The following is a 57,671-nucleotide window of genomic DNA, read 5'->3' as shown; positions in this document are numbered from 1 at the left end:
GCGCCGCAACGCGCTGCTTGCCTTCCTGGTGATGCACGTCATCGGCGCCCTCACCGACAGCTTCGGAATCCTTTTGATCACCCGCGTGGTGGCAGCGCTGGCCAATGCGGGCTTCCTGGCCGTCGGCCTGGTCTCCGCTGCGGCCATGGCGGCCCCAACCACAAGGGCAAGGCGACGTCGATCCTGCTCAGCGGTGTCACCCTGGCCTGCATCGCGGGTGTGCCCGCAGGTGCCTTCACCAGTGAGCTGTGGGGCTGGCGCTCGGCGTTCTGGGCCGTGGCCATCCTGTCCGTGCCACCGGTGTTCGCCATCCTGCGCGCGGTCCCGTCGACCGCTCCGGACCCGGGGGCCCCGAGCGCGCTGAGCGAGCTGCGAGCGCTGCGCACTCCGCGGTTGCTCGTCGTGCTGGTGTTGGGTGCCCTCGTCAACGGCGCCACCTTCTGCTCGTTCACCTACCTCGCCCTTGTGGTCACCGACGTGGCGCACCTGTCGTCGAGCTGGGTGCCGCCGGCGCTGCTGCTGTTCGGCCTCGGCTCGTTCGCGGGCGTGAACATCGGTGGTCGGTTCGGTGACAGCAAACCCCTCCAGCTGTTGGGGTTCGGCTCGGTAGCGTTGCTCGCGGGCTGGTTGCTGTTCGCCTTGACCTCGGGCAATGCGGTCGTGGGCTTCGTGTTCATGTTCATCCAGGGCACGCTCTCGTTCGCGGTCGGTTCGACGCTCATCGGCCTGTGGGGTGCCAGAAGTCGGCCATATGGTCTGATCTGCGGTTGGGCGGCGGTGGGTTCGTACTCGTTGATCAGGCCACCGAGGATTGGTCGGCGGCGTATCGAGGTACAGGCCGACTCTGCGATCGGCCGGTCTGGTCGTGGTGGCGCGAGTTGCAGTGCTTGGTGGGGTCGGCGGTGGTTGTAGTGGGATACGTAGCGGTCGAGTACCGCTCGCAGGTGGTGTCCGTTGATGATGAGCAGTTGATCGGTGGCTTCGTGTCGGACGGTGCCGACGAATCGTTCGGCGTGGGCGTTGGCTCGTGGACACCGTGGTGGGATCTTGACGACCTGGATGCCCCCATCGGAGAAGACCGCGTCGAACGAGACGGTGAACTGGCCGGCCCGGTCGCGGCTCAGGAACCGGGAGTCGTCGGCCCGGTCGCCGAGGTCCATGAGCAGGTTGCGGGCTTGTTGCGTGGTCCAAGGGCTGTCCGGATTCGTGGTGGTGCCGAGGATGTGCACGTAGCGCGTGGCGACCTCCATCACGAAGAACACGTAGACCCGCTTGAGGGTGAGTGCGCAGTCGACGTGGAAGAAGTCGCAGGCCAACGTGCTTGCGACCTGGGTACGGAGGAACCGCCGCCAGGAGGTATCGGTGTCACGTCCGGGTGCGGGCGGTATCCGCAGACGTTTGAGCACGCGGCGGACGGTTGAGGCGGCTACCCGGTGGCCGAGTTTGAGCAGCTCGCCCTGGATTCGGCGGTAGCCCCAGCCGGCGTTCTCCTGTGCCATCCGTTCGACCAGCGCCGCGGTGGTGTCGTCGATCGGAGGTCGGCCGGGTCGGTTCGGGTAGGTCCACTTCTTTTGCACCAGGCGTCGGTGCCACCGTAGGACGGTGCCCGGTGTCACCAACCGGTGTTGCCGTAACCAGTCGGGTAGGCGTCGCACCAACGCGGCGAGCACCGCGCGATCGGCCCAGGCCAACCGCGGGCGAGGGTTAATCCGGCGCAGCACGGCGACCTCGTGCCGCAGCACCAGCAGTTCCACGTCCTTGGCCGCCGTCGATCGGCTGAGCAGGACCAGCCAGCCGACGATCCGGACGATGATCAGGTACAGCAGTCGTAGCGCCACGCCTCACGATCATGCTCCTGCAGCACGTGGTGTGTGATTACCCCAGCCCAGCGCATCAGCGCAGAGTTCTGGCACCTCACAGGTGGTGGACGCCGGCGAGGTCACCTCCGAGGGGGTGCGGGGGGAAGTTGCTGGAGGAGCCGTCGTTCGCGGCGGGCGCGGAGAAGGCGTGGGCGCAGGCGATGTCGGTGACCACGCCCCACGAGATCGTGCCGGAGCTGACGCGCGTGGCGTCCGGGCACGGGTGAGGGAGCGCCTTACGAGCAGGCGGGTTCCTGGTCGGGAGCGGGGTTCGACACGGCCTCGCAGTAGGTGTGCGTGCGGGTGGGGCTCATCGTCCACAGCGCGGTGGCCGGCCAGTACCCCATCCCGCCGCCGTCCTCGGTGGCGAACATCGGGGCGCCTCCGTTCACCGGCAGCATCCGGAACTCGTTGCCCTCCGTCAGACCGATCTCGAAGCGGTAGGCGGAGGGACCCGTCGTACCGCGGAGGTCCACGACGACCTCCACGTCCGCCGGCGACCCGGGCGTGACCGCGTATTGCTCGGACAGCGTCAACGATCGGTAGGCGGACTCGAACATCGAGGGTTCGCGGTTGACGACGAACTCCGGCCTGTCGGGGTCGGGCAGCGGCACCTGCGCCCCGGGCTGCGGCAGGCAGGCCAGGCGGACCCACGGCCCGCCCGCCGAGGTCCGCGGGTAGGGCGTGGGATCCGGCGACACCTTGACGAACACGCTCTCGACGGTGGTGTGGTAGTTCGCCGACACAGTGATCGTGTGCGTCGCGGCACCGGCGGGCAGCGCGCCCTCGCGGAGCGCCCACTCCTGGAGCCCGCGGCAGTCGACGACGTCATCGGGCGGGGTGGCACGGGCCAGCTCCTCCGACGCCATCAGCACCCACCCGTCCTCGGCGGAGCGCCCGCCCACCCGGACGCCCACCCCGATCTCCGGTTCCCGGGCGGGCACCGCGCTCCACGACGTCTCGAGCGGCGTCGGCGGGTCCTGCGGTACCCGGGGTTCCCACCACACCGCGAGGCCCGCGACGAGGCCCGTGACGAGGCAGCCGACCAGGAACAGCGTCCTCCGCGTGCCCGTCCTCATCGGAACATCCCGCCCTCGCCACGCTCGACCCACGTGCCGCCGTCGATCTTGTAGCTGAAGCGCTGCCGGTAGTGGTCGGCGAAAGCCGTGGTGACGAACGGCTTGCCCTGCTCGTCCTTCACCTCGAAGACCTGCGGTTGCCCCTCGATCTCCGCGTGGATCTCCAGGTGCCATTTGCAGCACGCCGAGCCGGCGCGCCCGACGACGTTGAACGGCTGGGTCTGGCCGGGCTCCAGCTCGACGTTCTCACCGTAGGTCCAGGGATCGCCGAGGGTGCCGTCCTCGTTGGCGACCCGAGCGTGGGGATCGGCCTCTTCGAGGTCGAAACCGAGGTCGATCACCTCCACACCGCCTTGCGCGCCCGCCCACACCAGTGCGCCCGACAAGGGATCCGACCGCTCCACCTTCGCTTTGATGTCGGTGATCAGCACCGGTTTCGGCCAGTGGTTGACCACCGTCATCCTCAGCCTGGTGAAGTTGTAGAGTCTTCCCCAGTGGTGGTAGGCGATGTAGACCGGTCGCGCGGCGAGGGTGAGCGGGCCGAGTTCCGGTCCGCCCTCGACCGCCAGCAGGTCTCGCACCTGCGCGTCCGAGAGCGGTTCGGCGAAGGCCCACCCGAACGCGTCGTCCACGCGCACCTGGTGGACCGCCTTCACCCCGAGCACGCCCTTGGACCTGGCCTTGGCCTGCTCCGCCTTGGTGACTTCCTCTTGGGCCAGGGGCTCGATCGCGGGGTTGAGGAGCCAGTTGATCCCGCCTGCCGCCGCAGTGCCCACGAGCGCTACCCCGATCCCGAGCACCAGGTCGCGGCGCGGGATCAACCTCCTGCGCCACAGCGCGCGGTTCGCCAGTTCCGCGACCCGGTTCGCGAAGCGCTCGTCGTGCCGCAGTTCGGCTGCGAGGGCGGCCGGGAGTTCGGGTGGGACTCGCCGGTCGCGGGTGAACCCGGACCACAGCTCGGCGGTTCCCGGGTTGTGCGCGAGTTTCGGTTCCACGAGGTCGTGGAGGTGTTCCCGGGCGGAGCGGAGCGTTCTCGTGGAAGTCAGGGCTTCGAATGCCAACTCGGCTAAAGCGTCCGGATCCATCGGTACTCCTCGTCCCGCGCGGAATTGCACAAACCCTACCGAAGTGGGAATTCCACCTCATATGGCCCGGTGCCGCACCCCGTAACCGCCCGGCATGGTGCCGCGCCAACGGCGGAAGGCGTGGATGAAGCTGGTCGCCTCGGCGTAGCCCAGTTCGGCGGCGATGCGCTCGACGGAGGCCGTGGTCGTGGTCAGCAGCTCCACCGCATGGTTGCCATAGTGGCACCGCGCTCGGCGTCCTCGGGCCTCGCGCTCGAAGGTGCGCACGGCGGTCGTGTCGGTCCGTCGGAGGAACCCGAACGACGCGGCTGCCGCCCGGATCGACGCGTACGTGGTACTCGTCGACGAGACGGGTGACGCATCGGCCACCAAGCCACGCGAGCTGCACCGCCACCCGGATGACCGAGGTCGCACCGTTCGGTCGCTGTTCCGGTTCACCCTGACCGGTGATGCTGGATACGGCTGTTCCGGCTCGCATCACCCGAAGGGGCCGAAACTCGTGCGGAGACTGTCTCACGCCCTCGTGGCCGTCATCGGAGTCTTATCCCTCGTCACCCTGCCCACGACGACTCAGGCGGCCGGCCGGGCCGACTCCCTGGTCGGTAACCAGGCTGCCGGCCTGGAGTGCACGATCTACCCCTACTGGACCTATCCGCCCGTCTACAGCGACTCCTGCGTCTCGCCACGTCCGTCGTACAGCTCCACCATCCACTTCCGGGTGCAGTCGCCGACTCCCGGCGCCACCTACTCGTGGTCGCTGAGCGGCGCTCCGCTGCCGTCGTCCTGCACGTCCACGTCGTCGACCTGCACCGTGGTGGTGAACACCACCCGGACCGACCGCTACGTCACGGCGACCGTCACGTCCTCGGCCGGTGGCCTGACCTCCGACGCCTGGGCGCTCGCGGCCTGCCCCGGACCCACCGGCGTCGAGTTCTGCTGAGAGGTCGGCCGCGGGGTTGACGACGGGGATACCGTTGATCTTCAGGTTCGCCGGCTCGACCGCGCCCGCGGTGGTGACCGCGCCGGTGGAGTTCCCGTCGACGGTGATCAAGCCGCCGAGCAGCGAGACGTCCGCGGTGCGGGCCCGTGGCGGTGCGCGGTCGTGCGGACGGCCGGGCCGCTGCCCTTGGGAAAGTACTGGCGCAGCGAGCCGTTAGTGCCTTGTTGGCGCCACGCCCCCAGGACGGCGAGTGCGGGTCGTTCGTCATCGGCCGAGCGAGGTGGCAGCTGGGTGCGCATGGCGGTGGCCACGCGGTGCCGGGCGCGGCGGACCGCGGCATGCGACCGTGCCGCCAGGACCGCGACCAGCGCGTCGTGTATGGGGGGTGCCGAACTTCACCGTCAGTTGCCGGCGAGACCGCGTTTCATGCCACAGCGCCAACAGTTCGGTGTTCTTCGCCGCCTCGCAGCGCAGCATCACCGACGAACTGACAGCAACTTCCGGATCACCTTATACAGCAGGGACACGATCGCCCGGCCATGCTCTCAAGACGGTGGTGCTCTCGCTCTACCAGCGACGATGACTTTCGAGCGGCACACCATTGCTCCTGCGGCTTTGGCTGGCGGATTGCAGGTCGGAATCAGCGGATCCCGGTTGCCGCGCTGCGCTTGCCGAAAATGTCATCCGTGCAGGTCAGCGTGATGGCACCCGTTTAGGGTGCAGTCTGACCACCGTCATCGGTGGAGGCGCTGTCGGGCTGGCCGGACAGCGGGTGTGGGAACAGTCGGTCTACCGCTGCAGCGTTGCGTCGGACGGCTCGTCGCCAGCCCAGCCGGACGGCAGGCCGCGTTCTGGCGGGGTGGCCGTCGGGAACGCATCCGGGCGCTCCGGGCGGTTCGGGCGGCCGGCTCGTCAACGTCGGTGCCAGTCGGGAGTGGGAAGCGGTCGTCGCGCCCACGGGTGGGTGTGGCAGGTGGGTTGCGCAATCTGTACGGCCGTGCCGCGGGTAGGGACGGCGTGGTCATGCCATCTGCGAGCGGCGTGACGGGCATGGCCGTGTCGCTGGAGTGCTTAATCCCGGTGGAGTCTGGTCACTTGACGCACGCTCAAGTGGCGCAGGCTGCCGGACTGTTCAGCCGGTTTTCCAGCAGTCCATGATCTCTCGTGGTCCCCATACGAGGTCGACGTCGTCGGTGTCGATGTCGGCTCCGGACAGGGCCACGACAGCCAGTCCGGAGCGGCCTGCCTCGTAGCCTGGGACGTGGTTGGCCGAGTGGCGGAGCGTTTCGAGGTCGTGGCGGTCGAAGGTGCTGCCGATCCATTTGATCGACCCGGCGAAGTCGATGCGGCCGGCGACGGGGGAGCGGTCGGCTCCGACGAGGTCGATCTCGGGGTTGTGCTGTCGGTTCCACCAGCCGCCTACCGCGGCGGTGTCGGGCCAGGGCAGTTCGCCGGCTTGTCCGGCGAGTTCCAGCGCGTCGCGGATGAGTGGTTCGACGGCGCGTCCGCGCCAACTGGTCCATTGGCGTTGCAGGACGCGTGCGCCGATGTGGGGGCGTCCGCGGCGGGCTTGTTCCTGGACGGCGCGTCCGATGGGCAGGTAGAAGCGCAGGTTGCTGTCGGCGATCCGGTAGAGCGCCGGTTTGCCGGGCTTGGTGGAGAGCGGATGGTCCACCGCCAGGACCCGTTTCTCCTCGGTGAGTCGTCGCAGCAGCGGCGAGAGCGTTCCGGAGGGGATCTGTCCCTGGTTGCTTCCGGCGGTGGCGGCGATGTTGGCGTGGGTGCGGCTGTCCCCGCCGATCGATTCCACGACGCGGTGGGCCTGGTCGGGGGAGGGGAACTCGGCCAGCAGGGAGGACTCGGGCACGCCGAACAGGGGCGCGGCCGGGTCGTCGCATTCCCTGCGCAGGAAGTCGGCAGCTGGCATGGCGTGGGGCCAGCTGCGGATGATGCCGGGCAGTCCGCCGGTGACGAGGTGGGCGTCGATGGCGTCCGCCGCGTCCAGGCCGAGGGCCTGTCCGGTCTCGGCGGGGTTGAGCGGTCCGAGCACGAGGTTGTCCGCACGTCCGTAGAAGGGGCGGTCGTAGGCGGTGAGGCGTTCCATCATGTGCAGGTCGCTGCCCAGCAGCACCAGCAACACCGGGCGCCGTGACCACAGCCGGTCCCACGTGGTCTGTAGCGCGCCGTCGAAGACCTCGTCCTGTTCCGCCAGCCACGGCAACTCGTCGAGCACCACGACCGTCGGGGTGTCCGGCAGCGTCGCGCCCAGGACGCGGAACGCGTCGGGCCATCCGCCGGTGACCCCGGTGGGCGGACCGACCTGTCCGACGGCCAGGGACGAGTCGGCGAGTTCGGCGAGGAAGGCGGTGGTCGACTCGACCGAGGACGCGCCCTTGGTGGCGGCGAAGTAGAAGTAGGGGACGTCGGCCCGATTGCAGAACTCCTGGACCAGCCGGGACTTGCCCACCTGTCGCCGTCCGCGGATGGCGATCGCGGCCCCTTCCCGTGAGGTGATAACCCGGTCGAGGCGCTTGCGCAAGAGGTGCAGCTCGGCCTGCCTGCCCACGAAACCCGACATGGACATCATTGTAGATGAGATCTACATAGATTGCATCTACACATGTGGGGGGCGGTGGAGTCCGATACTGCGTCGCCTTCGCTTCTCGCGGAGCGCCGACTGTCTTCGGGGATCAGGAGTCACCGCCGCGGTCCGGCTCTGCGTGCCGACCTGTGGGGTTCCAAAGTCCGCCACATGGCCTGACCTGCGGTTGGGCGGCTGTGGGTGTGTACTCGTTGATGAGGCCGCCGAGGACTGGTCGGCGATGTATCGAGGTGCAGCGTGGCTGCGTGATCGGCTGGTCCGGTCGCGGTGGTGCGAAGACGAGGACGGCGCAGGGGCGCGGTCTGACGACTGACGTGGTCGCTGCCCAAGCCGGCGGGTCGTGGGCACCTCGTGCGGGTGTCCTCGACCAGTCCGCCGGTGTTCCGCTCGAACGCGAACTGTCGCTGGAGGACGCAGAATCCAGGGCTCGCGCCGAGGTGGCCGCGTTGGGCTGGCGGGCGCGGTTGGACCGCCTGTCGGCGAGCGAGCCGACCGCGGTGCGTGCCGCTCTGGTCGAGCCCGACGGTGCCGCGGTGCCCGGCGGTGTGGGAGCGGGCAAGGGCGACGCGCGATCCGCGACGGTGGGGGCGTTGTTCGAGGCATTGGAGCACGCGTTCACCGGTCCCGCGGCGGTGGGGGAGTGGCCGCTGCGGGCGGTGCCGGTCGAGCAGGTGGCCGCCGGGCCGCTCGCCGTCGACGCGGCGATCGCCGAGCTGGCCCGCACGGCCTCCACTCACCTGGCGTCCGTTCCCCACACCAGCGCCCGGGATGGCCGACCGGTCGACGTGCCGCTGTTCCTGTGGGCGCCGTGGTCGACCGCAGGCGACCGGGCCGGGTGGCGGCTCGGGGTCGGTGACGACACCGACTACAGTCGGGTGAAGGCGTACTCGGTCAACACCGGCTGCGCGATCGGCGCCACCGAGGACGAGGCGGTCCTGCACGCTCTGGGGGAGTGCGTGGAGCGGGACGCGTTCTCGCTGTTCCTGCTGCGCTGCGTCCACGACCGGGCCGTGGTGCCGCGTCGGCTGGCCCGCGCGCTGCTGTCGGAGGACCTGGGCGATCTGGTGGTCGCGGCCGAGGAGGTGGTCGGCGGCGAGGTGGAGCTGTTCGACTTGACCACCGACCTGGACGTGCCGGTGGTGCTCGCCCTCGTCCGGCACACGTCGGGACCGGCGGTCGCCCGTCACGGCCTGGGCGCCTCCCTGTCTGCGGCACACGCGGTTCTGCGCGCGGTCACCGAGTTGGTGCAGGTCGTGCTGGTGGCTCGTGGACTCGACCTTCTCGCGCACGACGCGGCGGTCACCCGCGCCGTGGGCCGCCATGCCGGGTTGCTCGCCTGCGCCAGGCTGGAGGTTCCCGACGTCGTGGTCGACGCCGCCGAGACCGCGGTGCGTTTCAGCCGCGACACCGTGACCGCGTCGGTGGCGCAGCTGCGGGGACAGATCACCGAACGGCTGCTGGCGGCCGGGCACGACGTGCTTGTCGGCCGCCTCGTCACGCTCCCGCACGGCACCACCGCGGTGCACGTGCACTGCCCCGGCCTGGAACGGTTCCACCTCGTCCTCGACGGGCACGTCGCGTTGCCGGGGCCCCGTGCCCGCCGGCTCAGGCGGACCGGTGGCTGATCCGCTGACCGCCGCGAGCCACGACACCGGTCGGCTCGATGTCGGCCGGACACGGTCGTGTCGCAAGCCGGCACGGCGCTCGAAGCCCACTGCGTCGTGCACGACTTCCTCCTCCTGGATTGCGCGCTGTCCCAGCACACCATCAGCGGGCCGGAGCGCGCTGCCCGTGGGCACTGTCCGCGACAGTGCTTCAGCGGGATGTCGCACCGGTCGAGTGGGGGCACCCGATGCCGTACCCGCACATCCGTGCGCGGTTCCCCGTGATCAGGGCGTTGCGCCGGTCAGGAATACCCGGTGACCTCCGTCTCGCGGGCACTCGATCGGGAACGCCGCGTCCGCGACCTGGTCGACGCCCAGGGCTTCGGTGCCCCCGGCGCGGTAGTCGTCTGGCACGAGAACTGCCCTACCAGCCTCGTCCAGTACTTCCTTCTGCGCCGCCGCGACGGGACCTGGCTGGGCCGTCGACTGGTCGGCGGGCCCGGACCGTTCAGTGTCGTGGAGCCGCACATGGTGATGGGCCGGTTCCTGAACCTGCGCCGGCACGGCGAAGGCGTCGACTTCCGCTACCGCGCCTGCACCGACCGGCAGCGTCGGGAGTTGTTCGGACACGGCCCGCACGGCGTCGAGTTGGACTTCCCGTTCCCCGTCCTCGACGACCACTGGAACGAGCAGGTCTGTCCACCCGAGGCATGGGGTGGCGACCACGCACTCGTCCACGGCCTCGACGCCCAGGAGCGGCACCTTCGCGAGCACGCCACCCGCCTGGCCCGCGACCTGTTCCCCGGAGCGGCGCCACTGGTGTTCGATCCGGCGTGCTCCACGGGCACGTTCCTGAGCGCCCTGGCCACCGCGCTGCCGCACGCCCGGTGCCTCGGCGCGGATCTGTCCCCCGCGATGGTCCGTCGCGCCGCCGCCCGCTCGGTGGACGTCGTGGTCGCCGATGCCGCCCATCCGCCGCTTCCACCGGGCAGTGTCGACCTGCTCGTGGTGCGCTTCCTCAATGCCGAGGTGGTCCGTCGCGCTGCGGCCGGACCGTTGTTCGACGCGTTGACGCTCCTGACGGCGCCCGGCGGGCACGTCTTCGTCCTCGGTCACACCCCGGTCCTGCTCGATCCGCGGACCGCCGCTCGCACGACCGGCCTGCGCCTGGTGGACACCGCCGCCGCACTGCCCCGGCGACCAGGGCTGTTCCAGTTCCTGCACTACACCAGCGTCGATCACCGCCGCGCGGAGCGGTGACCCCGCCGCCGAGCCCTTCCGCGGATCGGGCCGTCCGCGTGAACGGACCGGTCCGACCGCGTTCGTCGCACTCCGAGCCAGCCACATCTCCAGGAGTGTTCCCGAACCGCGCGCGGGTGCCGCCTGGGCCGACGGTGGCCGTGAGCGGGTCGACGCGTTGATCCTGGCCACCGGGTACCGGCCGGGGCTGGGGTACCTGGAGGCGATGGGCGCGTTGGACGCCGAGGGCTTCGCGCGGCACAGCTCGGGGCTGTCGACCACGCATCCCGGTTTGGGGTTCGTGGGTTTGGAGTGGCAGCGCAGCCTGTCCTCGGCGACGCTGCGCGGCCACTCCTGCGCCTTGCGACTGCATCCCGAGCCAGGATCCGGACGAATCACGCGGGATGTGTGCCTCACACTGCCAGCAGTGGTAGCGCTGGCCACAGGCGCCAGCCGATCAACGCGGCCCAGTCGGCGATCCTGCGAGGTGTCAAGAGGCGGCATCCTTGGTCTGGCCTGTGAGTTGGCTGCCGCAGCGCTGGGCTTGTTGATCAAGCTGTGTCAGTGGGGGAGAGGTCGTGGTCGCAGCACTCTCGGTGCCGGGGGCAACTCTGGCACTTGATTTGCGCACATGCGTTCGACGGTGGTGGCGGTCGACACAAGCCTGCCGTGGGAGGAAGATGGGAGGAAATTGGGAGAATTCAACTTGAATGAACCGGAGTGGGGTGCATTGAAGTGCGTTCAACTGCGCCGTCGCCACCTGCCGATTTAGTGTTTACGCAGGTCAGGTCATGATTTGGGCGATTCTGGGGGAGGAGTCTGCAACATATCGGTTGGTCAAGTGGTCGTCTCTTCAAGTTGGACTGAAGGCGACTCGCGGTTGCTGCACGACTATATCGCCCTGCTTGGTTGGCACCGTTCGTGCTGCTTCCTGAAGGAGGTCGAGGAGTCCTGACGTGGTGTGGCGCAGCCAGCAGTGCAGGTGGTGCCAGTTGCGGATGTCGCCCAGCTCCTCCGGGAGGGAGGTGGTCGCGGCGGCCATGATCGCGCCGGTGTCGTGGTGCACGAGGCCCTTCAGCGTCAGGGCGGAGCGCACGACGAGGTCCGGTTCGACGGCGGGCACCTCGAGCGTGGCCGGCCAGTCCGACCAGTACGAGCCCGCCTGGGCGCGGCGCTCGGCCTGGTGGCCGGGCTTGAGCAGTTCGCCCTGGATTCTGCGGTAGTCCCAGTTGACGTTCTCCTGGGCCATGCGCTCGATCGGCGCCACGACAGCATCGTCGACCGGCGGTCGCCCGGTCCGGTTCGGGTAGTCCACTTCTTCGCGACCAGGCGTCGGTGCCGGCGCGGGACGGTGCCCCTTGTCATCAATCGGTTCTCGCGCAGCGAGTCGAAACCGTCGGTGTTGAAGTCGTGGATCACGTCCCGTGACCCGGTCCGCGCTGGTGAACGTCACGTCGGTGATCTTCGCCACCGGCATGCCCTGGGCGGACAACAGCACCATCAGCGCCCGCCGCCAGGTCACCACAGACCCGGTACCCGGCGGACGATCCGCAGCGGGCGCCCGCCCTCGTCGTCATCGATCTCACGGACACGCACGCGATCTGCCACCCGTCCAGCCTGACGGACACGCACCGCCCGGAACAGAGCCCGAGCGGCGTGTCACGACAGGGCGAACGTTGCCTGATGCGGCATCAGTAAAGCTGCATAGCGCTGGCGGACAAGCTCCGCGTGCGGAGGGGGTGGCGCCTCACGTGGGCGCAGCGGGACCCGGTCACCGTCAGCGGGCGGCCCGCTCGCCGCAGAACACCGCGTCGAGCAGTCCGGTCAGCAAGCGAGGGAACTCGGTCGTCGGGTTGGTCGCGGCGTCGCCGGTGGTGATCGAGGCGGTCAGGGTGCTGCTGCCGTCGGGTGTGCTGTACATCAGCGCCGCGTAGCCGTTGACGCTGCCGTTGTGGTTGAGCAGGGTGCCAACGCAGTCCGGGCCGGTGTCCTGCACGTACAGCCCGAGTCCGTAGCGGCCGAAGAATCCCTCACTCCCGGGATGCGGTGTGCGCATCTCGGCCAGCAGCGGCGCCGGGAGGAGCTTGCCGCTCTGCAACGCGGAGAAGAACGTGTGCAGGTCCTTGGTGGTCGAGATCATGTCACCGGCGCTGGAGATCCAGGAGGGGTTCTGGCGGGTGACGTCGACCGTCTTCCACTGGCCGCCGTCCTCGTACCGGTGGTAGCCGCGGGCGTGCGGCCCGGGGATCTCCGGGGAGGCGCCGGGCGTCACGGTGCCGCGCAGCCCGAGTGGCCGCAGGATCCGCCGCCGCATCTCCTCGGCGTAGGGGCGGCCGGCGACCTGCTCGATCAACAGTCGGGCCAGTACGTAGTTGGTGTTGGAGTAGCTCCAGCCCGTCCCCGGTTCGAACCGCGCCGGCCTGGCCAGCGCCAGCCGCACCAGCTCTTCCGGCTGGTAGGTGTGGAACCGCAGGTCCACCCACTCCCGGCCCTGCCATGGGATCCCCGACACGACCGTTCCGTCGGGGTGGTACTCGCCGGTGAAGTTGAACACCCCGCTGGTGTGCTGCAACAGCATCCGCACCGTGATCCGCCGGTCCAACCCGAACCCGGGCAGGTGGTCGGCCACCGGGGCGTCCAGCCCGATCCGGCCCTCGGCCACCAGTTGCAGCAGCAGGGTCGCGGTGAAGGTCTTGGTGGCGCTGCCGATCCGGAACCGGCCGTTCGTCGGCGGCTTCGCCGACTTGCCCAGCTCGCGCACCCCGGCGCCGGTGATCCAGTCACCCCGCTCGTCGTGCACGCGCACCTGCACCCCGGCGAAACCGGCGTCGACGAACGCCTGCACCGCCTGCCGCAGCTCTGGGCGATCCGGCCCGGCCGTGGCCTGAGGCACGGCGCTGCCGGTCACCAGCACGGCTGTCAGCGCCGCGACACCCATCCGCCGGCCCAAGCGCGGCTTGCGGACCCTGCTGTCCTTGGTAGCCCTGTTCACTTCTGAACCCCCGGTGTTGTCGCGGACCGCCGATCGCGGCTCCGAGGCCGCGTGCGCTGAACTGATCACGGCGCCCACGTTGGCCGACGGTCCTGACACCGAGCAGTCACCGCACCGACACACCCCTGACACGGAGGACCTCAGGGAGATGCGGCAGATCACCGGGGCGAGGCGACCTCGATCCGGACGACTGCGGGGTGCTCGAACCGGCTCCGGTGGAGGCTGATGTCACCAACTGGGACCCGCCGTGCACATCCCCGGCGGCATCGACATCACCATGACGGGCGCAGGACGACTACTTGGCCGGCCATGGAACCGTTCGGGACTGTTTCGAGGTAGGTGTGTCCGGCCCGACACGCCGAGCCCGGGGGCAGCGGGATGGGCACTGTGAGTGATGACATCTGAACTTGTGAGCGCACGGAAGAGCGAGACCGGGACCGGGCGGCAGCTGTCGCCGGAGCAGGCCGCCGCGGCGGCGAGTGGCTGAGGCCAAAGCACGAGGGCCGGCGTTGACCGGTCCGGACGACCTGCCCAAGCTGTTCGCCGAGAACGTGCTGGAGACCGCCGCCGGTGCCGTCGGCCCAGGGGTACGTGGGCTCACCGCTTCGACCGACCTTCCACCCAGGAGGTCAGGGGGTCAAGCTGGTCTGCTTCAGGATGTCGTTGAGGTACTCCAGGGCGAGTTTCTCCGCCTGGTGGTGGCGTTCGATCGTCGCGTCGGTTTCGTCGCGCCACCGTCGGTAGAGCTCGACGCAGGCCAGGAGGGCTCGGCCGGCGTCGTGCCGGTCGTAACCGCACAAGGTTCGTTCCAGGTCGCGGGCCTCGTCCGGTGCGATGAACTCGAGGTGTCGGACACCGCGGACGGGAGCTCCCGCTCGTCGTGCGATGAGCGGACCAAGCACCGCTTCGCGCAGATGGCCGAGGAATCCGATGGCTTCGAACAGCTCGCCGCGGCCGAGCTTCGTCGCGCCGTAGTGCACCCAAACCCAGAACCGGTCCTCGATCCACTGCAGGTCCCACGACGGGGCCACCGGCGGGCGGTCCGCAAGGCAGCGGGAAAGGTCACCGCTTCGGTCCCACAGGATGTGCGGGTCCTCGATGCGCTCGGCGAACTGCGCGGTCCGTACGAACTTGAAGTCGACGTGGAGCAGGGGAGGCCCGACAAGTGTGATGATCAGCCGGGGTTCGCCGACGTGCTCGCCGGTGAACCCCGCCACCAGTGTGGTCCACGAGCCGATCAGTGCGAGGCGCTCCTCCATGACCGCGTCGAACGCCTCGTCGTCAACGACCACGATGAGGTCGACATCGGAATAGGTGTCGGGGCGTCCGCCCGCGAGCGAACCCGCGACCGCGACACCCGCGATTGTCGGGTTCCGCTGCATCCGAGGAAGTAGGTCGTCGAGGAACCGGCTGTGCGGAGAGGGAACGTCCATGGTCTTCCTTCCGGGAGGAGCAAAGTTTTCCAGGATATCCCGTAGCCGACCTGCATCTCCAGGGATTTACCGGCTGGTGCCACCCGGTGGCGCCAGAGTCGACGTGAACGCGCCGAGAGACGAGGCCTTCGGGCGGGTTCGACCACGCGGACGCCCGCCAGGTCGAGCCGGTACGGCGTGGTGCCGGGTCGATGTCCGCGTCGTGCAGGATCCGCCGGACCGTCGAGGGTGCGATGTGGTGGCCGAGTCGGGCCAGTTGCCCTGGTCCGCCGATGGCCCCACCGCGGGTTCTCTGGCGAGCCGCAGCACGAGCGTCTTGACCGCCGCTCGTGTCGGTGGACGTCCGGTCCGTCGACGCGCGGAGTAGTCCCACTTACGGGCCACGAAACTGCGATGCCGGCAGAGCAGAGTGCCCGGCGTGACGGGGAAGACCTCCCGCCAACGGCGACGGTCCACCGGTCCGGACAGGGTGGCGAACCAGAACCGGCCCGCGGGCCCAGCTCGACGTTCAGGCCGTCCGCGACCTCGGTCCGCTGGAGCGTCAGCCGCCCGGTGCCGTCGTCGAGGTGGATCACAGCGGGCACGGTGGCGAGGTGTCGCCGCACCACGTGGTGGCCGGGCGGCGACCACGACAAGCAGTCGACCCGCCCGGCCGTGCCGGTGTGGATCATGCCCGTCTACCGGATCGCCGAGCAGTTCCGCGTCCAGCCGGACACGGTCGACGTGGTGATCGTCGATGAGGCGTCCCAGGCGGGACTGGAGGCGACGTTCCTCCAGTACCTCACACCCAAGATCGTGGTCATCGGTGATGACAAGCAGGTTCCCCCACGGCCGTGGGCACCGACCAGCAGCAGTTCCGCGTCGGCGAGGACGGCGTCGAACAGGGCGGGGAACGTCCCGTCGCGGTCGCGGATCGGGAACCGTGCGGGGCTGCCTGCGTCCTCGAGGTCCATGACGAGATTTCCGACGGCTTGGGTGACCCAGGACGCGGTGGGGTGTGCGGTGGCGCCGGGGACGCGGATTCGGCGGCCGGTGTGCTCGATGACCGCGAGTACGTGCAGTCGGGTGCCGTTCAACGTGTGGGTCTCGAAGAAGTCGCAGGCTGGGAGTGCGTCGGTCCGGGAGCGGAGGAAGGTCGCCCGGGTTGTCGGAGTGTGTTCGGGAGCCGGGTCGGTTCCGGCGTCTTTGAGGATCTGCCAGACGGTGGATGCTGCGACTGTGATGCCCAGTACGAGGAGTTCGCCGTGGATGCGGCGGTAGCCCCGGGCAGGATTCTCGTGCCAGGAGCGGAACCAGGAGCCGGATGGAGCGGATGGTCCGTGGTCGGCCGGGAGGGCCTTCACCCAAGGCCGCGTGGTTAGGGCGGTGGGCAGGCTGTCAAGAAGCAGATCAGGCGTGTCGTGGTGGTGGAGCAACGGAACCTCGAGTAGAAGCTGAGGTCTGTCAAGATCATCCTGCTGGTGAGGTCCTGTTGCGCGATCAGTGTGCCGACCCTTTGTCCGGGCCGGCCAGCGGCAATGCCGAAGGCGTTTTCGCACCCGGTCATCTGGGTGAGCTGACCCGTCATCTGCCCGCGAGCTCGTCGACGCCGTCGTGGAGGAAACCCTGGACCGGGGCGGCGCCTACCAGGCGCCTACCAGGCCATCCTCGCCCGCCTGGACTCCCACCAGGGGATGGTGGCACGCCGGCCCGGGCTCTGGTGCGGCACTGCCGGCAGCTCACCGAACGGATCGACGCCCTGCCGGCCGAGATCAGCACGCTTGTCGCGCGGCCGGCCTCGGCACTGCCGGGCATCCGCGGCTGCGGGCCGCTGACCGCGGCCAAGACCCTCGGCGAATCCGCCGACATCCGCCGATTCCGCTCCCGCGACGCCTACGCCCGCCACAACGGCACAGCACCACTACCCGTGTGGTCGTCCAACCGCGCCCGCCACCGACTCAGCCGCACCGGCAACCGCCAACCCGACGCCGCCCCGCACCGCATCGCCCTCACCCGAGCCGCTGCCACCCCGACGCCCGAGCCCTCCTCACCCGCCGACGAGCCGGCGGCGACGGTGGACTCGAAGCCCTCCGCGTGCTCAAACGACACCTCTCCGACGTCACATCTCGACGTCGGAGTCCACCGGACCGCCAGTGCACTGCCCAGGTACGAGGCCGCGCTTGCAGGCTCCGACAAGACCGTCGCCGTGCTGCACGAGCTCGGCGATGCCCGAGCCCCCGGTTCTCCGAGGCGTTCCGTTCCCGGATCTCGACGGCATTGTGACGAGGGACTCGGCACTCACTCGGGCTGCGGTGCCACCCACCACCACGGGCTTCGAACCGACAACGTCCTCGAACCCGGCGCCGTCGCCCCCGACGGCACCCGCACCACCTGCTCCCCCGGGTTCACCGGGTTTCACCTGACCGGTGACGGGTTCACCTCGATGGCGCAGTGCGGGCCGATCAGGCGGCGGCCGAACGGGCGACGCGCGGCGGGCGTTACCGGCAATCCCTCACACGGTCGAACGGTCCGCGCGGCGGCCACCTCCGCTGTGCGACAGGCGCGAGCCCTGGTATTGATCACGCTTGCTTGCGCCCCCGCGCCGACTGACCAGTATGGACGGACGGCGACCTCCCACCGATCCCGAACCGGAAGCGCTGCACGGCACCCGATCCAGAGGCCGTCGCGAGCCGTCGCCGCCAACTCCACTCCGGAGGCATCCCATGTCCACCGCACCCTCGTCCACACGCGCCGCAACCGACCTCGACAGCGGAGCCGATCTCAACAGCGGAGCCGTCCCGGCTCCCGGCACCGGTCCCGGCACGACGCCCGCAATCCCCCTGTACCGCAGACCGTTCACCGTGGTCTCCGACAGCGTGCTCGTCAGCGAACCCGTCACCGGCATCGACCTGGCGTTCACCGCTTCCGGGAAGCCCTCCTACTCGCTGAACGTGGTCGCCCCCTACCAGGACCCGGCCGGTGGGCTCAGGGCGTCCGTCGTGCTCGACGGGCGGGTGCGCACGCTGCGGCGCGACACCACGAGCGGCTACTGGGTGCTGGGACCGCCGGCGGCGGGCGACGCCTGGATCGGCGCCGTCGTGCTGCAACTGCCGGGCGGTCGGTTGTGGACGGTCGCGCAGGGCGCTTCGACCACGGCCTTCTTCCGGCACGACGGCGACGGGTTCGTCAAGGTGCACGAGGAGAAGGTCGGGTTGGTCGACCCGGTCGTGATCTACCCGCCCGCCGCCGGCCCGCGGTCGCCGTCGCTGTTCGGGGTGGACCCGCACGGCAACCTCGTCCGGTACGAGCACGCCGGGGGCGACAAGTGGAAGCGCTCCGGGTACGACTTCGGCGGCAAGCTCAAGAACAGGCGATACGTGGTCGTGCCGTTCGACGCCCGGTCGCTGGAGGTCGGCTACTGCGACGGGGCCGACCTCGTGCGCGTCGGGGTGGAGGGCGACAAGAAGCACTCGACGGACAAGACGCGCTTGCCCGAGGCGGACGCGGTCGCCTGGGGTGGCTTCGTGGACTGCGCGTCGAACACCGGGTACCTGTGCACCACCCCGAAGACGCGACGGCTGTACCAGTTCGTGGGCGGCCGGTGGGCCGACCTCGGGATCACCGCGTACGCCGTCACCACCACCATGGACGGGGCGGGGCTGCTGAGAGCCTACGTGGACAGCAGCGACCTGTCGCTGCTCAGGCAGACGGGGTGGGACGCCGACGGCCCGGTGTGGACCGCCGGCGCGGACGGCGCGCCGGTCGCCGTGCCCCTCGGCAAGTCGAACCGCACCCTGTTCCCCGACCCGCTGCACCAGGGGGCGTCGGTGTTCTTCGCCCTGGAGCCGAGTAACTTCCTGGTGCTCCTGGGCCAAGACCCGGATACGGGGCAGTGGCGCCGCGAGACCGTGCGGTTGGCGGACACCTACTCCGCGCGGACCCGGCGCTGGCGCACCCGGGTCACCGTCCGCGACGCCGCCGGCACACCGGTCGCGAACCACCCGGTGCGGGTGCGCACGACGAGCACGGCCGAGGTGACCATCGGCTCCCGGACAGCGCGGCTGGGGCCGCGCAGAGACGAAGTCCTGATCGCGCGCACCGACCGGTTCGGCGCGCTGACCGCGTCCACCCGGGCCCACAGCCTCACCCCGCCCGCGATCCTGGTCACCGGCGACGGCCTGCCCGAGGGCGCGCAGATCCACCCGGAGCACGGGATTCGCGACTACCTGTCGGGCCTCGCGCCGCTGGCGGACCGCGGTCTGCTCACTGCGGAGGCGTTGCGCGCCGCCAAGGTCGACGGCACACCCCTGGTGCCGAGCACGACCTGGTCGGCGTCCCTGACACCGCAACTGGCCGTGGCACACCTGCGCGACCTCATGGCGCTGGGCAACCCGAGCATGCCCCGCCCCACGTCGTCGTGGGTGCTGGAGACCGGCGCGGGCGGCGAGGTGTCGCTGCGCCGGGTCGACACCGTGCCGGAAAGCTTCCTCGGCGACCTGGGGCGGCGCTTCGGCGACGTGGTGAGCGGTCTGCTCGCCGGTGTCACCGACGTGGCGCGGCTGACGCTGAACGCGGCCGACGGCACGGTCTCGCTCGGCCTGCGGATCGCCGGGAAGGTCGTGGACCTCGGCCGGTTCGCGGTCGTGACCGCCTCGGACGCCGTGGACCTGTTCCTGAGCGCGATGCGGGCGCTGGGCGCGCTCACCGCCCGGGTGATCGACTGGCTGGTCCACCGGTTCCCGTTCGCCGACATCTGGGCCACCGCCCACGCCGTCGAGGGCGTGCTCGACCGGACGCCCACCGAGGTCGTCGCCCAACTGCAGCGGGTCAGGGCCGTCGCGCTCCAGCGGATGACCGACTTCGCCCGGACCGACCTCGCCGGCCAGTTCGACCGGCTCATCGGGAAGGTGCGCGGCAGCACGGTCGGTGACGTGAAGGGGTCCGGGCACGACCCCGTGCCGCCGGTCGTCGGCAGCGGCGGGGAGCGGGTGGGAGCCGTCACCGACACCCTCGACCTGAGGACGTCGGTGCCTGCGCACTTCCTGTTCGACCGCGTCCAGGGAGCCGAGGGCGAACTGGGCGCGCGACTGCTCGCCGAGGTGCCGGACGGCACCGGTGACCTGCGGAAGGCCGTCGACTCCGCGATCGCGGCGGTCACCGGGCAGCTGTCCCGCTTCCACGACGCCGGCCGGGCCTTCGCCGACGCGGTGGCGGGCGAGCTGGACGGCACCGGCGGCAGCCTGGAGCAGGTCACGCTCACCGCGCTGCTGACGGCGCTGCGAGAGCTGGCCCTGACCCTGGTGGAGATCGCGAAGGCGCTGATCGACGCGTTGATCGACGTCCTGGTGAAGCTGGGCGGCATCGCCGCCGGGCTGCTCGCCGCCAAGGTCGACATCGCGCCGGTCCGGGACGTGGTGACGTGGATCGCGGACGAGGCGGGGGTGCCGGTCGAACAGCGCGGCCCGGTCACCCTCAAGACCCTGGTCGGGCTGCTGGTCGCCTTCCCCGCCGTGGTCGCGCGGCACGCCCTCGGCGGTACGCCCGACCAGGCGCAGCCCGACCGACCGGAGGCGACGGCGTCACCGGTGACGGGCAAGGCGCTCGACCTCGCGGCGACGGTGGTGGCGACCGCCCTGGAGTTCGGCAGCGACCTGCTGCCACCACCCACGACCCCCGTGGACAAGGCCGTGACGAGCACGATCAGCGCTCTGCTGCTGGGGAACACGGCGTTGTCGCTCGGCCTGGCCTGGCCGTTCACCGCGTCCCCGACCGACGCGCCCGGCGACGTCCCCACCGACGCGCCCGACGACACCGCGGCCGGCCTGGCGATCGCGAAGTGGTCGGTCGAGGGCCTCTCGTGGCTGGTCGACGCGCTCACGATGTACGCGAGCAGCAAGCGGGGCAACGTACTGCTGGTAGCCAAGCTGGAGGACGTGTACGGGGTGTGGCTCGACACCGCCGCCGGCCTCGGCTCCCTCGCCCTCGGTGTGGCCGAGTGCGCGGCCCGGCCGTCGGCGTCCTGCGCGCGGTGGGTCAACAGCGCCGTCGCCCCGGTCCCGGTGGTCCTCGCGTTCCTGCGCTCCCCACTGTTCCGGGAGGAGATGCTCGCGGTCAAGGTCGGCGCCAGCTACGCCGCCGGTGTCGCGACGGTCGTCACCCGGGTCCTGGTGGACGACTGAGCCGTCACCGGCGGGTTCGGGTTCGGTCGGTGTGGGCGGTTCCCTCCGGGCCGCCCGCGCCGGGCGGCATGACGCACGGAAGACGTTGTCGCGCACTGCCGACGACCCTGTACCGCTCGAAAAGTCATCGCTGCTGGTCGAGCTGCGTGTCTGTACTCGTTGATGAGGCCGCCGAGGATGCGGGTGCGGTGCACTCTGTGGGTGTCGAGATTGTGAACCGCGGCGGGGTGTTGTTGGGTCTCGGGTGGTAGTTGGTCTCGGCCCTGGTGGGGGCGGTGTCGGTTGTAGTGGTCCTCGTAGGTCGTGAGGACCTGACGTGGGTGGCTCTCTCCCAGGACCAGGATGTGGTCGAGGAGTTCGCGTCGGAGGGTGCGGATGACCCTTTCGCAGTGGGCGTTCATCCGGGGCGCCTGTGGCGCGGTGGTGATGACGCGTAGATCATCGGACTGGAAGACGGCGTTGAGCGCCTGGCCGTACTTGTCGTCGCGGTCGCGTGGCAGGAATCGGAGCGACTCCGTCCGGTGTCCGAGGTCGGCGGTGAGGTTCCTGGCCTGTTGCGTGGTCCATGCCTGGGTCGGGTGGGCGGTGACGCCGGTGATGTGCAGGCGTCGGGTGTCGTGTTCGAGGAACGCGAGCGCGTACAGGCGTGTGCCGAGCACGGTGTCGAGGTGGAGGAAGTCCGCCGCGATGGTGCCCTGGGCCTGGGCGGTGAGGAACTGTCGCCAGGTCGGGCCACCACGACGTGGTGCCGGGTCGATGCCCGCGTCGTGCAGAATCCGCCAGACCGTCGAGCAGGCGACGCGGTGGCCGAGTCGGGCCAGCTCGCCCTGGATCCGCCGGTGACCCCATCGTGGGTTCTCCCTGGCGAGCCGCAGCACGAGCGTCTTTACCGCCGCTCGGGTTGGTGGGCGTCCGGTGCGTCGGCGCGCGGAGTGGTCCCACTTGGGGGCTATGAGTTTGCGGTGCCCGGCGAGCAGGGTGCCCGGCGTGACCGGGAAGACCTCGCGCCACCGGCGACGATCCATCAGCGCGGACAGGGCGCGGACAGGGCGGCGAACCAGAGCCGGTCCGCGGGCTCGTGGCGGACTGGACTGGCGAGTTGCCGACGGAGTACGGCGTTCTCGTGGCGCAGGACGAGCAGTTCGGCGTCCTTCGCCGCTTGACTGCGCAGCAACACCGTCGGGATGGACAGCAGCTTCCGTGGCACCTTGTATGGCAGGGACACGATCACCCGGCCATGCTCCCAAAGACGACGGTGCCCTCGCTCTACCAGCAGCGATGACTTCCGAGCGGCACACGTTCCACCAGCCCGTTCGCCGCGCCGATCCCGCGCGAGTACGCCGCGATGCCAGTGGGTCGATCCCGTTCTTGTCAGCGACGTCGAGTTCCGCCAGTGGACCGCCGACCGGCGTCTTCAACACCCTTCCTGGAGTGGCTTTCGATGGGACCTCAGCCCTCAAGACGTCCGCCGCCCAGACATCGGTCCGACCTGACGGACGTGCCGAGCTTTCAGCTCGTCGAGTGCACGGTGCTCTCGATGTCCGGAGTATCCGGAATCCAAGGGTGGTGTCTCTGAGAGTGGCGACCCGATCGTATACAACCCCAACGGGCTAGTGAGGCGGCAGTGCCGACAGTCCAGGGCAGGAAGGCCCGCTTTCCTCGCTCAGTGTGAACGCTTGTCAGGCGCGGGCACCACCCGTTGCCGCAGTCAGGTCTTGGGCTATCGACGGAATACGCTGAGCAGCGGATTCGGCGATAGAAATTGACCCCGTTTCCGCGTTACCGTTGATCGTTTCCCGCATGGATGCCTGCCTATGGACGGTCAGCGGCTACGTCCGGACTGCGGTTGGTGGTGTTGTCGAGGGCGTCGAGTTGTTGTTGGACCCGTCGGGCGTCGGTGTCACGGCCTTGTTCCCGGTACAGCTCCAGCGCCTCCCGCCACACCGCGCCGGCCTGCTCGTAGTGTTCGAGCGCGGCGTGGACGGGTCGTAGATCCCGGTCAGCGGCCCGGCGAGCATCTCCAGCGCGATGCCGGATAGCACCTGCCCCGTCCGGTTTGCTCAGCTCCTAGCGTGCAAGCCGCCGGCGTGTGCGTGCCGCGAGGCCGGCCAGTGATGGCCTACAAGACAGGCCTCAGATCCATCGGATGACCTCGTCCGGGTCGGGGCGCCCGGCCGGGCGGAAATCCGTGCCCTTCGTGTACGCGACCGGCGTGAGCACGGCCTGCGCGACCGTTTCGTAGTCGAGTCCCAGGATGTCGGCCACGTCGCGTTCGCGGGCGAGGTGCATCGATGTCCACGCGGTGCCCAGCGCGCGGGCGCGGGCGGCCAGCATGAAGCTCCACGTGGCCGGGATGACGTTGCTCATGCCGGCGACCGCCCACTGCCGGTTGGGGCCTTCGTTGCAGGCCAGCACCAGTACCGGTGCGTCGCCCATGTGCTCGCCCAGGTAGTCGGCGGAGCTTGCCACCCGCTGCTGTACGGCGTCGCGGGCGTCGTCACCGGTGGGCTTGCCGGGATATCCCGGGGAGGCTTTGTATCCGGCGTACACCTCGCGGTAGACGTCTCCGACCGCCCGGCGTTTCGCCTCGTCGCGGATCACGACGAACCGCATGGTCACGATGTTCGAGCCCGACGGCGCCTGCAGGGCCATCGCCACGCACTCGCGGATCGCGTCGTCGGGCACCGGACGGGTGAAGTCGAGGCGCTTGCGGACCGCCCGCGTGGTGGAGAGCAGCTGGTCCGGGTCGAGATCGAGCAAGGTCATTCGGCCACCCCAGGGTCGAGGTTCATTGCGGTAGGCGGGTCTCGGTCGTGGCGGCGAGGGAGCGGTCCATGGCCGCGATGTACTGGGTGAGGGCGTGGCAGTGGTGCTCCAGCAGGGCGATGCGCTCGGTCATCCGGTCGCGCTCACGCGCGAGCATCTCGCGCAGCTCGGGGTCGGGATCGGCGACAACGATCTCCTGGGGCTGGTTGAGGCACGGCAGCATGTCGCCGATGATGCGCGTGGGGATGCCGGAGTCGAGCAGGCCGCGGATCTTCTTCACCCGATCCACCAGGTATTCGTCGTACTCGCGGTAGCCGTTCTGCTGCCGCCGCGGCGTGATGAGCCCTTGCTCTTCGTAGTAGCGCAGCATGCGCGGCGGGACCTCGGTGCGTTTCGCCAGTTCACCGATCTTCATGACCACCTCCTCGGCACCTGCCCAACGTTACAGTGATGTCAAGGTTGACGGGGTGTGAGTGACCTCTCGTCGCTCAGAATTGACATTCACATGATGTGAAGGTTGCACGATGGTCGCATGTCTCGGACCGGCAACCTCCCACAATGCCGCCCGCAAAACGTGCCACCGCGGACGATGCGGCGTACCCCTGTGGGCTTCGCGACGGGGCGCTGCGGTCACCGCCGCGAAGATTGTCGGCTATTCGGGAAGCGGCGCCATCCTCGTAGGCGATTGCGGGTCGGTGATCACCTGGGCCCGACCGCCACCCACCCGGTTGTCCTTCGGGCGCCGACTTGTCCGGCCCGGACCTGACCCCTGAGCGCCGATGACGCGCGCACGTCGCACCGCTTGATCCTCCTCTTCCGGCTTCCTGAGACAGCGAGCACGCACATGAGCACCCCACCAGAATTCGACGTCGCCGCTCCGGCACCGACGGTCCCCTCCGACGACCGGCTCCCGCCGGGCGTCGCCCTGGTCATCGGGATCCTGATCGTCTCGACGTTCATCGTCTTCCTCAACGAGTTGCTTCTGGGAGTCGCGCTCCCGACGCTGATCGCCGACTTCGGGGTCACCCCGAGCACCGGGCAGTGGGTCACGACCGGCTTCCTGCTGACCATGGCCGTGCTGATCCCGGCCAGCAGTTTCGTGATGCGACGGTTCCCCATGCGAACGGTCTTCCTGGTCGCGCTGTCGCTGTTCATCGTCGGGACGACACTCGCCGCAATCGCGCCGACGTTCGGCGTCCTGGTGACCGGCCGGATCATCCAGGCCTCCGGCACCGCCGTCTTCCTGCCCCTGTTGATGACCACGACCATGCGCCTGGTCCCCGTCGCTCGCCGAGGCCAGATGATGGCGATCACCACGGCCGTCCCGGCCGTGGCGCCGGCGGTCGGGCCGGCACTGTCAGGTCTCGTGCTGTCCACACTGAGCTGGCGCTGGCTGTTCATCCTGATGCTGCCGTTCGCGGTTGCTGTGCTGGCGCTGGGCGCGTGGAAGTTGCGCAACACCACCACCCCGGAGCCGGTGACCCTGGACCTGCTGTCGCTGCTGCTGTCCGCGCTCGGGTTCGGTGGCCTGGTCTACGGACTCTCCCTGATCGGCGAGGCGTCCTCCGGGCACACCTCCATCTCGCCGTACCTGCCGATCACCGTGGGCCTGGTGGGCCTGGTGGCGTTCGTCCTCCGACAGATTCCCCTGCAGCGTCGCGACAGCGCGTTCCTGGACATGCGGATCTTCCTCCGGAGGTCGTTCACCGCACCTCTGCTGGTGATGCTCTTCGTCGCGGGCAACGGGATCGGACTGCTGGTCGTGCTCCCGCTGGTGCTGACCCACGTCACCGGCCTGAGCGCCCTGCAGCTCGGCCTCTTCCTGATCCCCGGCGGGGCCGCGATCTCGATCGTTGCGGCTGCGAGCGGCCGGGCGTACGACCGCTTCGGCCCACGCCCGTTGATGATCCCCGCCGCGATCGTCTGGCTGGCCGTCCTGTGGTTCCTCAGCCAGGTCGACGAGAGTACGAGCGTGGTCACGCTGATCGTCGCGTGGCTGGTGTTCACCAGTGCGCAGTCCGCGATGTGGGCGACGCTGACGACGAGTGCGATGGGCGGCCTGCGCCCCGAGCTCTACCCGCACGGCGCCTCGGCCTTCGCCACCGCCCAGCAGCTCGCCGGTGCCGCCTTCGGCGCGGTGTTCATCTCGGCCTACACCATCGGTTCCGCTGCCCGCGAAGCCGGCGTGCTCGACACGGCCCAAGCCACGTCCGCCGCGAACGCCGCCTTCCTGACCGCCTTTGCCATCGGCCTGGTCGTGCTGGTAGGCGCCTTCTTCGTCCGTCGGACACCGAGTCCCGCCGCCGACGTGACGGACGCAGCCGTGCCGGTCAGCGGCGAGGCGGTGGCTGAGGCACCGGCCACCGACGCAGCGGTCGGCGAGACGGCGGCCCGGTGACCATGACGGACAAGCAACTCGTCCTCGGTATGGGGCTGATCGACGGATACGGTGGCCTGCACGGCGCCTGGCGTGCCCCGCACGTGGACCCCGGCACCTACGCCGACGTCGACGCCACGGTGCGCCACGCGAGAGCCGCCGAGCGCGGCAAGTTCGCATTCCTCTTCACGCCCGACTTCCCCGCCGTGCGCGGCGACGTCGAGCACTCCACGATCAGCAACCTCATGGACCCGCTGATCCAGCTGGCCGCCGTCGCGCGGGAGACGACGAACATCGGCTTCGTCGCCACCGGGTCGACGACCTTCCAGGAGCCGTTCAACACGGCACGCCAGTTCAAGGCCCTCGACGTCCTGAGCCACGGTCGCGCCGGCTGGAATGCCGTCACGACGAGCGATCCCGCCGTCGCGGCCAACTACGGCAGGCCCGTCGCCGACCGCGACGAGCGTTACCAGCGCGCCCACGAGGCCATCCAGATCGTCCAGGCGCTGTGGGGCAGCTGGCAGAAGGACGCGTGGGTCAAGGACCAGGCAGCGGGCCGTTTCATCGACCCGTCGAAGCTGCGACCGGTCAACCTGCAAGGCGAGTACCTCGCTTCGCGAGGCCCTCTCGGGATCCCCCCGTCGGAGCAGGGCCAGCCCGTCGTCTTCACCGCCGGCGGCCCCAGCCCGCACCTGTTGTCGATCGCGGGCCGCTACGCCAGCGGCTTCATCGCCGAGGTGTGGACGATCGAGCAGGCGCGCGCCCAGCGCGAACTCGTGCGCAACGCGGCACGCGAAGCCGGCCGCGACCCCGACGAGATCAAGTACATCCCCGGCATCATGACCACCGTCGCGCCGACCGTGCGCGCAGGCCTCGACCGGCGCCTGAGGTATGCCGGCGACGTCATCGAGGCCCGCCTGCCCCACCTCGGCGCGATGCTCGGCATCCGGATCCACCCGGACCAGATCGACGAGCCCCTCACACCGGAGCAACTGGCCACCGCGCACGCCTCACCGAGGGACCCCCGCTCGTCGAACGCTCTCGCGGTGGCACGCCAGGGGTGGTCCCCGCGCGATGTCCTTGCCCATGGAGTGATCGACTTCCACCCCACGGTCGTGGGCCCAGGGAAGCTGCACGCCGACCACCTGCAGGAGTGGTTCGAGGCGGGAGCCGCCGACGGCTTCTGGGTGACGCCCGACATCTACGAGGACGGCGTCGAAGCCTTCGTCGACGAGGTCGTGCCGATCCTGCAGCAACGCGGCATCTACCCCACCGAGTACCTGGGCACGACCCTGCGCGCGAACCTCGGCGTGCCCCACCAGTACGGACTCGACCCACGCATCACCGGCGCCGAGCAGTGACCGGACTCAGGTGATTGCCGCAAGTAATGAGACGACCGTTTGCGTGCTGCGCCCGAGCCAACCAGATTCCCCGCGGTTCTCGCTGATCGCCCTGGTCGTGGGGGCGTGAAGACGAAGAACCGCAGAGCACCGCGCACACGAACGACACGCAGCACATCACTCAGGAGGAGAACTTCATGAAGATCGGCATCATGGGAGCCGGCAGCATCGGCAGCGTGCTGGCCCAACGGCTGAGCGCCCACGGCCACCACGTCAAGATCGCGAACTCGCGCGGGCCCGAGACGATCCCCGCCGACGTCCTCGCCACCGGCGCCCGGGCGGTGCCGGCGGCCGACGTCGCCGCGGACGTGGACGTCCTCATCACCTCGGTCCCCCTCATCCGGGTGCCCGACCTCAAGCCGCTGCTGACGGACCTGCCCGCTGACGCCGTCGTCATCGACACCTCGAACTACTACCCGGCCCGCGACGGGCACATCGCGGCCCTCGATCGCGGGCGGGTGGAAAGCCGCTGGGTCGAGGAGCACCTCGGCCGGCCCGTCGTCAAGGCGTGGAACGCCATCACGGCACAGTCCTTCGTTGCCTACGCGAACCCGAGCGGCACCCCCGGCCGGATCGCGATCCCCGTCGCCGCGGACGATGACGACGACCGGGCCCTGGGCATGTCGCTGGTCGAGCAGACGGGCTTCGAGGGCTTCGACGCCGGCACCATCACCGACTCGTGGCGCCAGCAGCCAGGCAGCCCCGTCTACTGCACCGACTTGACCGCCGAACAGATACCCGCCGCGCTCGGCAAGGCCATCGCCGAACGCTCCCCGAAACGCCGGGACCTGGCGATGCACATCATCGCCGAACTGATGGGCGACCCCACCAGCGACCTCGGCAAGGACTTCCTGGTCCGGGTCAACCGCCTCATCTACAACTGACCCACGCTCCGGCCTGCGCCCGGCCGGCCATCTCGAAGTTGCTCCGGTTCGAGCCGGCGGCGGAGAGCGCGGCTACCGCACTGCGGGTGTTCCACCGATACGCCCTGGTCGGCGAGGGCTGGTCCGCGGAGGGAGGCGCCTCGCCGCGGACCTTCTTCGTCGGAGCCTGCTTGCGCGCCTTTCCCACGGTCTACCGGAGATGGTGTGCCGAACAAGACAAAGAGGAGCCGTACGGGCTGGACGAGGCCGACGCGCCGCCTGCGGCCAGCTCGCTCAGGAAGTACCCCAACCACGCCGAGCAAATCGTCGCCGAGCACGCGACCCGGGACAAGCTCCGCAGCATCAGTAAGTAGCTGTTTCCGAGCTACCCGGGTTGGGTGAGTCGGCGGCTGGTGGTGCGGATCATGGACCAGCGGACCATGGCCTCGTGGTGGTGGCGTAGGTGTTCGTAGTCGCGGACGCAGCGGCGGTGTCCGGTGATCCAGGCCAAGGTCCGCTCTACCACCCATCTTCTGGGCAGCACGGTGAAGTACGGCAGTTGCGGGCGTTGGACAATCTCCACCAGCAGGCCGAAGTCCTGTGGGCCCAGTCGATCGGGGGGCCGGTGTAGCCGCCGTCGGCCCACACCAACGACACCCGCCTGCCTGCGGTGTCGCGCATCCGGCGCAGCAGGCTGCGGGCGGCGACCCGGTCCTGCGTCGACGCGGGGGTCACCAGGACGGCCAACAGCAGACCCGTGGTGTCCACGGCGATGTGGCGCTTGCGGCCTGCGACCTTCTTCCCGCCGTCCCGGCCGCGGGTCGCGCGGCCGACGGTCTCGGCGGCGCGCACCGACTGCGAGCCCATGATCGCCGCCGATGGCGCCGCTGCCCGGCCATCCGCCGGGCGGGCGCGGTCGCGCAACGCGTCGAGCAGCCGCTGCGACGCACCGACCTTCTCCCACGCGGCAAACCGCTTGTAGACCGTGGGCCACGGCGGGAAGTCCGCCGGCAGGGCACGCCACTTGATGCCGTTGTCGACCAGGTAGAGGATCGCGTCCACGATCACCCGTCGGCAGTGCTTCTCCCACCGCCCACCCCGACCGGCCAGGCACGCCGGATCGGGCAGCAGCGGGTCGATCTCGGCCCACTGTGCGTCGGTGACGTCGGTGGGATACCGGGCCGTCCGTCGAGTGGGCTGGTGGCACGCGGCCAGGCGACAGCACGGGGCACCCGCGGTGGAACCGCCCGCGGGCATCGGGCACGATAACAACGGAACTCCTGGCAGAGCGGCGCTTCGACAACGTCCGATCTACCAGGGGTTCCCTCGTCTGCGCACCAAAGGGCCTTCACCTGCTCAAGCTCGGAAACGGGCGCTCAGCTTGCCGTTTAAGCTGTTCGGCGGGGGTTGGTGCCCTTCTTGTGGTGGGCCGGTCGGGTGTATGCCTGGCCGGTGGCCAGGAGTAGGCCGACGTCGAAGCGTTGCGCGACAACACGGTTTTTCGACCCGGCAGGTCGTCCCGGGCCTGGCCGAACAGGTTTCGGTGCCGCTGCTGGGCGGGCGATCTTCGTGTGGAGATTCCGGAACCCGCGCCGGACCCGGGCCGGGGTGAGTTTGGCTGGTTCGGCGGGGCGTTCCCAGGGGTGGCGAAGGTCGGCCACCAGTGGGCGGGCCAGGCGCAGTTGGGCGTGGACGATCAGGATCAGCCAGGTCCACCTGTCGGCGGCGTCGGGGTCGCGTAGTCGGGGCCTGGTCCAGCCGAGGGTCTGCTTGAGCATGCGGAAGGTGTGCTCGATGTCGAAGCGCCGCAGGAACATCCGCCACCAGCGGTCGACCTCGGTCGTGTCGGCGTCGATGCCGGAGCACCATAACCAGACGGGTTTGTTCACCCCGCCGGAGGGCAGATGCTCCACCGTCAGGCGGATCACGGTGCCCTCGATGATCGGCAGTGGCGCGGTGTGGTCGATCCAGGCGTTGCGGCGGGTCAGTCGTGAGTGCAGCCGGTTCCAGGCCCGCGCGGTGGCGGTGCCGTAGAGGCGGGTGTCGGTGCGGGTCAGCACGTCCTCGGCGCCCCAGGTGGCCGGGTCGCCGAAGACGAACTCGCCGCCGTGCTTGGGAAAACGACCGCCCAGGGGGTTGTGGACCCGGGGTGGGGTCGGGCGGCGCAGCACCCGGTCCGACCGCATCCGTCCCAGCACCCGCACCGGCAGATCGGCCAATAGATACGCGATGCGCGGCGCGTCGTAACCGGCGTCGAGCACCACCAGGATTTCCGGATCGCCATGGCGCCACTGGCCGGCGGCGATCAGCCGTTCGACCACGCCGCGCAGCTGGGCGACGGTCATGGCGGCGGCGTCCGCGCCGGGCGGCAACCGGGCCGCGTCCGGCAACGCCGTCCACGACGTGCCGCCGGTCTCCAACGCGGCCACGAACGAGTACGGCCATCCCGGGATCATGCGGTGCTCGTTGTGTCCGCGGCCGTAGGTGTGGCAGAAGGAGCGGTCCGGGCAGGTGTTGCCGTCCGGACGCAGCCACGGCGGGACGTCCACCGCGAGCACCAGGCGACCGTCCGCCGCACGGGGCAGCGGCAGCCGGGCCAACGCGTCGCGTAACCGGTCGGTGTCGATCCGGCCGTTGTTGACCGCGTCGTACAGCCCGCCGTGCCCACGTCGGTGCTCGGGCGCCAGCGACAGGCCGACCAGCGTCCGCACCGGCCCGTCGGCGCACAGCACGGCGTCGGCCAGCTCGAACAGCCCGTCCGCCCGACGGGTCAGACACCTGTGGAACTCACGCCGGAACCCGGACAACTCCCCGAGTGCCGGTCCGGAGTCGAGATGGTGCACACTGATCACGCAGCCTTTGGTCGATCATCCTTCTGTCGCAAGAGTGATGATCGACCAAGGGCTGCTTCCATGATCAACCGGGGTGCACGTCACCCGTCCGGGACCTTAAACGGCAAGCTGAGCATGGCCGACGCCTCCGCCGGGCTGCGCGGCGAGACCGGCGTCACCGCGTTCCCCGTCCCGTTGGCCCAGGCCGCCACCTTCGACCCCGCCCTCGTCGGCCGGATGGCCTCGGCCATCGCCGCAGAGGGCAGGGGCAAGGGTTTCAACAACCTCTTCGCCCCCACCGCCGACATCACCCGCAGCTGGCACTTCGGCCGCCAGTCCGAAGGCTTCGGCGAGGACCCGAACCTGTCCGGCGCACTGGCCGCCGCCTCGACGACCGCCCTCCACCGGGGCAAGGTGCTGGCCACCCTCAAGCACTTCGCCGCCTACACCCAGGAGCTCGACCGGTTCGTCGTGGACGCCAAGGTCTCCGAACGAGCCCTGCACGAGGTCTATTACGCGCCGTTCCGCACCGCGATCGAAGCCACCCCGCTCACCTCGGTCATGATCTCCTACCCGAAGATCAACGGCACCTACGCCACCCAGAACCCGGCGTTGTTCGACGACCTCAAGCGCCTCATCGGCTTGCAGGGCTACACCGTGCCGGACTTCTGGGCCGGTGACGACCAGGTCGCCGCCGCCAAGGCAGGCATGGACCTCGCCGGGCTCGGACCCGGCGGCGTCAAGGTCACCGCCGACGAACTGGCCCGCAACGTCCCCGCGACGCGCATCGACGACGCCGCGCGCCGCATCCTGTCCGCCATGTTCGCCGCCGGCCTGTTCGACAACCCGCTGCCGGCTCCCGCGCCGGTCGTCACCACGCCCGCCAACCAGGCGCTGGCCCACGACCTCGCGGTGCACTCCACGGTCCTGCTGGCCAACCGCGGGGTGCTGCCCCTCGCCGCGTCGGTGAGGTCCGTCGCGGTCATCGGCGTCGCCGACACCGGCGCCATCACCGGCGTGTCCGGCTCCACCTACGTCGACCCCGGCACCTGGACCACCCCGCTCCAGGCCATCCGCGCCCGCGCCGGAAACACGGTCACGGTCACCACGTCGCCCGGCACCCTGGGCGACGTGCCGCTCCCGGTGGTCCCGGCCACCGCCCTGCCGGTCGGCCTGACCGGCACCTTCCACGCCGGGCCCACCCCCACCGGCGCCCCCGTCGCCACGCAGACCACCCCGACCCTCGACTTCGACCAGGCCCCCGTCACCGGACTCCCGGCGGTGTGGTCCGCCAGGTGGACCGGCACCCTCAACCCGACCACCACCGGCCTGCACCGCTTCTCCCTGCTCGCCTCCGGCACCGCCAAGCTCGTGATCGACGGGAAGACGATCATCTCCGGCACCCGGCACACGCGCCGGTTCTTCCTCGGCCCGTTCGACTACCCGCTCCAGGGCACGGCCCAGCTCACCGCCGGCCGCCGGGTGAGCATCACCATCGAGTACACCAACGCCACCGCCGAGTACGGCCAGAGCGCCCTCACCTTCGGGTGGCAGCCGAACTCGCTCATCCCCGCCGCGGCCACCGCGGCCCGCGACGCCAACGCCGCCGTCGTCGTGGTCAACCGCGTCGCCGGCGAGGACATGGACCACATCCTCATCGGCGGCGACGACCCGGACACCATCCACGGCTACGGCAGGACCATCACCGTGGGGGCGGGCGCGGGTCTGGCCGGAGCGGTGTTGATCGGCAACCTCAACGACACCACCTCCGGCGGCGGGGGTGATGACACCGTCCACGGCGACGCGCAGACCGTGAACCTCGGCCTCAGCGCACCGGTGACCGCCGAGACCTCCAACGGCACCACCACCGGCGACGGCACCATCTACGGCGACTGGGAGACCCTGAACTCCTCCTCGGGCGCCAAGGCGGTGACCAGCGGTCACCGCGACACCATCGACGCCGGACCGGGCGACGACGTCCTCTACGGCGATACCAAGAACGGGAACTTCATCGGCCTGGTCGTCGGCAACATCGACAACGTCGACGGCGGGATCGGCACCGACACCGCCGAAGCCCGTCCGAGCCTCGGCACCTGCACCAACATCGAGAACGAGGCGAACTGCGAACTGTGACCGCGGCGAACAAGTGCTGGACCGCGGTTCCCGGTCTCGCATCCTTCCAGGGTCCGTGATCGGCCGGCCTTCACCGCCTGCGGCCTGTTCACCGAGCACGCCTTCCCCCGGGCACCACCGAAGGCCCCGTCCACGTGTGGTCGTTGTCGTCAGCCGCCCGGCCGTATCCGGCACCGGAGCAACCCGCACTTCACGGGAACACGGCCACTGAGAATTCGCCAAGTCCTCCGGGGGCGACTCAAAAGGGGCAACCGAAACACTCGTTCCGGGTCTGTCAGCGCCTGTGTCGGCGGCCGGAGAATCAAGCAATGTCGCGAAAGGCTGACGCGAACGGTTCGCCCAGCGTCATAGTCGTGGGCGCGGGGATGTCCGGGTTGGCCGCCGCGCGGGCGCTGCGCGGATCCGGTCATGACGTGGTGGTGCTGGAGGGGCGTGACCGCGTCGGCGGGCGGATCCGGACCGACGAGCACGGGGTCGACCTCGGCGCGCACTGGATCCACGGCACGGACGGCAACCCGATCACCGAGTTGGTCGAGGACCTGGGCATCCCCTACAGCTACGTGGGCGGAGACAGCGCCTACACCGGGGGCTTCGACAGCCTGGACCTGTTCGGCGCGGACCAACGCCTGGCCAACCACCGCCACAAGAGCCGCACCCTGCAACTGGCCGACGAGGTGTTGCACGAGCTCGAGCAGCGGGCCGCGATCGCGCGCAAGGAGCAGCACCCGGACATCCCGCTCGGCGAGGCCCTGCGTCAGATCCTCGCCGAGTGCCGGTTCTCCCCCGAGGACGAGCAGGCGGTCCGCTACCACCTCAACGTGCTGCTGCGGGAGGACGTCGCCGAGGACCCCGACAAGCTGTCCCTGAAGTTCTGGGAGGAGGGCTACCTGGTCTACGGCTACGGCGACAGCGTCCTGCACCAGGGCTACCAGTCCGTGGTCGACGCCCTCGCCGAAGGGCTGGACGTCCGGCTGGGCCACGTGGTCACGCGGATCGACACCACCACCGGGCGGGTGCGCGTCACCACCGAGCGGGGCGGCTTCGATGCGGACAGGGTGCTGGTTACCGTGCCGCTCGGGGTCCTCAAGGCCGAGGTGGTGCGCTTCGAGCCTCCGCTGCCGGAGGCCAAGCGGTCGGCGATCGACCGGTTGGGCTTCGGCACCCTCAACAAGATCGCCCTGCACTACCGCGAACCGTTCTGGCCGCGTGATCAGTACGTCTTCGGCTACCTGTGCCGCGACACCGACCGCTATCCCACGGTCGTCATCAGCATGTGGAAGTCCCACGGCAAGCCGGTCCTGGTCCTGCTGCTCGGCGCCTCGCTCGGTCGCGAGGCGGAGACCTGGTCCGACGAGGACGTCGCCGCCTACGCCGGCGTCATCGTCGAGGACCTGTTCGGCGCCGACGCGCCCGCACCCGAGCACATCTCGCGCACCGCGTGGTCGGCCGACCCGTTCGCCCGGGGCTCGTACACCTGCATCGGAGTCGGCTCCTCGTCGAAGGACATCGGCACGCTGGCCGAGCCGGTCGGCGACCGGCTGTTCTTCGCCGGCGAGGGCACCAACCCCTACCACTGGGGCTGCGTGCACAGCGCCTACGAGTCCGGCCTGCGCGAAGCCGCGCGGATCAGCGGGGACACCACCCTCTACACCCCGCCGAGCGCCGGGACCTCCCGCCGCCAGTCGCGCAACACCGACCGCGTCCTGCGCTTCGCACGACTGCGGATGACGCACATCGACGAGCGTGACCTGGCCGAGCGGGTGGCGTGCCTGCGCGAGGGCGTCGACCCGCACGGGGTGCGGCTGTTCGCCTCACTGACGGACTCCGAACTGGAGACGCTCGCCTCGATGTTCGACGAGATCCCGTTCGCGGCGGGCGACGCGATCTGCCGCGAGGACGACGCCGCGCACGGGGTGTTCATCGTTGCCGGCGGCGAGGTCGAGGTCGACTTCGGCGGCATCTACGAACGCGCGGTCGTGGGTCGCGGCGCCGTGCTCGGCCATTACGACCTGTTCTTCAACGCCCGTACCACGTCGGTGACGGCGCTCGGTGACGACGTAACCCTGTTCTACCTGGACCACTACCGGTACCAGAGCTTCCTGCACGCCTTCCCCGACGTGCTGATGCTGATGATGTCGGACCTGGTCACGCGATGGGAGCAACTCGAGGGCACGCTCGGCTCCACGACACTGTCCGCCCCCCGGCGGAAGACCGGAGCGGCCCAGGTCGCGCTCGACGGTGCGTGACCGGCGGCGTGCCGGTGGCGGACCTCCGACGACGCGCAATGGGTATCGCTGAACCAGTGGGTCGTCCGCGCCTGCGAGGCCTGCGGGGCCGAAGGCGGCGTTGTAGCCCCTGACCTGGAACTTGGCCACCTCCCGTCCCACCTGATGAAGGACACGGTCCGTTTCGGCGGAGGGCAGTTCGAGTCGCGCGAGACCGACTCCCGGCGCCCGACGAGAACCGGTTAGGGCACGCCCACCGAGAGCAGGTGTCAGTCATCGAACGCGACGACATCCGGAGTGCGCACGCCGGCGCGTCGTGCGGCGGGGATGACCGCGGCCTCCTGGACCAATCGGGGAGAAATCGCTTCGTTCGCGGAATACGCAGTACCAGGCTGCCCCGGAGCAGAAAGGCCGATTGGCAGTCCCCGAGAAGATGGGCCGTACCTGTTCGGCGGTGGTCCCGTGCCGGGCGGCGGTGGAGGCCGGTGTCGATTTACTTGCCTCCTGTCCTTTATGGTCAAGCACGGTGACGTGATCCGCTCGTGCGTTCTTGCCCATTTCGGTCGTGCTGGAGGGCGAGCTGGCCGAAATCCCGGCCGCGGGAACGGCAAAACTTACGGGTTGTCCGTGCTCCCGGGGTGTCCGAGCTGCCGGTCCGGCTTTGACCCGGAACTGCGGTAACCCTGACCATTCAACCTCTGTGAAGGTGATTGCGGCGGTGAAGCTGGAGCGCGGGGGGCGCGTTCGGCGTGCGCGGTGCCGGGGTGGAGGAGGTCCTGCGGGCGACAGCACGAAGGCGAGTAGCGCGCATCGGTGCGGCTCCGACCCGGTGGAGGGGCCAGCGGGGCAGGAATTGTGCGGTTGTGGGCCGGAAGTGGCCGTAAAAATCGGTTGTCGTCACCTGGCGGGACCACTGGTCATACCGTCGGTGGTGTGACACGAATTTTCGTGTCACACCACCGGAGTCTTGGCCGGAATCCCCACGGGGGCAATTATCTCTGTTACGTTTCCATGATGGGGGCAATGTCCACTACCTGTCGAATCGACTGGTGATCCGCAGCCCCGGCGGGACGACGGCCGGGTGCACTCGGGATTCACTCTCCGGTTGGCGGCGACACGTAGGTACTCGCATGCCTCTCCACAGGAGGGTCGATGTACACGTTTTCCATTCTTTTGACACGCGCGGACGTAGAGCGTTCGCCGGTGCTGCCGTGGTGACCGGTGTCCTGTTGTCGTTGGTCGTGCCCGTCACCGCTCACGCGGCCACCTCGGCGTACACCAGCCCTGGCGCGTTCACGTTCACCGTGCCGGCGGGGATCACCAGGCTCGTGGTCTCGGCCACTGCGGCCGGTGGCGGTGGTGGCGGCAGCACGCAGGGGTTCATCCTGCCCGGTACCGGGGGTGGTGGTGGGGGCGGTGGCGCCACGGTGAGCTGCGCGATGCTGGTCAGTCCCGGCACGGTGCTGACCGTCGTCGTCGGCGGCGGGGGCGCGCCGGGTGCGGCGGCCGCCAACGGCGCCACCGGGGGCAGCTCCACGATCTCGTTCGGCGGTACGGCGAAGGCCGTCGCCAACGGCGGCTCCGGTGGTGGGCGCGGCCTGGGGACCTCGGGTGGCGGCGCCGGAGGCACGGGCGGCTCCGCGGTGACTTGCCAGGGCTCCTCGCCGGTCCTGGGGTCCGGGGCTGCGGGCGGCCAAGGGGGCAACGGGGGAGTCAGCGGCAACGCCGGAGGTCCGGGTGGAGCGGCCGGCGGATCCGTGCCGGCCGCCTGTGCCGCCAACACGGGGCGGGGCGGTGACGGCGCCAACGGCGGGTCCTTCCAGGGATTCCCCGGAAACCCCGGGAACAGCGGCTGTGTCGTCCTGACCTACTGACCCGCTCGACTTCCACGCTCGTGGGAACGGTCCGCAAGTGGTCCGTCGAACCCGGCCACGGTCGGCGCCCGCTACCGGGCCCGGACTCCCGGGCACAGTGCCAGGACAGATCCGATTAGGAGAACCCATGTCCTATTCCAATACGTCGCGACGCTCGTTGCTGCGCAGATCCGTGGCAGCGGCTACCGCCACGCTGGCGGTGTGGGCCACGACGGTCGCGATCAGCGCGGCACCACAGGCGGCGGCCCAAGTCGAGCCCGGTGACGTCGAGGTCACCCTCGGCCCCGGCGCGAGCACCACGGTGGCCAAGACGGTCACCACTCCGGTGGTCCCGCCCAATCCCGACCTGGTGTTTCTGGCCGACACCACGGGGAGCATGGGCGGCGCCATCGCCGACGTCCGGAACAACGCCGGTGCTGTGACCGGCGCGGTGCTCGACGCCCAACCGACGGCGCGGTTCGCCGTCTCGGAGTACCGCGACGCCGGGGACCCGTTCGCCTTCCGGGTCAATCAGAACCTCACCGGCGACGCCACGGCCGTGCAGAACGGGATCAACGCCTGGGTCGCGAGCGGCGGCGGCGACATCCCCGAAGCCGCCGTCAACGCCCTGTTCGAGATCGGCAGCGGAGCCATCGCGTTCCGCCCCGACGGCACCCGGATCGTGGCGTGGTTCGGCGACGCGCCCTCCCACGACCCCAGCCTGGGCCACACCCTGGCCGACGCCATCGCCGCGCTCCAGGCCGCCGACATCCGCGTCATCGCGGTCAACATGGGACCGTCCGGCGGCGGACTGGACGCCGGCGGGCAGGCCAGCGCGATCGTCGACGCCACCGGGGGCGTGCTGCTGAACAACGTCCCGGCCAACCAGGTCGCCCAGGCCATCATCGACGGCATCCAGGCCGTCCAGGTCACCGTCACTCCGACGATCACCACGTGCGACCCGCAGTTGACCGTCGGCTTCGCGCCCGCGAGCCGGACCGTAGACAGCGGCGACGTCGCCGGGTTCACCGAGACCATCACGGTCAACCCGGGCACCCCGGCCGGCACGTACCACTGCACGGTCGACTTCCTGGTCGACGGCACCTCGCGCGGCTTCATCGAGCAGAACACCGTGCACGTGCCCGGCCTGTCCATCAACGACGTCACCGTCGACGAGGGCAACGCGGGCACGACACCCGCCACCTTCACCGTCAGCCTCGACCGGCCGAGCCCGAACCCGGTCACGGTCGACTTCACCACCGCCAACGGCACCGCCGTGGCGCCTGGGGACTACGCGGCGACCGCCGGCGCGGTGACCTTCGCACCGGGCGAGACTTCCAAGCAGGCGATCGTTCCCGTGGTCGGCGACACGGTGGACGAGCTGAACGAGACGTTCACCGTGACGCTGTCCGCGGCCGGCGGCGCGGCGATCACCGACGCGGTCGGTGTCGGCACGATCGTCGACGACGACCGCGACGGCGTGTTCTCCTGCCGGGCGAGCGCGCTGAACGTGGTCGGTGTCGAGCCGGTGGTGGCCAACCCGGCCGACGTGCCCTGCGTGGACGACAGCGAGACGCTGGCGCAGGTCGGTCTGAACGCCGGGGCGCTGACGGTCGACGCCAAGGTGCTGTCGGCCACCACCGACCAGACACCGGACGACCTCACCTCGGCACCTCCGGCCGCGGGTGACAATGCCACCGCGAAGGCCAAGGTCGACACGACCACCATCAGCACCCTCGGCCTGACCATCGAGCTGGGTGTGATCCAGGCCGAGGCCACGGCCCGGTGCGCGCCGAGCGGCGGCGGGCTCGCCCCGCAGTTCTCGGGCAGCTCGACCATCGCCTCCCTCAGGATCAACGGGATATCGACGACCGTCGGATCCGCGCCGCTGACCATCCCGCTGGTGATCGGCTCGCTGAAGCTCAACAGCACCGAGACCACGGCGACATCGGTGACCCAACGGGCCGTGGTGCTGGACACCCTGCTCGCCGACGTGGTCATCGGTGAAGCACACGCCGACATCCACGGCACGGGGGCCCACCCCAACGGCAACCCCTGCACCAGCTGACCTCCGGCCAGCGGGCACGTCCATGTCGGACGAGGGAGGGCCGCCGCACCGTGCCGGGTGCGGCGGCCCTCCCTCACCCGGACGACTGAGTTCCACGCTGTTCTCGCGGACCAGGGAACCGCGCGATCGGATGTGCCCGCAGCGCCGTGGAGCCGCGGGTCCACGTTGCTCTCCCGTCTGTCGACCTTGCGTCCGAGCCGTTCATCGGCACGCCGTGACGGTGTCGGGACGTGTGCGTCACCTCGACGGGTGGTCGGTGTGGAACGGCGTTGGGAACTTCGCCGCGTGGGACCGGTGGATGTGGGCAAGGTGGTGGTCGAGCACGTGCCGACCACCCCCGGAGGGCCGAACGATGTCCAGTTTCACCGCTCGCGGTGCCGCGATGACCGCCTTGGTCGTCGCCGCGCTGGTCGCTTCGGCGACGACCGCCACCGCGATGACCGAACCTCATGAGTACTTGATCGTCCCGGTGCACAGCCAGAGGTGCCTCGACGTGTTGGACGCGAACCCCGGCGACGACGCCGACATAGTCCAGTGGACCTGTGACGGCCGGGTGAGTTAGCGCTTCTCCGCCGCGCCCCCTGGCGACGGCACCTGGTCGTTCTGGTCCCAGGCGACCGACAAGTGCCTCCAGGTGGTGCCTGCGGGCCAGGAGGGCGGTGACGTCGTCCAGCGCGCCTGCGACGGCAACCCCGCCCAGCAGTGGCGGATCGAAGGCCAAGCCGAGTACGGGTACCAGCTCGTGTCCGACCACACCGGACAGTGCCTGGAGGTCGAGTACGCCTCCCCGGATGACGGTGCGGAGATCCGCCAGTACCCCTGCCACGGTCAGGACAACCTGTGGGGTGCCAATAGTCGGCCACATGGTTTGACCTGCGGTTAGGCGGCAGTGAGCCCTTCCAACCTCATCCGGCGGCGAGGTGGAGTGCGAGGACGGCTCGGATCAGGTCGGTGATGCGGGTGGTGGAGCAGCGGAGTCTGCGCAGTGGTCGCCAGGTCTTCAGGGTGGAGACGGCTCGTTCGCCGAGTGCGCGGATGCGGGCGTGGGAGCGGTTGACCGCCTGCTGTCCGTGCGAGAGGGTGTGCCACTTTCCGCGGTAGGGCACGCGGATCGGACCGCCCGCGCCTCGGGATGCCGTGTCGGCCCAGCGTGGGATGTCCGCGGTGGTGAGGGCGTCGATGATGCCGTGGGCGCGGGCCGCGGTCAGGTCGTGGGTCGTGCCCGGCAGTGCGGGCGAGGTCCAGAGCAGGCGTCCGGCCGGTCGACGAGGATCCGGACGGCCTCGTGGATGTAGCGGCAGACGGTGGCCCGGCTGACGTCGAACCCGGCGGCGAGGCGGGTGTAGGTGTCGCCGCGGCGCAAGTGGGCCAGGACCGGCAGGGCTTGCCGTTCGGGGTCGAGGCGCCGCCACCTGCTGCCGACCCGGCGTCGATGCAGGGTCAGTTCCCGCGCGAGGAAGCGGAGGTGTGAACTGGACAGGTCGATCGCGGATGGGTCGACAAGCACTCGAAGCTCCTGGTGATGACCTTGCTCTTGGTCGAGAAGTCATCTACCAGGAGCTTCGCCATCTCATCTCTCCAGCCCGCCACCATCAGGTGGGAAGGCCTCACTGTCTCGGTCGTGACGAGCATCGCGGCTGATGGCACGAGGTCGTGTCCGCGTTCACGACTTTTGGTGGACCGGCTGTCGCAGGTGGGCGACGGCGAGGATGCACAGGCCGGCGGCGATGAACGAGCATGGCTGCGGTGTGGAACACCCAGCGAAGACCGAAGGCGCTTCCCACGAGGCCGCCTGCGCCGTTGCCGAGCAGACTGGCGACCGAACGGGTAGCGACGAAGACACTGAGGCCGAACGCATCCTGCTGGGGAAACGCTCCTGCACAGCGGCCATCCCGACGCTCACCAGGCAGGCGACGGCGAACGCGCCGAGTACCTGGAGCAGCGCTAATTGCCACACCTGGTTGACGTGGGCCAACAAGGTCATCCCGGCGCCGGAGGCGACACAGCCTCCCAGAACCACCCGATCCGAGCCCCACCGGGCCGCGGCCACGCCGCAGATCGGTATCAGCACCACCTCCACCAGCGGCGCGACACCCAGCACCGGCAGAATCTGTGTGAGCGGCAGGCCCGCCTCCGTGGTCGCGAACACCACCAGGAACGCGGATCGGACGATCGGCGCCGTCAGCGCGAGGCCGAGCGCGATCAGCAGGCAGCCGAGTCCGACCGTCAGTCGAGTTGCCGGACGCAGGCTGCCTCCCCGGGATCTGTGGTCGTCGGGAGAGCGGCGAGTCAGGTGGATGTCGAGTGTTCATCCGATCGCCTGGCGCATCATCCAGCGTTGCGGCCGGTGCCGGTCGGGTCCAGGCTCATCACCGCGAGGTAGACGCACTTGAGCGCGGCCTGCTCGTTGGGGAAGTGGCCCCGGGCCTTGACCGCGCGGCGGATGCGGGCGTTCACGCTCTCGATGGCGTTGGTCGAGCAGATCACCCGCCGGATCTCGACGTCGAAGGCCAGGAAGGGCACGAACTCGGCCCAGGCGTTGTCCCGGAGCCGGACGATCGCCGGATAACGGACGCCCCAGGCGTCGGCGAACTCGGCGAACCGCTCCTTCGCCGCGGCCTCGGTCGGAGCGGTGCAGACGGGCTTGAGGGTCTTGGCGATGGCGTCCCAGTGCTGGCGGCCGGCGTAGCGGAAGCTGTTGCGCAGCAAGTGCACGATGCAGGTCTGCACGACCGTGCGCGGCCAGACGGTGGTGACCGCGTCGGGCAGCCCGGTCAGCCCGTCGCAGACCAGCATGAGCACGTCGGCGACGCCGCGGTTGCGCAGCTCGGTGAGCACGTGCAGCCAGTACTTCGCGCCCTCGCCGCCGTCCCCGGCCCACAGGCCGAGGATGTCGCGCCGGCCCTCGCAGGTCACGGCCATCGCCACGTAGATCGGCCGGTTGGCCACCTGGCCGTCGCGGATCTTGACGTGGATGGCGTCGACGAACACCACCGGATGGACCGGGTCGAGAGGCCGGTTCTGCCACTCGACCATGCCTTCCACGACCTTGTCGGTGATCGTGGAGATCGTCTGGCGGGAGACGTCGGCGCCGTAGACCTCGGCCAGGTGCGCGGAGATCTCCCCGGTGGTCAGGCCCTTGGCGGACAGCGGGATGACCATCTCGTCCACGCCGGTGAGCCGCTTCTGCCGCTTGGCCACGATCCGCGGCTCGAACTCGGCGTTGCGGTCGCGCGGCACCTCGATCTCCACCGGTCCCACGTCGGTGAGCACGGTCTTGGAGCGGGTGCCGTTGCGCGAGTCCCGGTCCCGCGCCCGGCCGGGTCGTGCTTGTCGTAGCCCAGGTGGTCGGTGATCTCGCCCTCCAGGGCCGACTCCAGCAGCCGCTTGGTCAGCTGCTGAAGCACCCCGCCCTCACCGGTGAGCTTCAGGCCACCGGCGCGGGCCCGGCTGACCAACTGGTCGACCAACTGCTCGTCCAAGCCCTCCAGGGCGGTCTCGGGCTTGGCGTCCTCGGCGTTCTCCACGCCGGACATCATCTCGGTCATCAGGTGCGCATCCTTGATCAGGGGTTACACCACTCGTTTACAGTCCCCTACGTGGCGGAGTCGAGATGGGGTGTCGCCGCACGACGCCTTGACCGAACCCTGTCCCGTCACCGCCTGCGGCATCGCCAGACCGCACGGCCTTCCCCGTCGACCGACTACGGGGCGGGACGAGGCGGCCTTCGAGATCGCGACTCAGAGCGAGGTGATCTCCAGGGACGCCAGGGTGTAGCTGCTAGGGACTGTGCCCAGGCCGAGGGTGCACAGCAGCACGTCGGTGGCCGGGCCGGTCAGGACCTGGACGACACTGCTGCCGGCGAACAGGCCCGAGGTGACTGTGCCGGTGAAGGTGACCACCAGGGCCGCCCCCACGATGGTGGCGGTGTAGTTGACGGAGATGGTCGAAGTCTGACCGGTGTTCCAGACGATGGTGGACGTCGTGGCACCACTGCTCAGCAGGTCGAGGCACGACAGTGCCGGGTCGAGCGTGGTGCGGGTGGAGGAGCCGGAGGTCAGGGCCGGGTTGCTCAACGACACGCACGGCCCGTACTGCGCCGTGGCGCTGACGGTGACGGTCTGCGGGGCCACGGTCAGCGGCGGGGTGTAGGTGGTGGTCTGGCTGCTGGGCGGGGTGCAGGTCACGTCCAACACTCCGGCCGAAGCCTCCCAGACCGGCCCCAGTACGGCCAGCGCGAGGGCGGAGACGGCCGTCATCAGCGTGGCCGCGGCGGTGCGTAACGACTTGATCATCATCGCTCTCCATCCGGGCGGCACCCGACACCCCGTATGGGCGCGAGCACACGCCAGGCACCCAGAGTGCTCCTGTTCGGGCGAGCTGCGACAGCTCCGAACGGGCGACCACACGCAGATGTCCGGCCCCTCGTCGCCACCGCCGTGCAGCTCCGGACTCCGCCGAATTCGGCCGGACGGAACGGTCGTCGCACCGGCCCGACAAGTACCTCGGGGCACCGACACCACCTAACAAAGTCCTACTTGCGTCGCTGCTCGCGATTGCAGCCGAGAGCGCGCGAAGCGTCGAGGCGTGGCCGGACGCGTGATCTGGCCACCACGCTGAGTCAGGCCGCGCGGTAATGCGCTGTAGGTACTGCAACGACGTCCGGACGTGCGTGCCGAGGCGCATCCGCTGCTGCGCAGTGCGGTAAGGTGCTTTTCCAGCGCGTTGCCGGGCTTCTTGGCCTTGTAGAGTCCGGCCAGGTCGAACATGTCACCGGTACCGCTGCAGAAGCCGATGATGTCCGCGGTGTCGCCGCGGCCGTGGCCGATGTCCTCGATGTAGTCGAAGTGCGCGCGCCAGCTCAAAGAGGAGTTCTCCGCACCGGACACCAGCTGCATCGCGATGTCCTTGAGCCGTGGGTCGTTCAGGTCCGTCGCGTGGCGATGCCGGGAGATGAGCGTGGCCGCGCAGAGACCGTCGCCGCAAGCCTTGAAACGCCTTCATGCCGCTCCGTTCCACAGTGGAATTAGCGGCGACGTGGATCCGACCGCAGCGTGTGAGCGCTCGCACGACGAGGGCCGGCTCGCGGCGAGCGAGCCGACCCTTCGGGAATCAGCCGGTTTCAGCTGCGCACTTCACGTCGCTCGGACGCTGTCCACCGAGCAGGTACTCGGTTACCTTGTCGTTGGCGCAGTCGTTCTTGCCGATCAGGTAGGCGCCGTGCCCGCCCTGGTCGACGGTGATCATCGCGGCCCGGTCACCGAACGCGCGGCGCGTCGAGCGGGCGCCGACGAGCGGCGTGGCGGGGTCACGTTCGTTCTGCACCATGAGGATGTTGCGCGGTCCGCGGTCGGACGGCAACACCTGCTTCTCCACCGGCTTCGGCCAGAAGGCGCACGGGTAGATGTTCGCCCCTGCGGCACCGAACATCGGGTACCGGACGCGGTCCACGGCGACGTTGCGCTCGTAAGTGCTGACAGACGAAGGCCACTGGGAGTCGCCGCAGATCACGTGCAGGCGGCCGGAGATCAGGCTTTCGATGCGCGGGACCTCCGGTACCTCCAGGGGCGGCAGCGGCTGGTCGTTGTCAAGCGCCTTCCACTGCGCGGCCATCCTCGAGAACGCCGCGTCACCGGTGGCGTAGAGGCCGCCGAACACCAGCATCCGGAACTGCTGACCGGTGATGCCCTCGACGGACGGCTTCGCGTCCAGCCGGCCCGCGAGGTCGAAGTACTTGGCGCGCACCTGCTGCGGCGTGGTGCCCAGCCCGTACCCGGGGTGTGCCGCCGCCCACTTCGCGAAGTCCGGGAACGTGTCCTCCACGCCGGGGCCGTACATGCGGCCACCCTCGACGTCCCAGCCGCCCTGGGGGAGGTTGCTGTCGATCACGACGCGGTCGCTGGTCCTCGGGAACAGCGTGGCGTAGACCGAGCCCAGGTACGTGCCGTACGAGTAGCCGAGGTACGAGGCCGTCTTCTCACCCAGTGCGGCGCGGACGCGGTCCAGGTCGCGGGCGATGTTTGCGGTCGTGTTGTACGGCAGTTCGTCGGCGGTCGACGACTTGAGGCACTGCTGTGCCATCGTCTTGACCTCCTCAGCCCGCTTGCGCACATCGGCCTGCGTCACGGCGTACGGCGGCACGCTGCCCGCAAGCATCTGCGCATCGGTCAGGTCACACGTGGCAGGCGAGCTGTAGCCGATGCCGCGCGGGTCCATGCCGATCACGTCGTACGCGTCCAGCACGCTCTGCGGCATTCCCAGTGCCTTCAGGAAGAACGGGAACGTGAGGCCCTCGCTCGGCCCGCCGGGGTTGGTCAGCAGGATGCCCCTGCGCTTCTCAGGACTCTTGCTGGCCAGTCGGGTGATCATGATCTCGGTCTGGCGGCCCTCCGGCTTGCGGTAGTCGAGCGGCAACTGGAGCTTTCCGCACTCCAGTCCGGGAAGCGCCACGTCAGCGGGACACGCGACCCACTGCACCTGCTTCACCGGCGGTGCGGCAGACGCCACCCCCGGCACCGCCACCAGCGCTGCGGCAGCGGTCACGACCGCGGCCAGCGACAACGTTTTTCGCATTAGCAAATACCTTTCCGATGACGCGCCTCTCGGTGCGCCAAACCAATGGAATGTCAGCCGTTCATGCGGATCAGAACGTCGATCTGGGCCTCGTTGTAAAGCTCGACCATGACCTTGGCCATCGTCTGCGTCGCGAACTTCTCGCCCCGCGGCGAATCGCCGTACATGCCAACGACATCCGGGAACGCCGCACGCATCTCCTGCACGTACGGGAGCGCGCTCATGCGGTCGGCCAGGCGTTGGCGGGTCTCCTTGTCCGCGTCCGCGGGCAGGTTGTCGAACTCTACGATCGCGATGTCCTTCAAGTGGCTCCTCAACACCTCGTTGTAGGTGGCCAACGCCTCCGGTGAGAGCAACTGGGCGATCACGACGGTCGCTGCGCGGTCCTGCGGTGACAGGTTCGCCTCCGCGACCGTCGCCGCGATGTCGGGCGGCAGGTCGGTCGGCGCCTCCTGGCGCAGGATCAATGCCAGTTCGACGCGGATCCGTTGCAGCCGTTCGATCGTCGCGGCCAGTTCGGCGTCGAGTTCGCGCAACGCCTCGCCGGGATGTTCGTCCCCGTCACCGAGTTTCGCGATCTGCGTGAGCGACAGGCCGAGATCGGTGAGGCGCTTGATCCTGAGCACCCGCACGAGATGGGGCACGCCGTAGCTCTTGTAGCCGTTGGAGCGGCGCTCGGGCTCGGCGAGCAGGCCCACGTCGTGGTAGTGTCGGATCGTGCGCAACGTCGTGCCGGCGAGGTCGGCCAGCTGGCTGGTGCTCCACCCCACGACATCTCCCTCCGTTCGGCCCTGACACGACCCAGTTGAAACCATGCCGCTACGGCATGGTCAAGGCAGGCCGGATCTTTCAGACGAAGGTATCGGGGAGAGTCCACTTTCGTTGCACGCAAAGGCCTCGGTCAAGCCGACCGAGGCCTTTGTTGCGCTACAAGGACTTATTGATTCGACAGTGATCGTCTTCCCGTAGGTTGATCACCCGTGATCGGGATCGGGGGTGCACACCGGTTGTCGCCTGCGGAGCGTGAGGTGCTGCGGTTGCGGGTGGTGGCCGCGTTGGAAGCCGGAAAGGTCGAGGGTTACCGGCAGCCGCAGAGATTTCGGGGTCTCCGAACGTTCGGTGGGCACCTGGTGGCGGGCTTACCGACAGGACGGTCGCGACGGCCTGGCGACCCTGTGCTTGCCGAAGATGTCGTCCGTGCGGGTCAGGCGGCGTGGTGGTACTCGTTGAGGATGCCGCCCAGTCGTTGTCGTCGGCGGATGTCGAGGTGGGTGGGAGGTGCCTGATCGGTGGTCGGTTGTGGCAGTGGTTGTAGTGGTCGTGCGTTGTGGATGCCTTGGTGGGGCCGGTGGGTGTTGTAGGACCGCTCGTACTCGTGCAGCGCGTGGAGCAGGTGCTGTTGGTTCCAGATCAGCGTTCGGTCGAGGAGTTCCCGGCGGCAGCTGCGGATCCAGCGTTCCATGATCGCGTTCATGCGCGGGATGCGGACTCCGCTGAGGACGACCTGGATGCCGGCGTCGGCGAGGACGGCGTCGAACAGTGCCGGTACTTCCCGTCCCGGTCGCGGATCGGGAATCGCGCGTGTCTGCCCGCGTCGTCGAGGTCCATGGCGAGGTTTCTGGCGGCTTGGGTGACCCAGGATGTGGTGGGGTGCGCGGTGGCGCCGAGGACTCGGATCCTGCGGCTGGCGTGCTCGATGACCGCGAGCACGTGGAGGCGGGTGCCGTTCAGGGTGGTGGTCTCGAAGAAGTCGCAGGCCGGGAGCGCGTCGGCTTGTGAGCGGAGGAAGGCCGGCCAGGTCGTCGTGGTGCGTTCGGGTGTCGGTTCGATCCCGGCGTCCTGGAGGATCTGCCACACCGTGGATGCGGCGACCTTGATGCCGAGGACGATGAGTTCGCCGTGGATGCGTCGGTAGCCCCAGGCGGGGTTCTCGCGTGCCAGGCGCAGCACCAGGAGGCGGATCGAGCGGACGGTCCGTGGTCGGCCGGGCCGCTGGGGACAAGATCTGGCTACGTGGCGGTGGGCGAGGAGGTCTCGGTGCTACCGCAGCACCGTCTCCGGACGCACCAGTAGTCGGAGTCGACGAAGCGCTTGCATCGGGAGTCGGTGCAGCAGTGCCGCGAGGAAGGCCCGGACGGCGGGGGAGAACCGCGGGCGGGCGTCTCCGAGTTGGCGTTCCAGGACCACGATCTGGTGGCGCAACGCCAGGATGTCCACGTCCCTGTCCCGGTCGCTCATGGGCAGCAGGCGCAGCAACGCGAACGCGTTGGTCACACCGAGGTAGGCCAGTCGGAGCAGCACAGTCGGTCATCATGCCGCGTCAGCCGAGGACGCTGCGGACCTGCAGTCGCACTCACGAGCACCTCGGCCCCTCACGCTACGCACAGCTTCAACCTGCGTGAATGGAGTTATCGGCAGGCACGACGCTTTCGGCGGGCGAGGTCGCGTGCATGTCGGCGAGGTGCTCGGCGATCAGGTCCCGAACCGGCTGACGGGTGAGGTCGTCTGGTTCGATCGTCAACGCGAGCACGGCTGGCGTTCCCGGCAGCGCATCCTGGTGTCCCGTATTCGGGATGCTACCCCCGATATGGGGCACCCAGAAGGTGGTGCCGGCCACGACAACCCGCTGGAGCTGCGCTTGGCCGTCCGGCTCGCCGAGCTGCGCGCCGAACGGGCGTGGTCGCTGGAGGACCTGGCCCAACGCGCGGGAGTCAGCCGATCGACGCTGTCCCGACTGGAACGCGCGGAGATCAGCCCCACAACAGCGCTGCTGGGCAAGCTGTGCGCGACCTACGAGCTGACGATGTCGCGGCTGCTGGCCGAGGTGGAACCGGCACCGTCGCCGCTGGTGCGCGCCGATCGGCAGGCCGTGTGGCGTGACGACGACGCCGGACTCACCCGCCGATCCGTGTCGCCGCCGTCGGCCGGACTGCGCGGAGAGCTTGTCGAGGTCACCCTGCGACCCGGTGCGGACATCGCCTACGACGCCTCGCCCGTGCCGGGCCTGGAACACCACGTCTGGGTCATGGAGGGCACGCTGGAGGTCACCGTCGACGGCACGGCGCACGAGGCCCGGATCGAGGACTGCCTGCGCTTCCGGCTCTGGGGCGGCTCACGATGGCGTTGCCCCGGCCCCCGGCCCGACCCGCTACGCGCTCACGATCGTCCTCCCCTGGGTCGACAAGGACCAGGGAGCCTCCGCGCGCCCTACCACCGCCGCCACGCCACCCACGAGCACCTGGCGTCGATCGTCGAGATGTACAACCCTGCGGTGCCGAGCAGTGGTCCACGACAGGGCCACCACGTCCTGCCGCGACGCGAGGTTCACGGCTGGGTGTCGAACGGTTCGTAGCAGTCGAAGGTCTCGATCGAGGTGATCAGGCCGCCGGCGGTTTCGACGAACTGCGCGATGTGCGCGACGAGTTCGTCGCCGTGGCGGAAAGGGTCCGCGTCGCGGGCGATCACGCCGCTCCAGGTGAGGCGGAGGATCGCGGTGTCTCCGACCGCGACGGCCGAGCGAACGTCGTATCTCTGGCTGGACAACAGTCCGGCGCCCGCCTCCGATGCCGCGAGCATCCGGTCCAGGGTGGTGCGGGCGCCTTCGGGTTTGAGCCGGTTCGGGTGCTCGGTGGTCGACGCCGTCGGGGCGAAGTACTTCCGGAGGTCTTCGCCGCGGTGCCCGGCCTCGAGCGCCCGGAGCAGCGAGGTCGCGACGGTGATCGGATCACGGGCCATAAGCACAATGCTAGTTGTACAACCTTGGTTGTCAATCGCATAGTTGGTGGCGTGGCCACACTCGACCCGGCGGACATCGACATCGCCACCCTCGCCTGGCTGGCGGGCAGCGCCGCGAACAGGGCGATCCTGGCGGAGCTGCACGAGGCCGGTCACGCCGGCGTGCGCAACTCCCACGGGTACGTCATCCAACACCTGATCGACGGGGCGCCCACGGTCTCCGAACTGGCGGACCTCCTCGGCGTCACCCAGCAGGCGGCCTCGAAGCACCTGCTCGAACTGGAGCGCCTCGACTACGTCGCGAGAGTGCCCGATCCCGGCGACAGCCGAGTGCGACGTGCCCGGCTCACCGACCGCGGTCGGCGGCTCGTCGACGACAGCCGCCGGATACGACGGCAGCTGGACGACCGGCTGACGAGGTCGGCGGGCGACGACACGGCCGACGCGGCCCGGCGGGTCCTGGTCCGTCTGCTCGATGCGACAGGGGAAACCGCGAGCGTGACCGCGCGTCGCGCCGTCCCGCCGAGCGAGTAGGCGAACACGCTTGGTAGCTGTTTCCGAGCTATTGCCGTTGGGTGAGTCGGCGGCTGGTGATGCGGATCTTGGACCAACGGACCATGGCCTCGTGGTGGGGGCGTAGTCGTTCGTAGTCTCGGACGCAGCGGTGATGGCCCGTGATCCAGGCCAAGGTCCGCTCCACCACCCGCCTTCTTGGTAGCACGGTGAAGTACCGCAGGTCGGGACGTTGGACGATCTCCACCACCAGCCGGAGCGTCTTCCGTGCCCAGTCGAGCAGGCGGCCGGTGCAGCCGCCGTCGGCCCTGTGCTTGCCGAAGTGTCCTCCGTGCAGGTCAGGAGGCGTGGTGGTACTCGTTGAGGATGCCGCCGAGTCGTTGCCGTCGGCGGATGTCGAGTTGGGTGAGGGCTGCTTGATCGGTGACGGCTGGTGGCAGTGTGCGCAGTGGTCGGGCGTTGGCGATGCCTTGGTGGGGTCGGTGGGTGTTGTAGAAGTGCTCGTGCTCGCGCAGGGCGTGGAGCAGGTGCCGTTGGTTCCGGATGAGGGTGCGGTCGAGGAGTTCGTGGCGGCAGCTTCGGAGCCGGCGTTCCATGATCGCGTTCATCCGCGGGATGCGGACTCCGTTGAGAACGACCTGGATGTCCGCGTCGGCGAGGACGGCGTCGAACAGGGCGGGGAACGTCCCGTCGCGGTCGCGGATCGGGAACCGTGCGGGGCTGCCTGCGTCCTCGAGGTCCATGACGAGATTTCCGACGGCTTGGGTGACCCAGGACGCGGTGGGGTGTGCGGTGGCGCCGGGGACGCGGATTCGGCGGCCGGTGTGCTCGATGACCGCGAGTACGTGCAGTCGGGTGCCGTTCAACGTGTGGGTCTCGAAGAAGTCGCAGGCTGGGAGTGCGTCGGTCCGGGAGCGGAGGAAGGTCGCCCGGGTTGTCGGAGTGCGTTCGGGAGCCGGGTCGGTTCCGGCGTCTTTGAGGATCTGCCAGACGGTGGATGCTGCGACTGTGATGCCCAGTACGAGGAGTTCGCCGTGGATGCGGCGGTAGCCCCGGGCAGGATTCTCGTGCCAGGAGCGGAACCAGGAGCCGGATGGAGCGGATGGTCCGTGGTCGGCCGGGACGCTTGGGTCGGGATCTGGCCGCGTGGCGGCGGGAGAGGAAATCCCTGTGCCACCGCAGTACCGTTCCGGCCGGACCAGTAGTCGGAGTCGACGAAGCGTGGCGTCCGGGAGTCGGTGCGGCAGGGCCGCGAGGAATGCCCGGTCGCCGGGGGAGAACCGTGGACGGACGTCTCCGAGTTGGCGCTCCAGGACGGTGATCTGGTGCCGCAGCGCCAGTGTTTCTGTGTCTTTGTCCCGGTCGCTTGTCGGCAGCAGGCGCGGCAAGGCGAACGCGTTGGTCACACTGAGGTAGGCCGGTCGGAGTAGCGCGATCGGTCGTCATGCCGTGCTGGTCGGTGCCACAGCGGATGGCAGCTGTGACCCTGAGCGCCTCTGGACCCCAAGCGCCGTGCGTCTTCTACCTGCAGGGATGAGGTTATCGGCAGGCGCAGCGGCATACGAGTGGATGATCCCCGCATACCTCGAATACATCGATCATGCCCACGGTGAGGGCTGCGGCCACGTGGCCGTCTCGCACATCGACTACGTGCACGATGGCCACCGCCACGCCGTGCACGGCGAGCACTACGAGGAGCACTGACCGACTTCGGACCGTTTCGCGGCGGCGCGCGGATCTTCCCGTCCCGCGTCGGGGCGTTCGGACGTGCCGGTTTGCATGACCGCCTTTGATAGTTTCCCCTCCGTGCCTGGGAGTGCGACAGACCGCTCGGTGCCGCGGTCGGCGGACGATGGCGGAACGGGGGGAGCACGACGCGACCGGGGCCCCCGAGCTGGTGGTTCCTGTGAACGTCACCTCGAGGAAGCCGTTTCGCGCTTCGCGCCGTTGCTGCGGGCCGCTGTGGTCGGTCTGTGCGGCGTGCTCGGCTTGGTCGGGCACGCCGGTGACGACCACGTCGCCGTGGTGATCGTGGTCGCCGCGACCGCCCTGCCGTGTGCGCAGAGCCGGTGGCGCACCACCGCACCGGCCGTGTTCCTGATCGCGAGCGCGGTGCTCTCCGCCGCGGTCGGCCTCAGCCAGGTCCTGCTCGGCCCTCAGCCGATCAGCGGCTGGTTGTTCGCCATCGTCTCGATCACGGCGGTGACCTGCTACTTCGAGTGGCCCGACCGGCCGTGGGCCGGCCACGTCCTCGCCGGCGCTGCGATCGCCGCCTACGTGGTGGGTTGCCTGCTCGCCGGGGGCGTCGTGTCGGCGCCGGGTGTTTGGCACCCGCTGGTGCAGGCGATCTTGTCCTGCTCGGGGCTGCTGCTGGTGCGACGCGCCGCCCGGCTGTGCGACCACCTGGTCCGCCGGACCGAGCGGCGCAGGATCGCCGTGGCGGCCGCGCGGGCCCAGCGCGAAGCCGATCGGGCGTACCTGGCGATGCTGCACGACACCGCGAGCACGACGTTGCTCATGGTGTCCACCGGGACGACCGGTGATTTCGACTGGCTGCCCGCCGCGGCGCGCCACGACCTCCAGGTGCTGACGTCGTACGCGCCGGTGACCGACCGGGACGTCGACCTGGGGGACCTGCTTACATCGCTGACCGCGTACCCGGGGCTCACCGTCCACACCGACGTCCAGTGCCCGCTGATCGTCCCGTCGAAGCCCGCGTACGCGATCTACCACGGGGTGCGCGAAGCGCTGAGCAACGTCCACCGGCACGCAGGCGACCTCGACCCGACGCTCACCGGGCACGACCGCGACGGGCTGGTGGTGGTCCGCTTGTCCGACCGCGGGCGGGGGTTCGAGCCGAGCCAGGTCCCCGCGCACCGCCGCGGGTTGGCCGAGTCGGTCCGTGCCAGGATGATCACCGCGTGCGGTGAGGTCCACGTGCGGTCCGCCCCCGGACGCGGTACCACGGTCGAGTGGACGTGGGCGCGTGGCTGACGCGGCGCCGGGTAGGCCGGCTCACATCGAGCGCCGTCTGCGGGCCATGACCACCGTTGTGCTGGCGACCGTCGCTCTCACCGTCCAGTTCGGGCTGAACGGTGACGTGGCCCTGGACCCCACGTCAGGTTCCCGTGCCGAACTGGCGGTGTACGGCGTCCTCGCGCTGCTCGGCGTGACGTGCGCGATCATCCTGGTCAGGCGGGGAGCCATCCCGTGGTGGGGCAGGTGGACCGGTCTGGCGGTGCTGCTCGGCTGCTCGGTCGTGGTGTCCGGGGTGCTGCCGCCGCACTCGGCTCTGCCTCCCGAGCACTGGTCGATCGGCCTGATCGGCTGGTACGGGCTCGTGTTGCTGTACGACCTCGCCATCGGCTGGTTCGCCGGGTTTCTGATCGTGCACGTCACCCTGATCGGCTGGTCCGTGGTGGCCGGTGGTGCGGCGGCCGACCTGGCCGACATGGCCGTGACGTTCGTGTCGGTGGCCGGTTTCCAGCTCGGGGTCGCGCTCAGCGCGCGTCTGGTGCGGACCATCGCCGAGGACGCGTCCAGGACGTCGTGGGCCGAGGAGCGGTTGCGCGTCGGCGAGGAAGCCGCCGCCGCAGCAGCGCGCAACCACGAGCGGCGCTACGCCGACCTGCGCCACACCACCGTGCCGCTGCTCGCCGGTCTCGCCGACGGCACGCTCGACCCTCGCGCGGAATCCGTGCGCCGTCGGTGCGCCGTCGAGGCGGCCAGGATGCGCCGGTTGCTCAACGCGGGGCGGAGCGACGGGGCGACCGACCGCGTGGTGCACGAACTGGGCGCGATCATCGACGTCGCCGAGCGACACGGCGCGTCGGTGCACCTGTCCGTGCGCGGGACGCCGGGGGAGGTGCCCGAGCCGGTGCGCCGGGAGCTGCTTGCCCCCATCGCCGAAGCGCTCGTCACGGCGCGGTCCGAGGCGAGGGTCACCGTGCTGCACGTGCCGGGCGGGGTCCGGGTGAGCGTCCGCTGCGCCGTCCCCGACCTCCCCGTCACACCGCCCGGCCGGGGCGAGGTGTCCGTCGTCGAGTCCGTCGCCGACGGACAGATCTGGTTGGAGGCGTCATGGCGATCACCGTGACCGTGGTGGACGACCACCCGGCCATCCTCTCCGGGGTGCGAGCCTGGTACGCCGAGGCCGACCAGCCCGTCCGGGTGGTCGCCGCGGGTACGTCGGTCGACGTCGCGTGGACACCGCCCGGCGACCGGGCCGACGTCGTCGTCCTGGACCTGAACGTCGGTGACCGCGAGGCGCCCTACCAGCGCGAGGTGCGCCGCCTCGTCGACGCCGGGCGCAAGGTCGTCGTCTACACCATGCAGGACAGCGAGGAGGTCGCGCTGACGTGCCTCGACCTCGGCGTGAGCGCCTTCCTCACCAAGACCGAGGGGGACGAGCACCTCGTGGCCGCGACCATCGCCGCCGCGTCCAGCCGCCCGTACCTGCCGCCCACCCTCGCCGGGGCCATCGCCGCGGACCACAGGCCCGCGCGGCCCCGGTTGTCCGACCGGGAGCGAGAGGTGCTGACCCAGTGGTTCCAGTGCGAGTCCAAGCAACTCGTCGCGGAACGGATGCGGATCACGCCCAGGACCGTCGACACCTACCTGGACCGGGTGCGCGTCAAGTACGCCAACGCCGGACGGCGCGCACCGACGAAGGCCGCCCTGCTCGCGAGGGCCATCCAGGACGGGTTGGTCGGTCTCGACGAGCTCTAGCGGCGATGAGGGTCGTTCACACGACACCACCGCACATCACTTCTCCCTAACATGACCCGCGCCCGGTCGAGCCGCAGGAAGTGGTGCGTTCGACTTCCCGGTCGGTGCCCGGGTGCCTTGTTGTCGACGCCGAGTTGATGAGCGGATACGAGCACCTCGAATGACGAACCCCACCGCGCCCCCGTCCGGCAACGCCCCGGTCGCGCCAGGCTCCCCCGAACCGGTCGAGTTCTCATCGCGGACGAAGAAGGTCCTCACCGTCGTGATGGGCGTGGTCCTGGTCGCGGTGATCGGTGGTGTCGCCGCGATCATCGCGACGCGGGTCCTCAACCCGGCTCCGCCCACCTATGCCGCGGGTGACTGCGTCAAGACGGGTGGAGGCCAGTTCCACGCGACGGTCGAGAAGGTCGACTGCGGCGACCGAGGTGCCGTCCACGAGGTCGGGCTCTACCTGGACGATCCCGACGCCGACTGCCCGGCCGAGTCGTACTCGTCGTACGAGCAGACCGGCGGCAAGGAGGACGAGTTCAAGCTCTGCCTGGTGCTCAACGCATCGGAAGGCGACTGCTTCTCGATTCCCACGATCTCCCTGGGTGAGGAGAAGAAGGTCGACTGCGGCAGCGACGAGGCGAACCGCAGGGTCACCGAAGTGGTGGACGGCACTGCCGACAAGGCCGCCTGCGCGTCCGATTCGGTCGAGAACGCACGGGTCTACCCGGCCCCCGAGCGAACGGTCTGCCTCGGCCCCGTCCCGGCCTGAGCCGGTCCGCCGCTTCCACGTGATCGCGGGGAGGACAGCCCGCCCAAAACCCGCAGGAGGAGAAATGTTGTTGCGCGTGGCCGTCGTGACGGTCGCCTTGGCGCTCTCCGGGAGTCCGATCGCGCGAGCGCAGGAGAACGCGGCGGCGCCCGCCCGGGCGGACCTGGCGATCACCACGACGCTGGACCAGGAGCGGTACGAGCCCGACTCCGAGATGGGCGCCACCGTCACGGTGCGCAACAACGGCTCGGTCCCCGCCCGCGACGTGCGCTTCCAGACCAGCGGTGACCTGCGGTTGTTCGTCAGCGGACAGCAGCTCACCGCCTTGCCCGGGCCGACCATCGAGCCGGGCGGCACCTGGACCGCACGGGTCGTGGGCCACCAAACCGATCCGAGGTCGGCGACGGCCCGGCTCCGGGTGGGGGTGAGCACCGGGCCGCGCTACGCACCCGACATGGACCCGACGCCCCGGGACAACGAGGCCGAGGACCAGGCGGTGGTGAGCCAGGCCCGGGGGTCGGTGTCGGGTGTGGTGTACCGCGACGCCAACGCCAACGGCCGGTTCGACGGGGGTGAGGGCGTAGCCGACCGACAGGTCTCCGCCTCCGGCGGCGCGCCGTCCTCGACCTTGGCCGCCACCACCGACGCGACCGGGGGGTTCTCGTTCGGCGGTGACGTGCCGACGGGCTCCTACCTGGTGCACTCGTTCGGCGGGGATGCCGACGTGATCGCGGCGGCCGGGGCGCGCTTCACCGTCACCGCAGGTGGCACACACGACCTGCGCCTGCCGCTCGTCCCACCGGTCCGCACCCACCTGGCCGCCACCGCGTCCTTCGACGGCACCGCCTACCGGGCCGGCCAGCCCGTCACCGCCCGGATCACCCTCACCAACAACGGCACCACCACCCTGCGCGGGCTCGTCGCGGTCTGCCACACCGGTGCCGGCCTGATCACGCCCGCGGATCCCGATTTCACGGCGCTGGCTCCCGACGGCTCCGGCGTCACCCTCTACCGGGGCAGTTCGAAAACGTTCGTGCTCACCGAGACCCTGCCCGCCGACGCCGTGACCGCCGGTGAGGTATCCATCGCCTGCGAGTTCGGCAACGCGGGGCGCAACACCACCGGCTACAGCTCCGCCTCCGCCCGGGCTCGCGTGGACGGCGCCTTCGGCGCGCTCGGCGGTACGGCCGTGCTGCGGGCCAACGGTCGGGAGACGGCCCTGGCCAACGCCGAGGTCGTCGCGCTCGACCAGCGCACCGGGCTCGCCGCCGCATCGGCCGTGACCGACCGAACGGGCAAGTTCTCCTTCGCGCGCCTGCCGAAGGGGGCGACCCGCGTCTTGGTCCTCGGTCCGCATGCGGACGCCGCCACCGGCAACGCCTGGTTCACCGCCGACGTCGTGGCCGACTCCACCAGGACGGTGCGGCTGGTCGCGGTCGCCGGACCGGCGGTCGCCAAGCCGGTGGTGGTCGAGGACATCCGGGTCGAGGCGTCGTTCGACAAGCAGTCCTACCACCGCGACGAGCCGGTCACGGCGCGCGTCAAGGTCACCAACACCGGGGTCGGACCGGCGGTGCGCGCAGGCGTCTCGACCACCCACACCGACACCGACCTGGACTACGACAGGTCCCGGTGGGGCGCGCTGCTGCCGGGTGAGTCCGGACTGCCCGCGCCGGCCCTGCTGCCGGGTCAGTCGCACGAGGTGACGATCGTCGGCATGCCGTCGTTCTGGTCGGTGGGCGGTGTCACGCGGCTGGCGGGCACTGTCCACGCCGGTGGCCGGGAGGTGTCGTTCGACCTGAGCGCCACCATCACCCGGTCGACTGCGCCCCTCTCCGTCCGGGCGTTCACCGAC

46 protein-coding genes and 7 pseudogenes (2 of these 53 cut by a window edge) are annotated in these 57,671 nt (G+C 69.8%); 25 read left to right on the top strand and 28 right to left on the bottom strand.

Annotation, left to right across the window (positions count from 1 at the left end; all coding sequences use genetic code 11):
* Positions 1-912, top strand: a pseudogene (locus CKY47_RS37045) (Cmx/CmrA family chloramphenicol efflux MFS transporter); it begins 197 nt to the left of the window's first position.
* Positions 913-926: 14 nt separating this feature from the next.
* Here CKY47_RS37045 and CKY47_RS37040 read toward each other — a convergent pair.
* The 4 genes and pseudogenes from CKY47_RS37040 to CKY47_RS29410 all read right to left on the bottom strand — a co-directional run.
* A pseudogene (locus CKY47_RS37040) lies at positions 927-1,160 on the bottom strand (integrase core domain-containing protein); the annotation flags it as partial.
* Between the two features lie 935 nt (positions 1,161-2,095).
* Complete coding sequence (locus CKY47_RS29420) at positions 2,096-2,938, bottom strand: hypothetical protein (protein ID WP_306749573.1); 843 nt, start codon at positions 2,936-2,938, stop codon at positions 2,096-2,098.
* Positions 2,935-4,053 (bottom strand): hypothetical protein, encoded by a 1,119-nt coding sequence (locus CKY47_RS29415; protein WP_306749572.1) that lies wholly within the window; start codon positions 4,051-4,053, stop codon positions 2,935-2,937. Before CKY47_RS29415 ends, CKY47_RS29420 begins: the two co-directional genes overlap by 4 nt.
* Positions 4,054-4,080: 27 nt before the next feature.
* Positions 4,081-4,227: a helix-turn-helix domain-containing protein gene (locus CKY47_RS29410; protein WP_371320758.1), complete on the bottom strand. Its 147-nt coding sequence runs from the start codon at positions 4,225-4,227 to the stop codon at positions 4,081-4,083.
* 295 nt (positions 4,228-4,522) lie between these two features.
* On the opposite strand from CKY47_RS29410, the gene CKY47_RS29405 reads away from it, so the two are divergent.
* A complete protein-coding gene (locus CKY47_RS29405; RefSeq protein ID WP_306749571.1) occupies positions 4,523-4,963 on the top strand; it encodes a hypothetical protein in 441 nt (146 codons plus the stop codon).
* 1,132 nt (positions 4,964-6,095) lie between these two features.
* On the opposite strand, the gene CKY47_RS29400 is transcribed toward CKY47_RS29405, so the two are convergent.
* Positions 6,096-7,529, bottom strand: a complete 1,434-nt coding sequence (locus CKY47_RS29400; protein WP_306749570.1) for an ATP-binding protein — start codon at positions 7,527-7,529, stop codon at positions 6,096-6,098.
* A gap of 218 nt (positions 7,530-7,747) precedes the next feature.
* On the opposite strand from CKY47_RS29400, the gene CKY47_RS29395 reads away from it, so the two are divergent.
* Together CKY47_RS29395 and CKY47_RS29390 are read left to right on the top strand one after the other, a co-directional pair.
* Positions 7,748-9,190 carry a YcaO-like family protein gene (locus CKY47_RS29395; protein WP_306749569.1) on the top strand — a complete coding sequence of 481 codons (1,443 nt, stop codon included), beginning with the start codon at positions 7,748-7,750 and terminating at the stop codon, positions 9,188-9,190.
* A gap of 294 nt (positions 9,191-9,484) precedes the next feature.
* On the top strand, positions 9,485-10,429 hold the full coding sequence (locus tag CKY47_RS29390) for a class I SAM-dependent methyltransferase (RefSeq protein ID WP_306749568.1): 945 nt from the start codon (positions 9,485-9,487) through the stop codon (positions 10,427-10,429).
* 832 nt (positions 10,430-11,261) lie between these two features.
* On the opposite strand, the gene CKY47_RS37035 is transcribed toward CKY47_RS29390, so the two are convergent.
* The 4 genes from CKY47_RS37035 to CKY47_RS29365 form a co-directional block, all read right to left on the bottom strand.
* On the bottom strand, positions 11,262-11,930 hold the full coding sequence (locus CKY47_RS37035; protein WP_371320757.1) for a hypothetical protein: 669 nt from the start codon (positions 11,928-11,930) through the stop codon (positions 11,262-11,264).
* A 255-nt stretch (positions 11,931-12,185) separates the two neighbouring features.
* Entirely contained in the window at positions 12,186-13,346 is a 1,161-nt protein-coding gene (locus CKY47_RS29375) for a serine hydrolase domain-containing protein (RefSeq protein WP_306749627.1), read from the bottom strand.
* Between the two features lie 683 nt (positions 13,347-14,029).
* Positions 14,030-14,833 (bottom strand): nucleotidyltransferase domain-containing protein, encoded by an 804-nt coding sequence (locus CKY47_RS29370; protein WP_306749567.1) that lies wholly within the window; start codon positions 14,831-14,833, stop codon positions 14,030-14,032.
* 677 nt (positions 14,834-15,510) lie between these two features.
* Positions 15,511-16,248 (bottom strand): hypothetical protein, encoded by a 738-nt coding sequence (locus tag CKY47_RS29365; protein WP_306749566.1) that lies wholly within the window; start codon positions 16,246-16,248, stop codon positions 15,511-15,513.
* On the opposite strand from CKY47_RS29365, the pseudogene CKY47_RS37030 reads away from it, so the two are divergent.
* Both CKY47_RS37030 and CKY47_RS29360 read left to right on the top strand, forming a co-directional pair.
* Positions 16,137-16,781, top strand: a pseudogene (locus tag CKY47_RS37030) (transposase); the annotation flags it as partial. The gene CKY47_RS29365 and the pseudogene CKY47_RS37030 sit on opposite strands and share 112 nt — an antisense overlap.
* 892 nt (positions 16,782-17,673) lie before the next feature.
* Positions 17,674-20,991 carry a hypothetical protein gene (locus tag CKY47_RS29360; RefSeq protein ID WP_306749565.1) on the top strand — a complete coding sequence of 1,106 codons (3,318 nt, stop codon included), beginning with the start codon at positions 17,674-17,676 and terminating at the stop codon, positions 20,989-20,991.
* On the opposite strand, the gene CKY47_RS29355 is transcribed toward CKY47_RS29360, so the two are convergent.
* Entirely contained in the window at positions 20,940-21,869 is a 930-nt protein-coding gene (locus tag CKY47_RS29355) for an integrase core domain-containing protein (RefSeq protein WP_306749564.1), read from the bottom strand. The genes CKY47_RS29360 and CKY47_RS29355 overlap by 52 nt on opposite strands.
* A 146-nt stretch (positions 21,870-22,015) precedes the next feature.
* Positions 22,016-22,222 (bottom strand): hypothetical protein, encoded by a 207-nt coding sequence (locus tag CKY47_RS29350; RefSeq protein WP_306749563.1) that lies wholly within the window; start codon positions 22,220-22,222, stop codon positions 22,016-22,018.
* Here CKY47_RS29350 and CKY47_RS29345 point away from each other — a divergent pair.
* The gene (locus CKY47_RS29345) at positions 22,176-22,484 is read left to right on the top strand and encodes an ATP dependent DNA ligase (protein WP_306749562.1); all 309 of its coding nucleotides are present in this window, start codon (positions 22,176-22,178) and stop codon (positions 22,482-22,484) included. The two genes, CKY47_RS29350 and CKY47_RS29345, sit on opposite strands and share 47 nt — an antisense overlap.
* Before the next feature lie 640 nt (positions 22,485-23,124).
* Here CKY47_RS29345 and CKY47_RS29340 read toward each other — a convergent pair.
* Positions 23,125-23,757, bottom strand: a complete 633-nt coding sequence (locus tag CKY47_RS29340; protein WP_306749561.1) for a nitroreductase family protein — start codon at positions 23,755-23,757, stop codon at positions 23,125-23,127.
* Between the two features lie 22 nt (positions 23,758-23,779).
* A complete protein-coding gene (locus tag CKY47_RS29335) occupies positions 23,780-24,172 on the bottom strand; it encodes a MerR family transcriptional regulator (protein WP_306749560.1) in 393 nt (130 codons plus the stop codon).
* Positions 24,173-24,601: 429 nt separating this feature from the next.
* On the opposite strand from CKY47_RS29335, the gene CKY47_RS29330 reads away from it, so the two are divergent.
* The 4 genes and pseudogenes from CKY47_RS29330 to CKY47_RS29315 all read left to right on the top strand — a co-directional run bounded on the left by CKY47_RS29330 (position 24,602) and on the right by CKY47_RS29315 (position 28,771).
* Positions 24,602-26,155, top strand: coding sequence for an MFS transporter (locus CKY47_RS29330; protein WP_306749559.1), 1,554 nt, complete (start codon positions 24,602-24,604; stop codon positions 26,153-26,155).
* Between the two features lie 2 nt (positions 26,156-26,157).
* The gene (locus CKY47_RS29325; protein WP_306749626.1) at positions 26,158-27,495 is read left to right on the top strand and encodes an NtaA/DmoA family FMN-dependent monooxygenase; all 1,338 of its coding nucleotides are present in this window, start codon (positions 26,158-26,160) and stop codon (positions 27,493-27,495) included.
* Between the two features lie 152 nt (positions 27,496-27,647).
* Positions 27,648-28,418, top strand: a pseudogene (locus tag CKY47_RS29320) (NADPH-dependent F420 reductase); the annotation flags it as partial.
* Positions 28,419-28,456: 38 nt separating this feature from the next.
* Positions 28,457-28,771 (top strand): hypothetical protein, encoded by a 315-nt coding sequence (locus CKY47_RS29315; protein ID WP_306749558.1) that lies wholly within the window; start codon positions 28,457-28,459, stop codon positions 28,769-28,771.
* Between the two features lie 145 nt (positions 28,772-28,916).
* Here CKY47_RS29315 and CKY47_RS29310 read toward each other — a convergent pair whose 3' ends face one another.
* Together CKY47_RS29310 and CKY47_RS29305 are read right to left on the bottom strand one after the other, a co-directional pair.
* Positions 28,917-29,654, bottom strand: a complete 738-nt coding sequence (locus CKY47_RS29310) for an IS5 family transposase (RefSeq protein ID WP_306749557.1) — start codon at positions 29,652-29,654, stop codon at positions 28,917-28,919.
* A 131-nt stretch (positions 29,655-29,785) separates the two neighbouring features.
* On the bottom strand, positions 29,786-31,249 hold the full coding sequence (locus CKY47_RS29305) for an NF041680 family putative transposase (protein WP_306749556.1): 1,464 nt from the start codon (positions 31,247-31,249) through the stop codon (positions 29,786-29,788).
* Positions 31,250-31,309: 60 nt separating this feature from the next.
* Between CKY47_RS29305 and CKY47_RS29300 the strand changes: the two genes are divergently transcribed.
* From CKY47_RS29300 to CKY47_RS37025, 6 genes and pseudogenes are all read left to right on the top strand, one after another.
* Entirely contained in the window at positions 31,310-33,361 is a 2,052-nt protein-coding gene (locus CKY47_RS29300; protein WP_306749555.1) for a glycoside hydrolase family 3 N-terminal domain-containing protein, read from the top strand.
* A gap of 308 nt (positions 33,362-33,669) precedes the next feature.
* Positions 33,670-35,607, top strand: a complete 1,938-nt coding sequence (locus CKY47_RS29295) for an FAD-dependent oxidoreductase (RefSeq protein WP_306749554.1) — start codon at positions 33,670-33,672, stop codon at positions 35,605-35,607.
* A 1,109-nt stretch (positions 35,608-36,716) separates the two neighbouring features.
* Positions 36,717-37,460 (top strand): glycine-rich domain-containing protein, encoded by a 744-nt coding sequence (locus tag CKY47_RS37225; RefSeq protein WP_442638273.1) that lies wholly within the window; start codon positions 36,717-36,719, stop codon positions 37,458-37,460.
* 127 nt (positions 37,461-37,587) lie between these two features.
* Positions 37,588-39,507, top strand: coding sequence for a Calx-beta domain-containing protein (locus tag CKY47_RS29285; protein ID WP_371320756.1), 1,920 nt, complete (start codon positions 37,588-37,590; stop codon positions 39,505-39,507).
* A gap of 382 nt (positions 39,508-39,889) precedes the next feature.
* Positions 39,890-40,069, top strand: a complete 180-nt coding sequence (locus CKY47_RS29280) for an RICIN domain-containing protein (RefSeq protein WP_306749551.1) — start codon at positions 39,890-39,892, stop codon at positions 40,067-40,069.
* A 27-nt stretch (positions 40,070-40,096) separates the two neighbouring features.
* A pseudogene (locus CKY47_RS37025) lies at positions 40,097-40,390 on the top strand (RICIN domain-containing protein); the annotation flags it as partial.
* Between the two features lie 22 nt (positions 40,391-40,412).
* Here the strand turns inward: CKY47_RS37025 and CKY47_RS29275 are convergent.
* The 11 genes and pseudogenes from CKY47_RS29275 to CKY47_RS29225 form a co-directional block, all read right to left on the bottom strand.
* Positions 40,413-41,014, bottom strand: a pseudogene (locus CKY47_RS29275) (transposase family protein).
* Between the two features lie 156 nt (positions 41,015-41,170).
* Positions 41,171-41,659 (bottom strand): MFS transporter, encoded by a 489-nt coding sequence (locus CKY47_RS29270; RefSeq protein WP_306749550.1) that lies wholly within the window; start codon positions 41,657-41,659, stop codon positions 41,171-41,173.
* A gap of 188 nt (positions 41,660-41,847) precedes the next feature.
* Positions 41,848-43,055 (bottom strand): annotated as a pseudogene (locus tag CKY47_RS29265) (IS256 family transposase); the annotation flags it as partial.
* 192 nt (positions 43,056-43,247) lie between these two features.
* A complete protein-coding gene (locus CKY47_RS29260) occupies positions 43,248-43,802 on the bottom strand; it encodes a hypothetical protein (RefSeq protein WP_306749549.1) in 555 nt (184 codons plus the stop codon).
* 228 nt (positions 43,803-44,030) lie between these two features.
* Positions 44,031-44,405: a chitosanase gene (locus CKY47_RS37020; protein ID WP_371320755.1), complete on the bottom strand. Its 375-nt coding sequence runs from the start codon at positions 44,403-44,405 to the stop codon at positions 44,031-44,033.
* Between the two features lie 214 nt (positions 44,406-44,619).
* Positions 44,620-46,080 (bottom strand): alpha/beta hydrolase, encoded by a 1,461-nt coding sequence (locus CKY47_RS29250; protein WP_371320754.1) that lies wholly within the window; start codon positions 46,078-46,080, stop codon positions 44,620-44,622.
* Positions 46,081-46,133: 53 nt separating this feature from the next.
* Positions 46,134-46,850, bottom strand: a complete 717-nt coding sequence (locus tag CKY47_RS29245; protein ID WP_306749547.1) for a helix-turn-helix domain-containing protein — start codon at positions 46,848-46,850, stop codon at positions 46,134-46,136.
* A 434-nt stretch (positions 46,851-47,284) separates the two neighbouring features.
* Complete coding sequence (locus CKY47_RS29240; protein WP_306749546.1) at positions 47,285-47,542, bottom strand: integrase core domain-containing protein; 258 nt, start codon at positions 47,540-47,542, stop codon at positions 47,285-47,287.
* A gap of 8 nt (positions 47,543-47,550) precedes the next feature.
* The gene (locus tag CKY47_RS29235) at positions 47,551-48,030 is read right to left on the bottom strand and encodes a helix-turn-helix domain-containing protein (RefSeq protein WP_306749545.1); all 480 of its coding nucleotides are present in this window, start codon (positions 48,028-48,030) and stop codon (positions 47,551-47,553) included.
* Positions 48,031-48,120: 90 nt separating this feature from the next.
* Complete coding sequence (locus CKY47_RS29230; RefSeq protein ID WP_306749544.1) at positions 48,121-48,381, bottom strand: hypothetical protein; 261 nt, start codon at positions 48,379-48,381, stop codon at positions 48,121-48,123.
* Positions 48,382-48,469: 88 nt separating this feature from the next.
* The gene (locus CKY47_RS29225) at positions 48,470-48,610 is read right to left on the bottom strand and encodes a hypothetical protein (RefSeq protein WP_306749543.1); all 141 of its coding nucleotides are present in this window, start codon (positions 48,608-48,610) and stop codon (positions 48,470-48,472) included.
* 57 nt (positions 48,611-48,667) lie between these two features.
* Here CKY47_RS29225 and CKY47_RS29220 point away from each other — a divergent pair, with 57 nt between their 5' ends.
* Positions 48,668-49,432 (top strand): helix-turn-helix domain-containing protein, encoded by a 765-nt coding sequence (locus CKY47_RS29220; RefSeq protein WP_306749542.1) that lies wholly within the window; start codon positions 48,668-48,670, stop codon positions 49,430-49,432.
* Here the strand turns inward: CKY47_RS29220 and CKY47_RS29215 are convergent.
* Positions 49,405-49,815: a nuclear transport factor 2 family protein gene (locus CKY47_RS29215; RefSeq protein WP_306749541.1), complete on the bottom strand. Its 411-nt coding sequence runs from the start codon at positions 49,813-49,815 to the stop codon at positions 49,405-49,407. The two genes, CKY47_RS29220 and CKY47_RS29215, sit on opposite strands and share 28 nt — an antisense overlap.
* Positions 49,816-49,866: 51 nt before the next feature.
* Here CKY47_RS29215 and CKY47_RS29210 point away from each other — a divergent pair, with 51 nt between their 5' ends.
* A complete protein-coding gene (locus CKY47_RS29210; protein WP_306749540.1) occupies positions 49,867-50,349 on the top strand; it encodes a MarR family winged helix-turn-helix transcriptional regulator in 483 nt (160 codons plus the stop codon).
* Between the two features lie 317 nt (positions 50,350-50,666).
* Here CKY47_RS29210 and CKY47_RS29205 read toward each other — a convergent pair whose 3' ends face one another.
* Positions 50,667-51,734 carry an integrase core domain-containing protein gene (locus CKY47_RS29205; RefSeq protein WP_306749539.1) on the bottom strand — a complete coding sequence of 356 codons (1,068 nt, stop codon included), beginning with the start codon at positions 51,732-51,734 and terminating at the stop codon, positions 50,667-50,669.
* Between the two features lie 163 nt (positions 51,735-51,897).
* Here CKY47_RS29205 and CKY47_RS29200 point away from each other — a divergent pair, with 163 nt between their 5' ends.
* The 6 genes from CKY47_RS29200 to CKY47_RS29175 form a co-directional block, all read left to right on the top strand.
* Positions 51,898-52,032 (top strand): hypothetical protein, encoded by a 135-nt coding sequence (locus CKY47_RS29200; protein ID WP_306749538.1) that lies wholly within the window; start codon positions 51,898-51,900, stop codon positions 52,030-52,032.
* A gap of 276 nt (positions 52,033-52,308) precedes the next feature.
* Positions 52,309-53,322 carry a sensor histidine kinase gene (locus CKY47_RS29195; RefSeq protein ID WP_306749537.1) on the top strand — a complete coding sequence of 338 codons (1,014 nt, stop codon included), beginning with the start codon at positions 52,309-52,311 and terminating at the stop codon, positions 53,320-53,322.
* Between the two features lie 46 nt (positions 53,323-53,368).
* Complete coding sequence (locus tag CKY47_RS29190) at positions 53,369-54,424, top strand: sensor histidine kinase (RefSeq protein WP_306749536.1); 1,056 nt, start codon at positions 53,369-53,371, stop codon at positions 54,422-54,424.
* Positions 54,409-55,056: a DNA-binding response regulator gene (locus tag CKY47_RS29185; protein ID WP_306749535.1), complete on the top strand. Its 648-nt coding sequence runs from the start codon at positions 54,409-54,411 to the stop codon at positions 55,054-55,056. The genes CKY47_RS29190 and CKY47_RS29185 overlap by 16 nt, the downstream gene beginning before the upstream one ends.
* A 265-nt stretch (positions 55,057-55,321) precedes the next feature.
* Positions 55,322-55,816 (top strand): LppU/SCO3897 family protein, encoded by a 495-nt coding sequence (locus tag CKY47_RS29180; protein ID WP_306749534.1) that lies wholly within the window; start codon positions 55,322-55,324, stop codon positions 55,814-55,816.
* A gap of 64 nt (positions 55,817-55,880) precedes the next feature.
* Positions 55,881-57,671, top strand: the 5' portion of a protein-coding gene (locus tag CKY47_RS29175) for a carboxypeptidase regulatory-like domain-containing protein (protein ID WP_306749533.1). The gene runs 927 nt beyond the window's last position; the window shows 1,791 of its 2,718 coding nt (coding positions 1-1,791); its start codon is at positions 55,881-55,883; the stop codon falls past the right edge of the window.

It is taken from the genome of Saccharothrix longispora (assembly GCF_030852425.1).
Lineage (GTDB): Bacteria > Actinomycetota > Actinomycetes > Mycobacteriales > Pseudonocardiaceae > Actinosynnema > Actinosynnema longispora.
The sequence above is the reverse complement of the archived record's forward strand: the minus strand, read 5'-3'. Positions and strand labels throughout refer to the sequence as shown.

What these genes read in the sequence shown, in the direction of transcription:
- CKY47_RS37225 (WP_442638273.1), top strand. Translation starts at nt 36,717, where the DNA reads ATGCCTCTCCACAGGAGGGTCGATGTACACGTTTTCCATTCTTTTGAC.
- CKY47_RS29240 (WP_306749546.1), bottom strand. Translation starts at nt 47,542, where the DNA reads ATGGAACGCTGGATCCGCAGCTGCCGCCGGGAACTCCTCGACCGAACG.
- CKY47_RS29220 (WP_306749542.1), top strand. Translation starts at nt 48,668, where the DNA reads ATGGGGCACCCAGAAGGTGGTGCCGGCCACGACAACCCGCTGGAGCTG.
- CKY47_RS29345 (WP_306749562.1), top strand. Translation starts at nt 22,176, where the DNA reads ATGGACAGCAGCTTCCGTGGCACCTTGTATGGCAGGGACACGATCACC.
- CKY47_RS29300 (WP_306749555.1), top strand. Translation starts at nt 31,310, where the DNA reads ATGATCAACCGGGGTGCACGTCACCCGTCCGGGACCTTAAACGGCAAG.
- CKY47_RS29285 (WP_371320756.1), top strand. Translation starts at nt 37,588, where the DNA reads ATGTCCTATTCCAATACGTCGCGACGCTCGTTGCTGCGCAGATCCGTG.
- CKY47_RS29420 (WP_306749573.1), bottom strand. Translation starts at nt 2,938, where the DNA reads ATGAGGACGGGCACGCGGAGGACGCTGTTCCTGGTCGGCTGCCTCGTC.
- CKY47_RS29335 (WP_306749560.1), bottom strand. Translation starts at nt 24,172, where the DNA reads ATGAAGATCGGTGAACTGGCGAAACGCACCGAGGTCCCGCCGCGCATG.
- CKY47_RS37020 (WP_371320755.1), bottom strand. Translation starts at nt 44,405, where the DNA reads ATGCAGCTGGTGTCCGGTGCGGAGAACTCCTCTTTGAGCTGGCGCGCG.
- CKY47_RS29180 (WP_306749534.1), top strand. Translation starts at nt 55,322, where the DNA reads ATGGGCGTGGTCCTGGTCGCGGTGATCGGTGGTGTCGCCGCGATCATC.
- CKY47_RS29295 (WP_306749554.1), top strand. Translation starts at nt 33,670, where the DNA reads ATGTCGCGAAAGGCTGACGCGAACGGTTCGCCCAGCGTCATAGTCGTG.
- CKY47_RS29260 (WP_306749549.1), bottom strand. Translation starts at nt 43,802, where the DNA reads ATGATCAAGTCGTTACGCACCGCCGCGGCCACGCTGATGACGGCCGTC.
- CKY47_RS29325 (WP_306749626.1), top strand. Translation starts at nt 26,158, where the DNA reads ATGACGGACAAGCAACTCGTCCTCGGTATGGGGCTGATCGACGGATAC.
- CKY47_RS29310 (WP_306749557.1), bottom strand. Translation starts at nt 29,654, where the DNA reads ATGCCCGCGGGCGGTTCCACCGCGGGTGCCCCGTGCTGTCGCCTGGCC.
- CKY47_RS29370 (WP_306749567.1), bottom strand. Translation starts at nt 14,833, where the DNA reads ATGGACGTTCCCTCTCCGCACAGCCGGTTCCTCGACGACCTACTTCCT.
- CKY47_RS29330 (WP_306749559.1), top strand. Translation starts at nt 24,602, where the DNA reads ATGAGCACCCCACCAGAATTCGACGTCGCCGCTCCGGCACCGACGGTC.
- CKY47_RS29200 (WP_306749538.1), top strand. Translation starts at nt 51,898, where the DNA reads ATGATCCCCGCATACCTCGAATACATCGATCATGCCCACGGTGAGGGC.
- CKY47_RS29280 (WP_306749551.1), top strand. Translation starts at nt 39,890, where the DNA reads ATGACCGCCTTGGTCGTCGCCGCGCTGGTCGCTTCGGCGACGACCGCC.
- CKY47_RS29185 (WP_306749535.1), top strand. Translation starts at nt 54,409, where the DNA reads ATGGCGATCACCGTGACCGTGGTGGACGACCACCCGGCCATCCTCTCC.
- CKY47_RS29190 (WP_306749536.1), top strand. Translation starts at nt 53,369, where the DNA reads ATGACCACCGTTGTGCTGGCGACCGTCGCTCTCACCGTCCAGTTCGGG.
- CKY47_RS29340 (WP_306749561.1), bottom strand. Translation starts at nt 23,757, where the DNA reads ATGACCTTGCTCGATCTCGACCCGGACCAGCTGCTCTCCACCACGCGG.
- CKY47_RS29375 (WP_306749627.1), bottom strand. Translation starts at nt 13,346, where the DNA reads ATGGGTGTCGCGGCGCTGACAGCCGTGCTGGTGACCGGCAGCGCCGTG.
- CKY47_RS29250 (WP_371320754.1), bottom strand. Translation starts at nt 46,080, where the DNA reads ATGCGAAAAACGTTGTCGCTGGCCGCGGTCGTGACCGCTGCCGCAGCG.
- CKY47_RS29215 (WP_306749541.1), bottom strand. Translation starts at nt 49,815, where the DNA reads ATGGCCCGTGATCCGATCACCGTCGCGACCTCGCTGCTCCGGGCGCTC.